The sequence below is a fragment of the Vibrio sp. YT-19(2023) genome (assembly GCF_033337395.1).
Genome location: NZ_JAWOQN010000016.1, coordinates 1 through 54,678 on the forward strand (window position 1 = coordinate 1; position 54,678 = coordinate 54,678).

68 protein-coding genes (1 of these 68 only partly in view) are annotated in these 54,678 nt (G+C 45.2%); 44 read left to right on the forward strand and 24 right to left on the reverse strand.

Translation table 11 applies throughout. From position 1 onward, the window contains the following. The first annotated feature begins 227 nt into the window (after positions 1–227). Positions 228–1,394 (forward strand): nucleotide sugar dehydrogenase, encoded by a 1,167-nt coding sequence (locus R7E78_RS13270; protein ID WP_047101868.1) that lies wholly within the window; start codon positions 228–230, stop codon positions 1,392–1,394. Between the two features lie 95 nt (positions 1,395–1,489). On the opposite strand, the gene tpiA is transcribed toward R7E78_RS13270, so the two are convergent. Next, a complete protein-coding gene (gene tpiA, locus R7E78_RS13275) occupies positions 1,490–2,260 on the reverse strand; it encodes a triose-phosphate isomerase (RefSeq protein ID WP_005384863.1) in 771 nt (256 codons plus the stop codon). 269 nt (positions 2,261–2,529) lie between these two features. On the opposite strand from tpiA, the gene R7E78_RS13280 reads away from it, so the two are divergent. The 3 genes from R7E78_RS13280 (at position 2,530) to R7E78_RS13290 (ending at position 4,649) form a co-directional block, all read left to right on the forward strand. Beyond that, positions 2,530–2,877 (forward strand): 5-carboxymethyl-2-hydroxymuconate Delta-isomerase, encoded by a 348-nt coding sequence (locus R7E78_RS13280; protein WP_017820736.1) that lies wholly within the window; start codon positions 2,530–2,532, stop codon positions 2,875–2,877. A 162-nt stretch (positions 2,878–3,039) separates the two neighbouring features. Beyond that, positions 3,040–3,462 (forward strand): DUF805 domain-containing protein, encoded by a 423-nt coding sequence (locus tag R7E78_RS13285; protein WP_033905993.1) that lies wholly within the window; start codon positions 3,040–3,042, stop codon positions 3,460–3,462. A gap of 920 nt (positions 3,463–4,382) precedes the next feature. Then, on the forward strand, positions 4,383–4,649 hold the full coding sequence (locus R7E78_RS13290) for a GIY-YIG nuclease family protein (protein ID WP_395234299.1): 267 nt from the start codon (positions 4,383–4,385) through the stop codon (positions 4,647–4,649). Here R7E78_RS13290 and R7E78_RS13295 read toward each other — a convergent pair. The 3 genes from R7E78_RS13295 to glpX all read right to left on the reverse strand — a co-directional run bounded on the left by R7E78_RS13295 (position 4,643) and on the right by glpX (position 7,166). After that, positions 4,643–4,993 carry a DUF3135 domain-containing protein gene (locus R7E78_RS13295; RefSeq protein ID WP_213877138.1) on the reverse strand — a complete coding sequence of 117 codons (351 nt, stop codon included), beginning with the start codon at positions 4,991–4,993 and terminating at the stop codon, positions 4,643–4,645. The two genes, R7E78_RS13290 and R7E78_RS13295, sit on opposite strands and share 7 nt — an antisense overlap. A 160-nt stretch (positions 4,994–5,153) precedes the next feature. Continuing rightward, complete coding sequence (locus tag R7E78_RS13300) at positions 5,154–5,774, reverse strand: helix-turn-helix transcriptional regulator (RefSeq protein ID WP_005379532.1); 621 nt, start codon at positions 5,772–5,774, stop codon at positions 5,154–5,156. 384 nt (positions 5,775–6,158) lie between these two features. Further along, a complete protein-coding gene (glpX, locus tag R7E78_RS13305; protein WP_005383180.1) occupies positions 6,159–7,166 on the reverse strand; it encodes a class II fructose-bisphosphatase in 1,008 nt (335 codons plus the stop codon). A gap of 348 nt (positions 7,167–7,514) precedes the next feature. Between glpX and zapB the strand changes: the two genes are divergently transcribed. Further along, positions 7,515–7,757: a cell division protein ZapB gene (zapB, locus tag R7E78_RS13310; protein ID WP_005379536.1), complete on the forward strand. Its 243-nt coding sequence runs from the start codon at positions 7,515–7,517 to the stop codon at positions 7,755–7,757. Positions 7,758–7,892: 135 nt separating this feature from the next. Here the strand turns inward: zapB and rraA are convergent, their stop codons facing one another. The 7 genes from rraA to priA all read right to left on the reverse strand — a co-directional run bounded on the left by rraA (position 7,893) and on the right by priA (position 16,503). Next, positions 7,893–8,399, reverse strand: coding sequence for a ribonuclease E activity regulator RraA (rraA, locus tag R7E78_RS13315; protein ID WP_005379537.1), 507 nt, complete (start codon positions 8,397–8,399; stop codon positions 7,893–7,895). A 76-nt stretch (positions 8,400–8,475) separates the two neighbouring features. Beyond that, complete coding sequence (locus tag R7E78_RS13320; protein WP_005383178.1) at positions 8,476–9,393, reverse strand: 1,4-dihydroxy-2-naphthoate polyprenyltransferase; 918 nt, start codon at positions 9,391–9,393, stop codon at positions 8,476–8,478. A gap of 777 nt (positions 9,394–10,170) precedes the next feature. Further along, positions 10,171–11,502, reverse strand: a complete 1,332-nt coding sequence (hslU, locus tag R7E78_RS13325; protein WP_025768349.1) for an HslU--HslV peptidase ATPase subunit — start codon at positions 11,500–11,502, stop codon at positions 10,171–10,173. A gap of 23 nt (positions 11,503–11,525) precedes the next feature. Next, the gene (gene hslV, locus R7E78_RS13330) at positions 11,526–12,077 is read right to left on the reverse strand and encodes an ATP-dependent protease subunit HslV (protein WP_005383176.1); all 552 of its coding nucleotides are present in this window, start codon (positions 12,075–12,077) and stop codon (positions 11,526–11,528) included. Between the two features lie 115 nt (positions 12,078–12,192). Beyond that, positions 12,193–12,741, reverse strand: coding sequence for a cell division protein FtsN (gene ftsN / locus R7E78_RS13335; protein ID WP_017820300.1), 549 nt, complete (start codon positions 12,739–12,741; stop codon positions 12,193–12,195). Positions 12,742–12,966: 225 nt separating this feature from the next. Next, positions 12,967–13,995, reverse strand: coding sequence for a DNA-binding transcriptional regulator CytR (cytR, locus tag R7E78_RS13340; RefSeq protein WP_254901949.1), 1,029 nt, complete (start codon positions 13,993–13,995; stop codon positions 12,967–12,969). A 303-nt stretch (positions 13,996–14,298) separates the two neighbouring features. Continuing rightward, the gene (priA, locus tag R7E78_RS13345; RefSeq protein ID WP_262591192.1) at positions 14,299–16,503 is read right to left on the reverse strand and encodes a primosomal protein N'; all 2,205 of its coding nucleotides are present in this window, start codon (positions 16,501–16,503) and stop codon (positions 14,299–14,301) included. Between the two features lie 295 nt (positions 16,504–16,798). Between priA and rpmE the strand changes: the two genes are divergently transcribed. From rpmE to rplQ, 29 genes are all read left to right on the forward strand, one after another. Then, a complete protein-coding gene (gene rpmE / locus R7E78_RS13350) occupies positions 16,799–17,020 on the forward strand; it encodes a 50S ribosomal protein L31 (protein WP_005379546.1) in 222 nt (73 codons plus the stop codon). A 455-nt stretch (positions 17,021–17,475) separates the two neighbouring features. Beyond that, positions 17,476–17,787: a 30S ribosomal protein S10 gene (gene rpsJ / locus R7E78_RS13355; protein WP_004410492.1), complete on the forward strand. Its 312-nt coding sequence runs from the start codon at positions 17,476–17,478 to the stop codon at positions 17,785–17,787. Between the two features lie 14 nt (positions 17,788–17,801). Continuing rightward, entirely contained in the window at positions 17,802–18,431 is a 630-nt protein-coding gene (rplC, locus tag R7E78_RS13360) for a 50S ribosomal protein L3 (protein WP_005379555.1), read from the forward strand. Positions 18,432–18,448: 17 nt separating this feature from the next. Beyond that, a complete protein-coding gene (rplD, locus tag R7E78_RS13365) occupies positions 18,449–19,051 on the forward strand; it encodes a 50S ribosomal protein L4 (protein ID WP_005379556.1) in 603 nt (200 codons plus the stop codon). Next, a complete protein-coding gene (gene rplW / locus R7E78_RS13370) occupies positions 19,048–19,350 on the forward strand; it encodes a 50S ribosomal protein L23 (protein WP_004398471.1) in 303 nt (100 codons plus the stop codon). Before rplD ends, rplW begins: the two co-directional genes overlap by 4 nt. Before the next feature lie 15 nt (positions 19,351–19,365). Continuing rightward, entirely contained in the window at positions 19,366–20,190 is an 825-nt protein-coding gene (gene rplB / locus R7E78_RS13375) for a 50S ribosomal protein L2 (protein WP_005383168.1), read from the forward strand. Positions 20,191–20,211: 21 nt separating this feature from the next. Next, on the forward strand, positions 20,212–20,490 hold the full coding sequence (gene rpsS, locus R7E78_RS13380; RefSeq protein ID WP_004394525.1) for a 30S ribosomal protein S19: 279 nt from the start codon (positions 20,212–20,214) through the stop codon (positions 20,488–20,490). Between the two features lie 10 nt (positions 20,491–20,500). After that, complete coding sequence (rplV, locus tag R7E78_RS13385; RefSeq protein WP_005383164.1) at positions 20,501–20,833, forward strand: 50S ribosomal protein L22; 333 nt, start codon at positions 20,501–20,503, stop codon at positions 20,831–20,833. 18 nt (positions 20,834–20,851) lie between these two features. Next, positions 20,852–21,550, forward strand: a complete 699-nt coding sequence (gene rpsC / locus R7E78_RS13390) for a 30S ribosomal protein S3 (RefSeq protein WP_005383161.1) — start codon at positions 20,852–20,854, stop codon at positions 21,548–21,550. Positions 21,551–21,561: 11 nt separating this feature from the next. After that, positions 21,562–21,972, forward strand: a complete 411-nt coding sequence (rplP, locus tag R7E78_RS13395; RefSeq protein ID WP_005379577.1) for a 50S ribosomal protein L16 — start codon at positions 21,562–21,564, stop codon at positions 21,970–21,972. Then, entirely contained in the window at positions 21,972–22,163 is a 192-nt protein-coding gene (gene rpmC, locus R7E78_RS13400; RefSeq protein WP_005379576.1) for a 50S ribosomal protein L29, read from the forward strand. The genes rplP and rpmC overlap by 1 nt, the downstream gene beginning before the upstream one ends. After that, positions 22,163–22,417 (forward strand): 30S ribosomal protein S17, encoded by a 255-nt coding sequence (rpsQ, locus tag R7E78_RS13405; protein ID WP_005379575.1) that lies wholly within the window; start codon positions 22,163–22,165, stop codon positions 22,415–22,417. The genes rpmC and rpsQ overlap by 1 nt, the downstream gene beginning before the upstream one ends. 162 nt (positions 22,418–22,579) lie before the next feature. Further along, positions 22,580–22,951 (forward strand): 50S ribosomal protein L14, encoded by a 372-nt coding sequence (rplN, locus tag R7E78_RS13410; RefSeq protein ID WP_004410450.1) that lies wholly within the window; start codon positions 22,580–22,582, stop codon positions 22,949–22,951. A gap of 13 nt (positions 22,952–22,964) precedes the next feature. After that, on the forward strand, positions 22,965–23,282 hold the full coding sequence (rplX, locus tag R7E78_RS13415) for a 50S ribosomal protein L24 (RefSeq protein ID WP_005379574.1): 318 nt from the start codon (positions 22,965–22,967) through the stop codon (positions 23,280–23,282). Positions 23,283–23,305: 23 nt separating this feature from the next. After that, a complete protein-coding gene (rplE, locus tag R7E78_RS13420; RefSeq protein WP_005379573.1) occupies positions 23,306–23,845 on the forward strand; it encodes a 50S ribosomal protein L5 in 540 nt (179 codons plus the stop codon). Between the two features lie 17 nt (positions 23,846–23,862). Continuing rightward, a complete protein-coding gene (gene rpsN, locus R7E78_RS13425) occupies positions 23,863–24,168 on the forward strand; it encodes a 30S ribosomal protein S14 (protein WP_004410442.1) in 306 nt (101 codons plus the stop codon). A gap of 29 nt (positions 24,169–24,197) precedes the next feature. After that, positions 24,198–24,590 (forward strand): 30S ribosomal protein S8, encoded by a 393-nt coding sequence (gene rpsH / locus R7E78_RS13430; protein ID WP_005379572.1) that lies wholly within the window; start codon positions 24,198–24,200, stop codon positions 24,588–24,590. Positions 24,591–24,603: 13 nt separating this feature from the next. After that, the gene (rplF, locus tag R7E78_RS13435; RefSeq protein WP_005379570.1) at positions 24,604–25,137 is read left to right on the forward strand and encodes a 50S ribosomal protein L6; all 534 of its coding nucleotides are present in this window, start codon (positions 24,604–24,606) and stop codon (positions 25,135–25,137) included. A 9-nt stretch (positions 25,138–25,146) separates the two neighbouring features. Further along, complete coding sequence (gene rplR, locus R7E78_RS13440) at positions 25,147–25,500, forward strand: 50S ribosomal protein L18 (RefSeq protein WP_005379568.1); 354 nt, start codon at positions 25,147–25,149, stop codon at positions 25,498–25,500. Positions 25,501–25,514: 14 nt separating this feature from the next. Beyond that, a complete protein-coding gene (gene rpsE / locus R7E78_RS13445) occupies positions 25,515–26,018 on the forward strand; it encodes a 30S ribosomal protein S5 (protein ID WP_004745894.1) in 504 nt (167 codons plus the stop codon). Between the two features lie 7 nt (positions 26,019–26,025). Continuing rightward, positions 26,026–26,202: a 50S ribosomal protein L30 gene (gene rpmD, locus R7E78_RS13450; protein ID WP_005379565.1), complete on the forward strand. Its 177-nt coding sequence runs from the start codon at positions 26,026–26,028 to the stop codon at positions 26,200–26,202. A 5-nt stretch (positions 26,203–26,207) separates the two neighbouring features. Continuing rightward, positions 26,208–26,642 carry a 50S ribosomal protein L15 gene (gene rplO / locus R7E78_RS13455; protein WP_005383155.1) on the forward strand — a complete coding sequence of 145 codons (435 nt, stop codon included), beginning with the start codon at positions 26,208–26,210 and terminating at the stop codon, positions 26,640–26,642. A 20-nt stretch (positions 26,643–26,662) separates the two neighbouring features. After that, the gene (gene secY, locus R7E78_RS13460) at positions 26,663–27,997 is read left to right on the forward strand and encodes a preprotein translocase subunit SecY (RefSeq protein WP_005379562.1); all 1,335 of its coding nucleotides are present in this window, start codon (positions 26,663–26,665) and stop codon (positions 27,995–27,997) included. Between the two features lie 38 nt (positions 27,998–28,035). Continuing rightward, positions 28,036–28,149, forward strand: coding sequence for a 50S ribosomal protein L36 (gene rpmJ / locus R7E78_RS13465; protein ID WP_000868186.1), 114 nt, complete (start codon positions 28,036–28,038; stop codon positions 28,147–28,149). Between the two features lie 149 nt (positions 28,150–28,298). Beyond that, positions 28,299–28,655 carry a 30S ribosomal protein S13 gene (rpsM, locus tag R7E78_RS13470; protein WP_005383154.1) on the forward strand — a complete coding sequence of 119 codons (357 nt, stop codon included), beginning with the start codon at positions 28,299–28,301 and terminating at the stop codon, positions 28,653–28,655. A gap of 18 nt (positions 28,656–28,673) precedes the next feature. Next, positions 28,674–29,063: a 30S ribosomal protein S11 gene (gene rpsK, locus R7E78_RS13475; protein WP_001118870.1), complete on the forward strand. Its 390-nt coding sequence runs from the start codon at positions 28,674–28,676 to the stop codon at positions 29,061–29,063. A gap of 27 nt (positions 29,064–29,090) precedes the next feature. Beyond that, positions 29,091–29,711: a 30S ribosomal protein S4 gene (gene rpsD, locus R7E78_RS13480; RefSeq protein WP_005383146.1), complete on the forward strand. Its 621-nt coding sequence runs from the start codon at positions 29,091–29,093 to the stop codon at positions 29,709–29,711. A 24-nt stretch (positions 29,712–29,735) separates the two neighbouring features. After that, positions 29,736–30,728 carry a DNA-directed RNA polymerase subunit alpha gene (locus R7E78_RS13485; RefSeq protein WP_005383143.1) on the forward strand — a complete coding sequence of 331 codons (993 nt, stop codon included), beginning with the start codon at positions 29,736–29,738 and terminating at the stop codon, positions 30,726–30,728. A 26-nt stretch (positions 30,729–30,754) separates the two neighbouring features. Next, entirely contained in the window at positions 30,755–31,135 is a 381-nt protein-coding gene (gene rplQ / locus R7E78_RS13490) for a 50S ribosomal protein L17 (RefSeq protein WP_005383141.1), read from the forward strand. Between the two features lie 135 nt (positions 31,136–31,270). On the opposite strand, the gene R7E78_RS13495 is transcribed toward rplQ, so the two are convergent. Both R7E78_RS13495 and R7E78_RS13500 read right to left on the reverse strand, forming a co-directional pair. Continuing rightward, positions 31,271–31,750 carry a DUF2780 domain-containing protein gene (locus R7E78_RS13495; protein ID WP_017820297.1) on the reverse strand — a complete coding sequence of 160 codons (480 nt, stop codon included), beginning with the start codon at positions 31,748–31,750 and terminating at the stop codon, positions 31,271–31,273. A 153-nt stretch (positions 31,751–31,903) separates the two neighbouring features. Further along, entirely contained in the window at positions 31,904–32,524 is a 621-nt protein-coding gene (locus R7E78_RS13500; RefSeq protein ID WP_262644143.1) for an FKBP-type peptidyl-prolyl cis-trans isomerase, read from the reverse strand. 232 nt (positions 32,525–32,756) lie between these two features. On the opposite strand from R7E78_RS13500, the gene R7E78_RS13505 reads away from it, so the two are divergent. Beyond that, positions 32,757–33,353 carry a LysM-like peptidoglycan-binding domain-containing protein gene (locus R7E78_RS13505; protein WP_017820296.1) on the forward strand — a complete coding sequence of 199 codons (597 nt, stop codon included), beginning with the start codon at positions 32,757–32,759 and terminating at the stop codon, positions 33,351–33,353. Positions 33,354–33,444: 91 nt separating this feature from the next. Here the strand turns inward: R7E78_RS13505 and R7E78_RS13510 are convergent, their stop codons facing one another. After that, positions 33,445–33,906 carry a GNAT family N-acetyltransferase gene (locus R7E78_RS13510; RefSeq protein WP_025768352.1) on the reverse strand — a complete coding sequence of 154 codons (462 nt, stop codon included), beginning with the start codon at positions 33,904–33,906 and terminating at the stop codon, positions 33,445–33,447. 142 nt (positions 33,907–34,048) lie between these two features. Between R7E78_RS13510 and dbpA the strand changes: the two genes are divergently transcribed. Then, on the forward strand, positions 34,049–35,428 hold the full coding sequence (gene dbpA / locus R7E78_RS13515) for an ATP-dependent RNA helicase DbpA (RefSeq protein ID WP_005379583.1): 1,380 nt from the start codon (positions 34,049–34,051) through the stop codon (positions 35,426–35,428). 54 nt (positions 35,429–35,482) lie between these two features. Here the strand turns inward: dbpA and R7E78_RS13520 are convergent, their stop codons facing one another. Both R7E78_RS13520 and cpdB read right to left on the reverse strand, forming a co-directional pair. Next, a complete protein-coding gene (locus R7E78_RS13520) occupies positions 35,483–36,061 on the reverse strand; it encodes a Crp/Fnr family transcriptional regulator (RefSeq protein WP_017820293.1) in 579 nt (192 codons plus the stop codon). Between the two features lie 97 nt (positions 36,062–36,158). Next, positions 36,159–38,120 (reverse strand): 2',3'-cyclic-nucleotide 2'-phosphodiesterase, encoded by a 1,962-nt coding sequence (gene cpdB, locus R7E78_RS13525; RefSeq protein WP_262644142.1) that lies wholly within the window; start codon positions 38,118–38,120, stop codon positions 36,159–36,161. A gap of 275 nt (positions 38,121–38,395) precedes the next feature. Between cpdB and cobA the strand changes: the two genes are divergently transcribed. The 5 genes from cobA (at position 38,396) to cysC (ending at position 44,305) form a co-directional block, all read left to right on the forward strand. Further along, complete coding sequence (cobA, locus tag R7E78_RS13530) at positions 38,396–39,271, forward strand: uroporphyrinogen-III C-methyltransferase (RefSeq protein WP_031780800.1); 876 nt, start codon at positions 38,396–38,398, stop codon at positions 39,269–39,271. 59 nt (positions 39,272–39,330) lie between these two features. Further along, positions 39,331–40,239, forward strand: a complete 909-nt coding sequence (gene cysD, locus R7E78_RS13535) for a sulfate adenylyltransferase subunit CysD (protein ID WP_005379592.1) — start codon at positions 39,331–39,333, stop codon at positions 40,237–40,239. A gap of 18 nt (positions 40,240–40,257) precedes the next feature. Continuing rightward, positions 40,258–41,688: a sulfate adenylyltransferase subunit CysN gene (cysN, locus tag R7E78_RS13540; protein WP_017820290.1), complete on the forward strand. Its 1,431-nt coding sequence runs from the start codon at positions 40,258–40,260 to the stop codon at positions 41,686–41,688. A 250-nt stretch (positions 41,689–41,938) separates the two neighbouring features. Then, positions 41,939–43,663, forward strand: coding sequence for an SLC13 family permease (locus R7E78_RS13545; RefSeq protein ID WP_005379596.1), 1,725 nt, complete (start codon positions 41,939–41,941; stop codon positions 43,661–43,663). Positions 43,664–43,687: 24 nt separating this feature from the next. Further along, positions 43,688–44,305, forward strand: a complete 618-nt coding sequence (cysC, locus tag R7E78_RS13550) for an adenylyl-sulfate kinase (RefSeq protein ID WP_005379598.1) — start codon at positions 43,688–43,690, stop codon at positions 44,303–44,305. An 89-nt stretch (positions 44,306–44,394) separates the two neighbouring features. On the opposite strand, the gene R7E78_RS13555 is transcribed toward cysC, so the two are convergent. The 7 genes from R7E78_RS13555 to R7E78_RS13585 form a co-directional block, all read right to left on the reverse strand. After that, positions 44,395–45,300 (reverse strand): TIGR03899 family protein, encoded by a 906-nt coding sequence (locus R7E78_RS13555; RefSeq protein WP_171344404.1) that lies wholly within the window; start codon positions 45,298–45,300, stop codon positions 44,395–44,397. A gap of 322 nt (positions 45,301–45,622) precedes the next feature. Beyond that, positions 45,623–46,117 carry a DUF3299 domain-containing protein gene (locus R7E78_RS13560; RefSeq protein WP_005379600.1) on the reverse strand — a complete coding sequence of 165 codons (495 nt, stop codon included), beginning with the start codon at positions 46,115–46,117 and terminating at the stop codon, positions 45,623–45,625. Positions 46,118–46,121: 4 nt separating this feature from the next. After that, positions 46,122–47,381, reverse strand: a complete 1,260-nt coding sequence (locus R7E78_RS13565) for an ABC transporter permease (RefSeq protein ID WP_213971570.1) — start codon at positions 47,379–47,381, stop codon at positions 46,122–46,124. Then, positions 47,378–48,106, reverse strand: coding sequence for an ABC transporter ATP-binding protein (locus tag R7E78_RS13570; protein ID WP_042522447.1), 729 nt, complete (start codon positions 48,104–48,106; stop codon positions 47,378–47,380). Before R7E78_RS13570 ends, R7E78_RS13565 begins: the two co-directional genes overlap by 4 nt. A 52-nt stretch (positions 48,107–48,158) precedes the next feature. Then, a complete protein-coding gene (zrgA, locus tag R7E78_RS13575; protein WP_085569684.1) occupies positions 48,159–48,812 on the reverse strand; it encodes a zinc uptake protein ZrgA in 654 nt (217 codons plus the stop codon). 134 nt (positions 48,813–48,946) lie between these two features. Then, positions 48,947–49,246 (reverse strand): DUF2607 family protein, encoded by a 300-nt coding sequence (locus R7E78_RS13580; RefSeq protein ID WP_005379608.1) that lies wholly within the window; start codon positions 49,244–49,246, stop codon positions 48,947–48,949. Positions 49,247–49,473: 227 nt separating this feature from the next. Continuing rightward, entirely contained in the window at positions 49,474–50,025 is a 552-nt protein-coding gene (locus R7E78_RS13585) for a YtfJ family protein (protein ID WP_054574246.1), read from the reverse strand. A 215-nt stretch (positions 50,026–50,240) separates the two neighbouring features. On the opposite strand from R7E78_RS13585, the gene R7E78_RS13590 reads away from it, so the two are divergent. Further along, the gene (locus tag R7E78_RS13590; protein WP_005379612.1) at positions 50,241–50,441 is read left to right on the forward strand and encodes a DUF1107 domain-containing protein; all 201 of its coding nucleotides are present in this window, start codon (positions 50,241–50,243) and stop codon (positions 50,439–50,441) included. 70 nt (positions 50,442–50,511) lie between these two features. On the opposite strand, the gene msrA is transcribed toward R7E78_RS13590, so the two are convergent. Continuing rightward, positions 50,512–51,150 carry a peptide-methionine (S)-S-oxide reductase MsrA gene (gene msrA / locus R7E78_RS13595; protein ID WP_005379620.1) on the reverse strand — a complete coding sequence of 213 codons (639 nt, stop codon included), beginning with the start codon at positions 51,148–51,150 and terminating at the stop codon, positions 50,512–50,514. 167 nt (positions 51,151–51,317) lie between these two features. Here msrA and R7E78_RS13600 point away from each other — a divergent pair, with 167 nt between their 5' ends. Beyond that, positions 51,318–53,030 (forward strand): autotransporter assembly complex protein TamA, encoded by a 1,713-nt coding sequence (locus tag R7E78_RS13600; protein ID WP_064353584.1) that lies wholly within the window; start codon positions 51,318–51,320, stop codon positions 53,028–53,030. After that, on the forward strand, positions 53,027–54,678 hold the 5' end (the start) of the coding sequence (locus tag R7E78_RS13605) for a translocation/assembly module TamB (RefSeq protein WP_262644140.1). The gene runs 2,113 nt beyond the window's last position; the window shows 1,652 of its 3,765 coding nt (coding positions 1–1,652); the start codon lies at positions 53,027–53,029; its stop codon lies off the right edge, out of view. The genes R7E78_RS13600 and R7E78_RS13605 overlap by 4 nt, the downstream gene beginning before the upstream one ends.

A 54,678-nucleotide genomic window follows, 5' to 3' on the forward strand; every position in this document is an offset into this window, starting at 1 on the left:
GCCGATATGTAAGACATCAAGAGAAGCAAGAGCGAGTAGAGCAGCAGCAATTGGCGCTGGACTAAACAAAGGCCCCCCTTTTAGGGGGCTCACACAAAGCCACCTTCTTTAGAAGGTGGTAATTTACTTTCTAATGTATGAAGCTTAGGTTGCACAATATTGTTTCACTATCCAAAAATTAAAACTATTGATATTCTGATATAAGAACTAAAGATTAGGGTATTGGAATGAAAATAGCGGTTGCCGGTACGGGGTATGTCGGGCTCTCTAATGCGATGTTGTTAGCCCAAAACCACCAAGTTGTTGCACTTGATATTGTAGAAAAAAAAGTTGAGTTGCTTAACAACAAGTGTTCACCCATTGTAGATAAAGAAATTGAAGATTTTCTGTCTAATCGAGAACTAGACTTTACTGCTACCACGGACAAAGAGCTCGCCTACAAAGGTGCTGATTTTGTTGTTATAGCAACGCCAACGGATTATGACCCACAAACCAATTACTTTAATACGGCTTCCGTCGAAGCGGTGATAAAAGATGTAATGGCGATTAATCCAAATGCTGTAATGGTAATTAAGTCTACAGTGCCTGTGGGTTATACTGCACGCATTAAGCAAGAGTTAGGTTGTGAAAATATTATTTTCTCGCCAGAGTTTCTTCGCGAAGGCAAAGCACTTTACGATAACCTCCACCCATCTCGCATCATTGTTGGTGAGCGCAGTGCACGTGCTGAGACATTCGCCAATCTTCTAGTTGAAGGGGCGGTAAAAGAAGACATCCCAGTTTTGTTTACTGATTCTACAGAAGCTGAAGCGGTTAAGTTGTTCTCAAATACTTACCTTGCAATGCGCGTAGCTTATTTCAATGAGTTAGATTCTTACGCTGAGGCGCATAACCTTGATTCTCGCCAAATTATCGAAGGTGTTGGTTTGGACCCCCGTATTGGTAACCACTACAACAATCCTTCATTTGGATATGGTGGTTATTGTTTACCAAAAGATACCAAGCAACTTCGTGCAAACTATCAAGATGTCCCAAACAGTATTATTGGGGCCATAGTGGAAGCCAATCGAACTCGTAAAGACTTTATTGCTGAGTCTATTCTCAAACGAGAACCTAAAGTGGTTGGGATATACCGTTTGATAATGAAAGCTGGCTCAGATAATTTCCGCGCTTCGTCTATTCAAGGTATTATGAAGCGTATCAAGGCAAAGGGTATTGAAGTGGTGGTGTATGAACCAGTACTTCAGGAAGACGAGTTCTTTAACTCACGTGTAATCAACGACCTGAATGAGTTTAAACAAAGCGCCGATGTGATTGTCTCTAACCGTATGGTTGAAGAACTTACTGATGTGGCTGATAAGGTGTACACGCGAGACCTATTTGGTAGTGATTAGACTTTAGTTACGATGATCGTGTGTAATCTAATACACAAACAAAAAGGGATGCATGATGCATCCCTTTGTTATTTTTACTCTCAGTAAAAACGAGATTAAGCTTTTGCTTTAGCCGCTGCTTTAGCGATTGCTGCGAAGCTTTTCGCGTCTAGAGAAGCACCGCCAACTAGAGCGCCGTCGATGTCTGGTTGTGAGAAGTAAGCTTCAGCGTTTTCTGGTTTAACAGAGCCACCGTATTGGATGATTACTTGTGCTGCAACTGCTTCGTCTTTCGCTGCGATTAGTGCGCGGATAGAAGCGTGGATGCGTTGTGCATCTTCAGCAGTTGCGGCTTTACCAGTACCGATAGCCCAGATTGGTTCGTAAGCGATGATTGCGCCGTTTAGAGCTTCAACACCGTAAGTGTCGATAACTGCGTTGATTTGACGTGCACATACTGCTTCAGTTTCGCCAGCTTCGTTTTGCGCTTCAGATTCACCGATACAGAAAACAGGTGTTAGACCGTTTTCTTTTAGGAAATTGAATTTCTTAGCGATGAACTCGTCAGATTCGTTGTGGTATTCACGACGCTCTGAGTGACCGATGATAATGTGAGTAGCACCGAAATCTTTCAGCATTTCTGGAGACATATCGCCAGTGAACGCACCGCTGTTGTTTAGGTCAGTGTTTTGAGCACCTAGGATGATCTTGTTACCGCCTTCAGCGATTACGCGCTCTGCCAGGTCGATGTAAAGTGCTGGTGGAGCGACTGCTACGTCAACACCTTCAACGCCTTCAAGTTCAGCGTTAAGACCAGTTAGCAGCTCAGTTACCATTGCTTTGCTGCCGTTTAGTTTCCAGTTACCCATCACTACAGGACGACGCATAGGAATATCTCCCTTATCTTTAATGTAAATAGTCAATTAATGTAAAAAATCTACGTAGGAATATAACAGAATAATGTGAACAGATCATGATTGGCGTCATGTCTTGTCCGGCTTTCTTTGTTGATTCGACCAAGCATCGATCCTGTTATTTTTGTCAAAAGCAACCGATTGGTGATCGCGTAGACAGAATGGTAGTTCATTCCTCGGAAATTGCTGCTGAGATTGGTATTACTACGCGCTGGAATTAATTGTTGTAGAAAGGAATCAAAATGCCAAATCTCGTTTTAGAGTATTCAAACTCGGTGGAAGAACGCGTCAATGTTCAGGGGTTGCTGGAGGATTTACATAAAACGGCGTTAGAAAGTGGCCTTTTTGAACTCGCGTCAGTGAAATCTCGAACGCTCCGGTGCCACAATTGGTTAATAGGAGAGGAGGGTGATAGCCTCGACTTTATCCATATCAACTTTGATTTGTTATCTGGTCGCTCCCAAGAACAAAAGCGAGAACTGTCACGAGCCTTGATGGCGACACTTCAAGAGCAAGCTAGTCACGTGCACAGTTTAACGGTCAATATCCGAGACATGGATATAGATAGCTTCCAAAAGGTAGTGAACTAGGTTGCGCTGAATTGCCCGAGAATAGCGAGGGGTTATTGTTACGAATTCTCAGCCTTGCTCTGCTTGTTATAAGGGTGTTGTGGGCACCCAAGCTATCGGTGTCCTTTCCAAACTATATCGACTCGGCTAATCTATAACCTTTCTACTTTGGGGTAAAATTTGATGTCGACTAAAGAGTTACTGTTTTCTTTTCAAGGACGTATAGACCGTAAAACCTACTGGATTTGGAACGTTATTTACTATGTGTCCATTCTAGGCTTTGGTGCCGGTATCAGCCAACTGCTTCCTACTCTCTCCTATGTGCTTCTTCCTATTTTCTTGGTGGTTCTGTTGATCCCTGATTTGGCGATCACCACCAAGCGTTGGCACGACCGCAACAAATCGATCTATTGGCTAGCACTGAATATTCCGCTGATTATCGGACGAATTGCCACGCCAATGACCAGCCCTGCCGCGCAAGAGCCGTCGACCCCACAGATGTTCGTTGCTTCCATTTCTCTGATTTGTGGTTTATGGATTCTAATTGAATGTGGTTTCTTAAAGGGAACATCAGGACCAAACCAATATGGCCCTGAGCCGGAGTAATTGCTTCAAGTATCGTGCGTGCTGAAAGTAGATTCTTAGTCGCGCTAAGGCTCGCTAGAATGACAAACTCTTTTGATTTAGAGACTGTTAAAGCCACTGTCATTCTGAACAGCGAGGAACGAGTGTGATTCAGAATCTATCATCCGATTGTACGGTGGTTTAGGTGAGCGGGAAAGAATAGGAGCTTGCTGTTACTAGATTCTTAGTCTCGTTAAGGCTAGCTAGAATGACAAACTCTTTTGATATAGAGACTGTTAAAGCCATCATCATTCTGAGCAGCGAGGAATGAGCGTGATCCAGAATCTATCGTCCGGTTGAGCAGTGGTTAAGCTGAGTGTGAAAGAGTAGGAGCTTGCTGATACCAGATTCTTAGTCTCGCTAAGGCTCGCTAGAATGACGAACTCTTTTGACATAGAGCTTATTAAAGTCACCGTCATTCTGAACAACGAGGAACGAGCGTGATTCAGAATCTATCGTCCGGTTGAGCAGTGGTTAAGCTGAGCGGGAAAGAATAGGAGCTTGCTGTTACGAGATTTTTAGTCTCGCTAGGGCTCGCTAGAATGACGCTCCCCTTTGGTTTAGAGATTATTAAAGTCACCGTCATTCTGAACAGCGAGGGACGAGCGTGATTCAGAATCTATCATCCGGTTGAGCAGTGGCCAAGGTGATCGGGAGAGAATAGGAGTTTACTGTTGGCAGGTTCTTAGCCTTGCCGAGGCTCGCTAGAATGACGAACTTCTCTGGTTTAAAGGCTGTTAAAGTCACTGTCATTCTGAACAGCGAGGGACGAGGGTGATTCAGAATCTACGCACAGAGTGCTCCGAGTTTGAAATAAACTGACTGAGCTCGCGAATTACAATGGAAAAGTAACAGCGAATAATGAAGGAGAATGAATCATCGATAAGACACCTTGCGTTTATATCCTAACGTCAAATAACAACGTCGTTCTCTACATAGGTGTTACCAGTCAGCTGCCCCAAAGAATATGGCAACATAAAAATGGAGTAGTGGAAGGATTTACTAAGAAATACAACGTTCATAAGCTCGTTTACTTTGAGTTATTCGACGATATGGCTAATGCTATAAACCGAGAAAAGCAGCTCAAGCAGTGGAAGCGTGAGTGGAAGTTAGCCTTGGTAAGAGAAACGAACCCTAACTTTCTCGATCTATCTACTGAGTATCAGTAAAAATCATCCCTATCTTTAAACGCGTTTAAGCTAACCACATCCGCTTTTTGTGTTGGTGCGGCTTCCCCTTGTAGCGCTGCTTTGAACTTCACGACCTGTTTTTGCAACTCGTTCATCAATACCACATTGGTGTGATGAGGGTTTTTACACGTGCTGATGACTCTATCGATGTGGCTTTGTTGAGCCCACAATCTTTCTTTCATATTTTCTGATGCGCTCTCGATCATCTCTTTCGCCATCTCATGACGAAATTGCTCAAAAGCTTCTGGATCTCGCTCTGCCATTCGAACCATTTCATCGAATGGAGGAAGCGTTTGGGATGGGATATGACGTAGATTAGACATCGATGCTCTCCAAATCCTTATGGAAGTTGCCTTTAGTTACTAAAAGCCTATACCACTAGAAAGAGGAGAGAGGATGAATTCTTTAGCCGTCTCACTTATAAGAGAAGCTTTCAAGCTTGAGATTGAATAAGTGCGGCATGTCGATGTTTGGTTGTGGTGGTTACTGTAGTTGTTGGATGCGGTAGACGCAGCGTCTTTGGCCGCTAATGATGTGTTCGGTACGCTCTACTTTGGTGTCACGTCCAAGTAAAGACTGAAAGACACTTAATTCTGATTGGCACAAGCTTGGGCAGCGAGTTGCGGCTTTACAAATCGGACAGTGATTTTCGATCAAGATAAATCCGTTCTCATCTTTCTCGAGCTCGGCCATATAGCCTTCTTGCTCTCTTAATGTGACAAGTGTTTCTAGTTTGCTTTGCAGAGAGTCGCATTGCTCAAGATGCTGACGATAACTTTGTAACGTGAGTTTTTCCCTTTCTGATGTGACTTTTTCCAGTCCATCTTTGCCAAAGATATGTTCGACAGCTTCTATAAACTGAATGGTCAACTCACCGTGACGGTCAGCAAATTGCTCATGACCTTTTTGAGTGAGAGACCAATGACGAGCAGGGCGACCAACTTTTACTTTTACGTCATGGATAGAAAGAATGCCATCATCTTCTAAACTTTGTAGGTGCTGACGAGCCCCCATGGTTGTCATACCTAGCTCAGAAGAGAGTTGTTTTGCAGTGACGGAGCCATCACGCTTAACGATTTGCAATATCCTATCTACGGTCTTCATATATCCACCATTTATACGTCAGTACATATTATGCGCGATAGGGTTAGTAAAGAAAAGTGTTGACTTAATTTGAGTGTGGATTTGTAGAGGCTATGTTCATATGAGCCAATATATGTCGTCATTCTGAACAGCGAGGGACGAGGTGGTTCAGAATCTACTGTCCGGCTGTGCAGTGGCTAAGGTGAGCGGTAAAGAATCGGAGTTTGCTGTTACCAGATTCTTAGTCTCTCTGGAACTCGCTAGAATGACGAGTTCTTTCGATTTAGAGCTTATTAAAGTCACCGTCATTCTGAACAACGAGGAACGAGGTGATTCAGAATCTACTGTCCGGCTGTGCGGAAAGAAAGGCTCAAACTCAGATTGAGCTAGAGCCTCGAGAAATGCTTAAAGAATAATATCGCGTACTTCTGGATCTTTACGATCTAGGTAGTGAGTCGACTTAATGCGACGAATAGTACGGCATCGACCGCGCACGAGCAGCGTTTCTGTGGTCGCTATATTGCCTTGACGAGAGATACCTTCTAGCAAGTCACCTTTAGTAATGCCTGTTGCTGAAAATACCACATTGTCGCTACGAGCCATGTCTTCCATTTTGAGGACAACATTCGCTTTTACGCCCATTTCATCGCAGCGTTTTAGTTCATCTGCACCGTAAATGCGGTTTTCTTCAGTATCGCCTTTTACCTCATGACGAGGAAGCAGGCGACCGTGCATGTCACCGTCTAGCGCTCGAATTACCGCTGCTGATACAACCCCTTCTGGCGCACCGCCAATACAGTACATCATGTCCACTTCACTGTCTGGCATACAAGTTAGAATAGAGGCAGCGACATCACCATCAGGCACCGCAAAAACACGTACGCCCATTGCTTGCATTTCTGCAATAACGTCATCGTGGCGAGGTTTCGCAAGGGTAATAACGACTAGGGTATCAAGTGGCTTGTTCAGGGCTTTTGCTACGTTCTCTAGGTTTTCTTTTAACGGCTTTTCTAAGTCAATTACGCCTTTTGCACCAGGGCCAACAACCAGTTTTTCCATGTACATATCTGGCGCTTTAAGAAAGCTGCCTTTCTCACCTGCGGCAAGTACGGCTAGTGCGTTCGATTGTCCCATTGCCGTCATACGCGTCCCTTCAATCGGGTCGACAGCGATATCCACTTCATCACCACCAATACCCACTTGCTCACCAATGTACAGCATTGGCGCATCATCGATTTCACCTTCACCAATGACAATTTCACCACTGATATCTGTTTTGTTCAGTAGCGTGCGCATAACTTCAACAGCTGCGCCATCGGCTGCGTTTTTATCGCCACGGCCAAGCCATTTGTAACCAGCCAGAGCTGCACCTTCAGTCACACGGGAAAATGCCATTGCTAAATCGCGTTTCATGATGTCTCCAAGTAAGCAAGAGGGAAGAAGAATTTGCGCGGCGATTCTATCACAAGGTCGAGTAAACGTTTGCCTTTTTGCGAGGCTTTTACTTTATCTAACTTGAATTTGATCAATACTTAGGGCGATTTTCAGCGTAGCGGGACGCAAAATCCTTGCTCAAAAATGCTTCGGCGACAAGAAAAGTCAGCGTTTAGTGAGATTGCGCTGATTTTTTGACCGAATGATGCAAAATATCGAATATAGTGAGTGTTTCTCATCGCGACGCTGAGTAGAATGAACCTTATATAGGTTAGGTGTGCATCAATCTCGCACATCGTCCCAACGGAATAACATAGGTAGGCCAAGATGTCTTTTGAAGTACTAGAACAACTAGAATCTAAAATTCAAACTGCAGTTGACACAATCACTCTTCTTCAGATGGAAGTCGAAGAGCTGAAAGAAGATAAAGCTAAACTTGCGGAAGAAGCGAACGAGCTTCGCTCTCAACGTGAAGAGCTAGAGCAAAAAGCACAACAAGCACAGCAAGAGCACGCACAATGGCAAGAGCGCATTCGTGCACTACTTGGCAAAATGGACGAAGTGGAATAATTCAGCTTCTTCATTCCAAATTAAAAACACCCGCGCTAAGCGGGTGTTTGTGTTTTAGGGAAGTAGAAAATGTTAAGACAAGGCTAGGCGCTGATAGCTAAGAGAAGACCCTATAACTTATACACCTAAGACTCGCTATGCTTCTTCATCCAACTCTAAATCAATATTCAATGGTTCAGGCGACAGGATAATTCCGGTGCTATCAGCATAAATATAATCTTCAGGTAAGAAGCTGACGCCGCCAAAGTTGACTGGTACATCTAATTCGCCAATACCCTGGCTGGTCGCTCCAACAGGAATAGAGGCGAGGGCTTGAATGCCTAAGTTCATATCTTCAAGTTCATCTACTTCGCGAACACAGCCGTAAACGACAATGCCTTCCCACTCGTTTTCTTCCGCAATGGTTGCGATTTCTGCATCGATAAGGGCTTTACGTAGGGAACCGCCACCGTCAATTAACAAAACGCGACCAAGTCCATCTTGCTCTAATGTCTCGCGGATCAACGAATTATCTTCAAAACACTTGATGGTGGTGATTTGCCCGGCAAATGAAGCGCGACCGCCAAAGTTACTGAACATTGGTTCAACCACATCTACCTGGTCGAGGTAGATATCACAGAGTGCTGAGGTATTGTATTCCATAGCGTACCTTTCTAAACAGAAATTGGTTGTCTTTGAGTATATCTAGGCATTAAGTCAATGCAATGACAATCCTTTTTTAACTTACTAGAGTTTGAGCTACCACAATTGTTGCAAACAAAACGTTGGTGACTAGAGAGCATTTCACGATGACTGGCATCATTGGTGCTATCTGAGCGGGCTTTTGTGTATGCCAAACTGCTTTACCATGATCGGCCACGAAATAAATACTAAGTAAAAATGGCAAGCTAATCCAAACGGGTTTGTCTTGAATTAACAAGTAAGCCGCAAAGGCAAGGATAGCTCCGCCAAGTAAGATAAAGTGGTACTGCTTGGCTTTACGTTGACCTAAGCGTACCGCCACCGTGCGTTTACCACACTCTCGGTCGTTCTCTATATCACGCATATTGTTGATGTTGAGTACTGCGACAGCGAGTAAACCGCAGCCTAAAGCAGGTAAGAATAGCGTGGTGTCTACGTGACCAGTATGCAAGAAGTAGGTTCCGGATACGCCTAGTAGACCAAAAAACAAGAACACTGATATATCGCCAAGCCCCACGTAACCGTATGGTTTGCTACCCATGGTATAAGCAATGGCTGCGAGAATGGCCAAAATTCCCAGCCCGATAAAAGTGACAATGCTTTCCAGTGAACTTAGTGAATAGAAAACTAACACCAAGCCTGAGATTGCGGTCAGAACGATGTTAAAGATAATCGCTTGTTTCATCTGCTTAGCACTTACCGCGCCAGACTGCATCGCTCTTAATGGACCGAGGCGTTTGTCGTTATCTGTACCTTGAACGGCATCGCCATAGTCGTTTGCCAGGTTGGACAGAATTTGCAGCAATGTCGCGGTTACGAAAGCCATGATGGCAATCGTCAGTGAGAAATGACCCGCCGAGTAGGCGAGCACGCTACCTGTTAAGATAGAGACCAATGCCAGAGGTAATGTTTTTGGACGAGCGGCTTCAAGCCAGATCTGTAGAGATTGTTTCATGGAAATTTCGTGCTAGTAACCAATGTGCCCAGTATAAGCACAAAGAGGCAGATACGCTATTGACCTAAAACAACTCAACTAGAAGTCAAAGGGTTATTCAGAATCTATCATCCGGTTGTGCAGTGGTGAAGGTGAGTGGGAAAGAAAGGCGTTTGCTGTTAGCAGATTCTTAGTCTCGCTTGAGCTCGCTAGAATGACGAGATCTTTTTTGATTTAGGTATTGTCAAAGTCACCGTCATTCTGAACAACGAGTGTGATTCAGAATCGATCATCCGATTGTGCGGTGGTTAAGGTGAGTGGGAAAGAATAGGCGTCTGCTGTTACCAGATTCTTAGTCTCGCTTAAGCTCGCTAGAATGACGAGATCTTTTTGATTTAGATGTTGTCAAAGTCACCGTCATTCTGAACAGCGAGGAACGAGGTGATTCAGAATCTATCGTCCCAATAGTGCCGTGGCTAAGGTGAGTTGGAAAGAATAGGAGCTTGCTGTTAGCTGAGTCTTAGTCTCGCTTGAGCTCGCTAGAATGACGAGCTCTTTTGATTTAGATGTTGTCTAAGTCACCGTCATTCTGAACAGCGAGGAACGAGTGTGATTCAGAATCTATCGTCCGATTGTACAGTGGTGAAGGTGAGTTGGAAAGAAAGGCGTTTGCTGTTAGCAGATTCTTAGTCTCGCTAGAATGACGAGAGCTTTTGATTTAGATGTTGTCAAAGTCACCGCCATTCTAAACAAAAAGCCCAGAAACAAGGTTCTGGGCTTTGGTAAAATAGATTGCGTTTAAAGAATAAAGCGGCTTAGATCTTCATCTTCAATTGTGTCGCCTAGGCGCGCTTTCACGTAAGCGGAATCAATAACGAATTTAGCGCCAGATTGCTCCGCTGCGTCGTAAGAGATTTCATCCATCAAGCGTTCCATTACGGTGTGTAAGCGACGAGCACCGATGTTTTCGGTGCTTTCGTTGACCGTCCATGCCGCTTCCGCGATTTGCGTGATGCCGTCTTCTGTGAATTCGATGTCCACATCTTCCGTTTTCATCAACGCAACGTACTGCTCTGTTAGAGAGGCTTTTGGTTCTGTCAGAATGCGTTTGAAGTCGTTGCTGCTTAGTGCTTCTAGCTCAACACGAATTGGTAGACGGCCTTGCAATTCTGGGATCAAGTCAGATGGTTTTGCCACTTGGAATGCACCAGATGCAACAAACAGAATATGGTCTGTTTTTACCATGCCGTGCTTGGTTGATACCGTGCTGCCTTCAATCAATGGAAGTAGGTCGCGCTGAACACCTTCGCGTGAAACGTCTGGGCCTGAGCTCTCGCCGCGTTTACAGATCTTGTCGATCTCATCGATAAATACGATGCCGTTGTTTTCAACGTTGAAAATCGCTGCTTCTTTTAGCTCTTCTTGGTTTACCAGTTTCGCCGCTTCTTCTTCCGCTAACGCTTTCATTGCGTCTTTGATTTTCAGCTTACGTTTTTTCTTAGTGTCGCCTGCCAGGTTTTGGAACATGCCTTGCAGCTGGTTAGTCATCTCTTCCATACCAGGAGGCGCCATGATCTCTACGCCCATCTGCGGTGCGGCTACGTCGATTTCAATTTCTTTATCGTCTAGTTGGCCTTCACGCAGTTTCTTACGGAAGATCTGGCGAGTGTGAGAAGACTCTTCCGTTTGCTCTGCTTGACCCCAGCTATCACGTGCTGGTGGCAGTAGCGCATCAAGAATGCGTTCTTCCGCTTGTTCTTCTGCGCGGAATTTCACTTTTTCCATCGCTTGTTGATGCGTCATTTTCACAGCGACATCTGTTAGGTCACGGATGATGGTTTCAACTTCTTTACCAACGTAACCCACTTCGGTGAATTTTGTCGCTTCAACTTTGATGAAAGGGGCATTTGCCAGTTTTGCGAGGCGTCGTGCGATTTCAGTCTTACCAACACCAGTAGGGCCAATCATCAAGATGTTTTTTGGCGTCACTTCGGCACGCAAGCTTTCTTCAAGCTGCATGCGGCGCCAGCGGTTACGCAGTGCAATCGCAACCGAACGTTTGGCTTTTTCTTGACCGATAATGTGGCGGTTCAATTCATGAACGATTTCGCGAGGCGTCATTTCAGACATATTCTTTCCTTACTTCGTTACGATTACGCGGTTGGTTTTTCAGGCTCTACTGTTGAGTCTAGCTCTTCTACCGTGTGGTGATGGTTAGTGAAGACACAAATGTCACCCGCGATATTGAGAGCTTTTTCCGCGATCTCACGAGCATCTAGATCTGTGTTTTCTAGTAGGGCGGTTGCGGCAGCTTGTGCGTAAGCACCACCAGAGCCAATCGCAATCAGGTCGTGTTCTGGCTGTACGACATCACCATTACCGGTAATGATTAACGATGCGGTTTCGTCGGCAACGGCAAGTAAGGCTTCGAGCTTGCGCAGAGCACGATCGCTACGCCAGTCTTTGGCTAGCTCAACTGCCGCTTTGGTTAGGTGACCTTGGTGCATTTGCAGTTTGCTTTCGAAGCGCTCAAAAAGGGTGAAGGCATCCGCAGTACCGCCGGCAAAGCCCGCTAGTACTTGGTTGTTGTATAGGCGGCGAACTTTGCGCGCATTACCTTTCATTACGGTATTGCCTAGAGATACTTGGCCATCACCCGCGATGACGACTTTATTATTTCGACGTACAGATACAATGGTAGTCACAGTCGACCTCTTGATTATTTCTCTTTGGATTTAATTCAGTATATGGGGGAGGAGAAATGGGGATTCAAGGGGGCAAAAAGAAAGGCCCTAGGATCTTAGCTCCTAGGGCCTGAGTTTAAAGATTTTCTTTCCAAATCGCACACGGCTCGATTTTCGCGCGTTGCAGTTTATGACGGTCACGTTCTGCATCACGTTTGAACTTATACGGACCTAGCACCACGCGATACCATGAACTGCCTTCTTTCTTACGAATCTTGCTCGACATCCCTTGGAACGCGATTGCAAGCTTGCGCTCTTCGGCTTGTGCCTGAGTTTTGTACGCGCCACACTGCATGATGTAAGGAATTTTAGAAACTTCAATTTCTTTGGCCACAACTTCAACTTCACGTTTCGGTAGTGACTCAACATATTCCCATTTTTCTTCTGGTGGTGGCGGCAAGTCTTTTTTCGGCTTTGGTTTGCTTACAGTGGTTGTTGGCTGCTTCACGACTGGTTGTTTAGGTTCTGGGTCGCTACTCAAAAGGTAAAGACCATAGCCAAAACCGCCCACGAGCAAGATAGCGAGCAGGCCACTGCGCCAAGGTTTTTTTCTTCTCGGCGGCTGTTTTTTTGTCGACTTTTTTGGGGCGCCTCGCCCCCGTCTTACATAATCTCTGTTTGCCACGGTTATTTCTGGTCATCAAGGATTCTTGCAAATATGTTAATCCAGAACGAGTTGAGAAAACACCCTATTGATAGAATCTTGATAGCTAAAGCGCGACAACGCCCGAGTGTAGGAGTGTGTTTCCGTTCTCACTTACATTTATTCAGGGATACACAAAAAGCAGGAGGGGTAAATAAAAAAGCGGCGCCTTAGCACCGCTTTGGGGATGAATACCTAATCTTTAGGTTAAGGGCGCTGTGGTGGCGCTGCACTTCCACGAATGACGAGATTAGTTTCAAGCAGACGCGAGCCTGAATGCACGTCGTGGCCTTTTAACATCTCGAGCATCATTAGCATCGCTTGTCGACCAATCTCATAGCGAGGTTGAGAGATGGTGGTCAACGGTGGATCGCAGTACTGAGCGAAGTTAATGTCATCAAAGCCCACAACAGAGAGATCTTGCGGTACTCGTAAGCCAAGCTTTTTCGCTTCTTGAATTGCGCCGATGGCCATTGTGTCACAGTGACAGAAAATAGCCGTTGGTGGTTCTGGCAATTCGAGCAGTTTACGAACGGCTTTTGCTCCGCCATCAAAAGAGAACTCAGTAATGACACTATATTGTGGATCTTTATTGATGCCGGCACGGCGCAGGGCTTGCTGGTAGCCTTGCTGGCGGAACTGACACAATATTGCTGTATCTGGTCCAGAGATTTGAGCAATGCGTTTATGACCTAATTGAGTCAGGTAATTCACCGCTTCAAATGCTGAGGTCAGGTTATCAATATGTACTGTCGGAAGCTCGAGCTCTGGCGCAAATTCACACGCCATTACCATCGGAGGTAAGTTCTTTTGCTCTGGCTTACTGACATCGAATGGTAGATCTGTACCAAGCAGTAGCATTCCATCTGCCTGCTTAGTAAATACGAGGTTAACGAAAGAGCTTTCGCGTTTCTTCTGTTGTCCGCTATCACCCAGCAGGACTAGATAGCCATGTTCCATGGCTGCATCTTCAATACCGCGAATAATTTCAGAAAAATAAGGATCACAGATGTCGGGAACGATAGTAACAATGGTTTTTGATTCGTTTCTACGTAAGTTACGCGCTAATGAGTTTGGAGAATAACCCGCTTCAAGTACGGCATCTTCTACTCTCTTTCTTGTAGAAGAAGAGACTTTCTCTGGATTCATTAAGGCTCGAGATACCGTAGCCGTAGACACTCCCGCAAGCTGGGCAACATCCTTCATTGTCGCCATAGTTTTTAACCTCTCATTTATTTTTTGCCAAGATGACGTTATTCCGGTTTGAAATCAGAGTAATCAAACCGAGTTAGAGCTGTATTTGCTCTTCGCTCAGTTCGTGTTAACGAGTGTGAAAATGGATTCTTCACCGCGATATCAATTTGTGGGAATAGTCATTGTTTTAATCTAAGCCTGTGCAAACAAGTCACTTTAGACTTTTCTAATTTGGATAGTCTATTCATTTCTAAAGTGAAAGTTACGGTCTGTTTAACAAAAATTGTAATCTTGGTGTGATTCTGGTCACATTAAATGGTAATTCATTACATAGTTAAACGTTTGCTAGCTGAGATCTTGTGGTTCTATGTCTAAATTCCAGCGTACTTTCTTAGCATTTGGCAACAACTCAATAGCAGGTTTGGCACTGGTTAATAACTTTTGCATCAATGAACGATGCTGAGTTTGCAGTAATAGTTGCCAACGGTATTTACCAGCCCGCTTGGCCAAAGGTGAAGGAGTAGGGCCTAACACCATGCAGGAATCATCGAACAGAGGGTGTGACTCTAACGTAAAGCGAACCTGACGCAGGAAGTCTTCAACTACCTCACTTTGGTTTGCCTCTGCTTTAAACAGAGTCAAGAAACTATAAGGCGGAAGCTGAGCCAGTTTGCGTTCTTCCAGAGCAGTCATAGCAAAGTGGCGATAGTCTTTTTGAAGTAGGGCCTGCAGCAAGCTGTGCTCAGGATGGTGGGTTTGTAGGATAACCTCGCCAGGTTTACTTGCGCGGCCGGCACGACCTGCGACTTGAATAAACAACTGCGCTAGTCGCTCGGAAGCGCGGAAGTCACTACTATAGAGAGAGCCATCAACATCCAAAAGAGCAACGAGCGTTACATTTGGAAAATGGTGCCCCTTAGCCAGCATTTGGGTGCCAATCAGAATTTGATGTTCACCTTTACGAATCGATTCAAGGGCATCTTCCAAACTACCTTTGCGACGTGTGCTGTCTCTGTCGATGCGAATGGCGTTGTATTCTGGAAATAACTGAGCCAATTGTTGTTCGAGTTGTTCCGTTCCTACGCCGACGGTAACCAATTGAGTTGAACCACACCCCTGACACTGATGAATTACCGGTTGTTGTGAGCCGCAGTGATGGCAGCGTATTTCGTTGCTGTAATGGTGGAACGTGTAGTACGCATCACAGCGTTTACATTCTGCAATCCAACCGCATTCATGGCACATCAAAGCGGGCGAAAAGCCTCGACGGTTAAGAAACAACATTACTTGATTGCCCGCTTTTAAATGCTTGCGCATTTCGGCAATCAGTTGGGCAGATAAGCCACTTTCTAAATACTGACCTTTTACATCTAACACTTTATTGGTGGTTGGTACGGCAGAGCCAGCTCGTTGGGTTAGTGTTAAATGGTGATACTTGCCTGACAAGGCATTGTGCAATGTCTCCAGTGCAGGTGTGGCTGAGCCCAGAACAATCGGAACTTGTTCTTTATGAGCGCGCATTACAGCAACATCGCGTGCATGATAACGCAAGCTATCTTGCTGTTTGTAAGAGGTGTCATGTTCCTCGTCCACAATGATAATCCCGAGATCAGCAAAAGGCGCGAGTAGGGCAGAGCGTGTGCCGATAATGATTCCGGCCGCTTTGTCGCGTGCAGAAAGCCACGCATTCAGACGCTCCGTCTCGTTTAACCCGGAGTGGATGACGTCAACTGGCACATTAAAACGGCGTTTAAAGCGGTTGATGGTTTGTGGTGTTAAGCCAATCTCTGGTACTAAAACCAAGGCTTGTTTACCTTTCTCTAAGACCGGCTTGATCAGGTTGAGGTACACTTCTGTCTTACCTGAGCCCGTGACGCCTTCTAATAAATAGGAGGCAAAACCTGTTTGGCTATTTACACTCGCAATAGCCAGCGCTTGTTCGTGGTTGAGCTTTGGCTTCTCGACGTCGCATTCAACGTGCTGTCCCCACTGGGTGATTACAGGCTTCTTCTCGATACGTTCAATCCAGCCTTTCTCTTCTAAAGACTTTAGTACTGTTGAGGCTACCTCTTGGTCGACAAATTCCTGGTGAGGCAAAGCGCCGTTAACCAACATTTGCAAGACCTTCTGTTGTTTGACCGCTCGACGATCAAGCCCTTGCATCAGCTTGTCTTTACCGGATTCGGTAATTTGCCACTCTTGTAGCGTCGCAAAATCTGCAGGCTTTCCTTTACGTAGAGCTGCTGGCATCGCATTGTGTAGCGTATCTCCAAGTGGGTATTGGTAGAACTGGCTGCACCAAGTCAGCAACGAATAAAGCTTTTCAGACCATATCGGCTGAGAATCAATAACTGCTTTGATTGGCTTGAGTTGATCTTTGGGAAAGTCCGAGTGATTAACCATCGCGGTGACGATGCCAACTAACGTTTGGCGTCCAAAAGGTACGGAAACGCGTCCACCAATGATCGGAAACAGGTGCCCCGGAATGGCGTAATCAAATTGTTTGTCGAGCGGAACGGGTAATGCCACTCTAGCAATGGTTGGACGCATAAATTCTTAGCTATTAAAAAGAGGGAAAGGAAATGAGAGTCTATTAAAATCGGTATGGAAATTCGAGTAAAGCTATGTGATTCAGCGTGAATCGTGCCTCTATGATTAGTCTGGCTAAAAAAGTGGCGAAAAAGTTGCCAAATGTGTTGATCCGAGCAATGTGATTCTTTACTATATCGCGCCTTGAGATATGGCTTCGGCAATTAGTTGATGCGGTATCCCATTTTATTATTAATTGCGTGTGGTGTGCGGCTTAGATTCGTATAGCGACACGGCCTACTATTGAGGTTATCCCATGAAAGCTGGTATCCACCCAGAATACAAAGCAGTAAAAGCGACTTGTTCTTGCGGCAACTCTTTTGAGTTCAACTCTACTCTAGGTAAAGAGTCTATCCACCTAGACGTATGTGACAAGTGTCACCCATTCTACACTGGTAAGCAACGTATCGTTGATACAGGCGGCCGTGTTGATCGCTTCAACAAGCGTTTCGGTGCACTATCAAGCGGTAAGAAATAATAGCAGCCGCTATTACGATTACAGTTTAGAAAAGGACGCTTCGGCGTCCTTTTTGTTTAATGGCTACCAAGCGAAGAGGAATGTATAGGGTTTGGAATATTCCCGATTATTTTTCACTCAGCGCTTGCAACCTAAAGTGTGATCTGTATAATGCAGCGCACTGGTTAAGCCAGTTGTGAACCAATGAGCAGTGAGGAGCGAGCAAATCTAAGGATTTGTGAGGTAATGTATACTCAGCTTATGTTCGCGGTTAATACAATTAGCTATCTTTTCTTCGGAAAAACTATCCTCAAAGGTGACTTTGGCATATAGGGATAGTTAATCGAAAATTAACTGACAATGCGTCCTAATCTTGGATGCTACGGTTTCACATAAATCAATCGGCATTCTCTCGTCTTGACGAGTTTGAGTGGCGATATTGTTTGTGTAATTTATTAAATTTGGAGCTCTGTCTCATGCAGAACCAACGTATCCGTATCCGCCTAAAAGCTTTCGATTACAAACTAATCGATGCTTCTACAGCGGAAATCGTTGAAACAGCTAAGCGCACTGGCGCACAGGTTCGTGGTCCAATCCCACTGCCAACTCGTAAAGAGCGTTTCACAGTTCTTATCTCTCCACACGTTAACAAGAAAGCACGTGACCAGTACGAAATCCGTACTCACAAGCGTCTAATCGACATCGTTGAGCCAACAGACAAGACTGTTGATGCTCTAATGCGTCTAGACCTTGCTGCGGGCGTTGACGTTCAAATTAGCCTAGGTTAAGGGAGATTAGAAGTATGATTGGTCTAATCGGTCGTAAAGTGGGCATGACCCGCGTATTTACTGAAGAAGGCGTTTCTATCCCAGTAACAGTTGTTGAGGTTGAAGCTAACCGTGTTTCTCAAGTGAAAACTCTTGAAACTGACGGCTACGCAGCAATCCAGGTTACAGCTGGTTCTAAGAAAGCTAACCGTGTAAACAAAGCTGAAGCAGGTCACTTTGCTAAAGCTGGCGTTGAAGCTGGTCGCGGTCTTTGGGAATTCCGTTTAGAAAACGGCGAAGAGTTCGAAGTTGGTTCAGAACTAACTGTTGAACTATTCAACGAAACTAAGAAAGTAGACGTTACTGGTACATCTAAGGGTAAAGGTTTCCAAGGCGCTGTTAAGCGTTGGAACTTCCGTACTCAAGATATGACTCACGGTAACTCATTGTCTCACCGTGCTCCTGGTTCTATCGGTCAATGTCAGACTCCAGGTCGCGTATTTAAAGGCAAGAAAATGGCAGGTCACATGGGTGCTGAGCGTGTAACGACTCAAAACCTAGAGATCGTACGTGTTGACGCTGAGCGCAACCTGCTTCTTATTAAAGGTGCAGTCCCAGGCGCAACTGGCGGCAACGTGATCGTTAAACCAGCTGTTAAAGCATAACGTCTCAGGAGTAAGTAATGGAACTAATGGTTAAAGGTGCCGATGCACTAACTGTTTCCGAAACTACTTTCGGACGTGAGTTTAACGAAGCTCTTGTACACCAAGTAGTTGTTGCGTACGCAGCAGGTGCTCGTCAAGGTACTCGTGCTCAAAAAACACGTTCAGAAGTTTCTGGCGGTGGCGCTAAGCCATGGCGTCAAAAAGGTACTGGCCGTGCGCGTGCTGGTACAATCCGTAGCCCAATCTGGCGTACAGGTGGTGTTACTTTTGCTGCGAAACCACAAGATCACAGCCAAAAAGTAAACAAAAAAATGTACCGTGGTGCTATGAAGAGCATTCTTTCTGAGCTTGTTCGTCAAGAGCGTCTAATCGTTGTTGATAACTTCTCAGTTGAAGCACCAAAGACTAAAGAGCTAGTTGCTAAGCTTAAAGAGCTTGAGCTAACTGACGCTCTAATCGTGACTAGCGAAGTAGATGAGAATCTATTCCTAGCTGCTCGTAACCTATACAAAGTTGACGCACGTGATGTTGCTGGTATCGATCCAGTATCTCTAATCGCGTTTGACAAAGTTGTAATGACTGCAGAAGCAGTTAAGCAAGTAGAGGAAATGCTAGCATGATCACTGAAGAGCGTATCCTAAAAGTTCTACGTGCACCGCACATCTCTGAAAAAGCAACTATGGCAGCTGAGAAAGCGAACACTATCGTTTTCAAAGTAGCTAAAGATGCGACTAAAAAAGAGATCAAAGCAGCTGTAGAAAAGCTATTTGAAGTTGAAGTTAAGTCTGTAAATACTCTTATCACTAAGGGTAAGACCAAACGTCAAGGTCTACGCCAAGGTCGCCGCAGCGACGTTAAGAAAGCGTACGTTACTTTGAAAGAAGGTCAAGATCTTGACTTCGTTGGCGGCGCGGAATAACAGGAGTAGTTAAAAATGGCTATTGTTAAATGTAAGCCGACTTCCCCTGGTCGTCGTCACGTTGTTAAAGTTGTTAACGCTGACCTACACAAGGGCAAGCCATACGCACCTCTTCTAGAGAAAAACTCTAAGAACGGTGGTCGTAACAACAAGGGTCGTATCACAGTACGTCACATCGGCGGTGGTCACAAGCACCACTACCGTGTAGTTGACTTCAAACGTACTAAAGATGGTATTCCAGCGACAGTTGAGCGTCTTGAATACGATCCAAACCGTAGCGCAAACATTGCTCTAGTTCTTTACAAAGACGGTGAGCGTCGCTACATCCTAGCACCTAAAGGTGTTGTAGCTGGTGATGTTATTCAGTCTGGTGTTGATGCACCAATCAAAGCTGGTAACACTCTACCAATGCGTAATATCCCAGTAGGTTCAACAGTACATAACGTTGAACTTAAGCCTGGTAAAGGTGGTCAGCTAGCTCGTTCGGCTGGTGCTTACGCTCAAATCGTTGCTCGCGACGGTGCGTACGTAACTATCCGTCTACGTTCTGGCGAGATGCGCAAAGTTCTTTCTGAAGGCCGTGCAACAATCGGTGAAGTTGGTAACTCTGAGCACATGCTACGTGAACTTGGTAAAGCAGGTGCATCACGTCATCGCGGTATCCGTCCAACGGTTCGTGGTGTTGTAATGAACCCGATTGACCACCCACATGGTGGTGGTGAAGGCCGTACTTCTGGTGGTCGTCACCCAGTATCTCCTTGGGGTATGCCTACTAAAGGCTTCAAGACTCGTAAGAACAAACGCACTGACAAGTACATCGTACGTCGTCGTAACAAGTAATCTATATAAAGAGGAATCGCCATGCCACGTTCTCTCAAGAAAGGTCCTTTTATTGACCTACACTTGCTGAAGAAGGTAGAGAAAGCGGTGGAAAGCGGAGACAAAAAGCCTATTAAGACTTGGTCCCGTCGTTCAATGATCATCCCTACGATGATCGGTTTGACCATCGCTGTCCATAATGGTCGTCAGCACGTACCAGTATTTGTAACTGATGAAATGATCGGTCACAAACTGGGTGAATTCGCACCAACACGTACTTACCGCGGTCACGCTGCGGATAAGAAAGCTAAGAAGCGCTAAGGAGTAGATAATGGAAGCAATTGCTAAACATAACTTTGCTCGCATTTCGCCTCAGAAAGCTCGCTTAGTTGCGGATCTAATCCGTGGTAAATCTGTTGACCAAGCTCTAGAAATCTTAACGTTCAGCAACAAAAAAGCTGCTGCACTAGTTAAGAAAGTTCTAGAGTCTGCTATCGCTAACGCGGAGCACAACGAAGGTGCAGATATTGACGATCTGAATGTCGCAAAAATCTTTGTAGATGAAGGCCCAACCATGAAGCGTATTATGCCTCGTGCTAAAGGTCGTGCGGATCGTATCTTGAAGCGTTCAAGCCACATCACTGTTGTTGTAGCAGATCGCTAGAGACTAGGAGAGTAAGCAATGGGTCAAAAAGTACATCCAAATGGTATTCGTCTAGGCATCGTTAAGCCTTGGAATGCTACATGGTTTGCTAACACCAAAGATTTCGCTGACAACCTAGACGGCGACTTCAAGGTACGTCAGTTCCTTACAAGTGAACTGAAAAAAGCGTCTCTATCACGTATCGTTATCGAGCGTCCTGCTAAGAGCATCCGTGTGACTATTCACACTGCTCGTCCAGGCGTTGTTATCGGTAAGAAAGGTGAAGACGTTGAGAAGCTACGCGCAGCTGTAGCTAAAATTGCAGGTGTACCAGCGCAAATTAACATCGCTGAAGTACGTAAGCCTGAACTAGATGCGCAACTTGTTGGTGACAGCATCGCGTCTCAGCTAGAGCGTCGTGTTATGTTCCGTCGTGCTATGAAGCGCGCAGTACAAAACGCAATGCGCCTAGGCGCTAAAGGTATCAAAGTGGAAGTAAGCGGTCGTCTAGGCGGCGCTGAAATCGCACGTTCAGAGTGGTACCGTGAAGGCCGTGTGCCTCTACACACTCTACGTGCTGACATTGATTACGCAACTTCTTCGGCTCACACTCAATATGGTGTGATCGGCATTAAAACTTGGATCTTCAAAGGTGAAATCCTAGGTGGTATGCCAGCAGCTAACGCTGTAGAGCCTAAAGGCGACAAGCCTAAGAAGCAGCGTAAAGGCCGTAAGTAAGGAGTCGACAGATGCTACAACCTAAACGTACTAAGTTCCGTAAGGTTCAGACTGGTCGTAACCGTGGTCTAGCTAAAGGTACTGATGTAAGCTTCGGCGAATTCGGTCTTAAAGCTGTTGGCCGTGGTCGTCTAACTGCTCGTCAAATCGAAGCGGCACGTCGTGCAATGACACGTCACGTTAAGCGTCAAGGTAAAATCTGGATCCGTGTGTTCCCAGACAAACCAATCACAGAAAAACCACTTGAAGTTCGTCAAGGTAAGGGTAAAGGTAACGTTGAGTACTGGGTAGCCCAAATCCAACCTGGTAAGGTTATGTACGAAATGGGTGGTGTACCTGAAGAATTGGCACGTGAAGCGTTCCGTCTTGCGGCACGTAAACTGCCTTTCAAAACTACATTTGTAACTAAGCAGGTGATGTGATGAAAGCACAAGATCTACGCGAGAAAAGCGTTGAAGAGCTTAACGCTGAGCTAATGAATTTGCTACGCGAACAGTTCAACTTGCGCATGCAAGCTGCGACTGGTCAACTACAGCAAACTCATACTCTGAAAGCTGTACGCCGTGATATCGCACGTGTGAAAACTGTTTTGACTGAGAAGGCAGGCGCATAATGAGCGAAGTAAAACGTACTCAACAAGGTCGTGTTGTTAGCGACAAGATGGACAAGTCTATCACTGTTGCTATCGAACGTTTCGTAAAACACCCAATCTACGGTAAATACGTAAAACGTACGACTAAAGTACACGCACATGACGAGAACAACGAGTGTGGCCTAGGCGACACAGTTGAAATCGCAGAGTGTCGTCCACTGTCTAAGACTAAGTCTTGGACTTTGGTAAAAGTTCTAGAAAAGGCGAAGATTTAATCTCGTTAATTCTATGAAACTAAAGCGGCTCCAAAATATTTTTGGAGCCGTTTATTTTTTGACTACCCAATCACAAAAAAGGGTGGTACAATTCGCGTCCCTTTTAAAGAGGCAGCCCGACCCGTGATGGGTCTAGTTATTAATATTTAGCGGAGCACTAACATGATCCAAATGCAAAGTATGCTGGACGCAGCTGATAACTCAGGCGCACGCAGCGTAATGTGTATTAAGGTTCTGGGTGGCTCTCACCGCCGTTATGCACATATCGGTGACGTCATCAAAGTTACTGTGAAGGAAGCAATCCCTCGCGGTAAAGTTAAAAAAGGTGATGTTCTGAAGGCGGTGGTAGTGCGCACCCGTAAAGGCGTACGTCGTCCTGACGGTTCTGTCATTCGCTTCGACCGAAATGCTTGCGTATTGCTAAACGACAATACTGAGCAACCAATCGGTACACGTATCTTTGGTCCTGTGACACGCGAACTTCGTGGCGATAAGTTCATGAAGATCGTTTCACTGGCTCCAGAAGTTCTGTAAGGAGCACGTAGAAATGGCAGCTAAAATCCGTCGTAATGACGAAGTAATCGTTCTTGCTGGTAAAGACAAAGGCAAGAAAGGTAAAGTAACTAAGGTTCTAGCAACTGGTAAAGTTATCGTTGAAGGTATCAACCTAGTTAAGAAACATCAGAAACCTGTTCCAGCTATGGGTATCCAAGGCGGTATCGTAGAGCAAGAAGCAGCTATCGACGTTTCTAACGTGGCTATCTTTAACGCAGCTACTGGTAAAGCTGACCGTATCGGTTTCCGTTTTGAAGACGGCAAAAAAGTTCGTTTCTTCAAGTCTAACGGCGAAACCGTTTCTAACTAATAGAAGTAATTTGGAGTTCTACTATGGCGAAACTGCATGATTACTACAAGTCGTCTGTAGTCGCTGAACTGACCAAACAGTTCGGTTACACAAGCGTCATGCAAGTCCCTAGAATCGAGAAAATCACCCTAAACATGGGTGTTGGTGAAGCAATCAACGATAAGAAACTGCTAGAAAATGCAGCGTCTGATATGGCAACGATCTCTGGTCAAAAGCCACTTATCACAAAAGCGCGCAAATCTGTTGCAGGTTTCAAAATCCGTGAAGGCTACCCTATCGGTTGTAAAGTAACCTTGCGTGGCGAACGTATGTGGGATTTTCTTGAGCGTTTAATTAACATCGCTCTTCCACGTGTACGTGACTTCCGTGGTGTTAGCGCTAAGTCTTTTGACGGTCGCGGTAACTACAGCATGGGCGTTCGCGAGCAAATCATCTTCCCGGAAATCGACTTTGATAAAGTTGATCGAGTACGCGGTCTAGACATCACTATTACGACGTCTGCTGGTACTGATGAGGAAGGCCGTGCTCTGCTGGCTGCCTTTAACTTCCCATTCCGTAAGTAAGGTGAAGGGTTACTGTTATGGCTAAAAATTCAATGAAAGCACGTGAAGCAAAACGTGCGAAGCTAGTAGCTAAGTTCGCTGAAAAGCGTGCAGCGCTAAAAGCTATCATCAGCGATGTAAACGCATCTGAAGAAGATCGTTGGAACGCGGTTCTTACACTGCAATCTCTTCCACGTGATTCAAGTGCATCACGTCAGCGCAACCGTTGCAACCAAACTGGTCGTCCACACGGTTACCTACGTAAGTTCGGTCTAAGCCGTATTAAGGTTCGTGAAGCTTGCATGAAAGGCGAGATTCCGGGTCTTCGTAAGGCTAGCTGGTAATTGCCACTTAATCATTTGGAGTAAATCATATGAGCATGCAAGATCCGATTTCGGATATGCTGACCCGCGTTCGTAACGGTCAGGCAGCAAACAAAGTTGCTGTAAAAATGCCTTCTTCAAAGCTTAAAGTTGCAATTGCTGCACTACTAAAAGCTGAAGGTTACATCGTTGACTTCGCTGTTGAAGGCGAAGCAAAACCTGAGCTAGAAGTTACACTTAAGTACTTCCAAGCTAAACCAGTAATCGAGCAACTTAAACGTGTTTCTCGTCCAGGTCTACGTGTTTACAAGAAGAAAGATGAACTTCCTTCTGTAATGGGTGGTCTTGGTATTGCTATCGTTTCTACTTCCAAGGGTCTTATGTCAGACCGCGCTGCACGTAAAGCAGGTCTTGGTGGTGAAATCATCGCTTACGTAGCTTAATAAGGAGTAGACTATGTCTCGTGTTGCAAAAGCACCTGTCGCTATTCCAGCTGGCGTAGAGGTGAAACTAAACGGCCAAGAAATCACTGTAAAAGGTGCGAAAGGCGAACTAACTCGCGTTCTTAACAACGCAGTTGTAATCGCTCAGGAAGAAAATAACCTGACTTTCGGTCCTAAAGAAGGTGTTGCTAACGCATGGGCTCAAGCAGGTACTGCTCGCGCTCTAGTTAACAACATGGTTGTTGGTGTTACTGAAGGCTTTACTAAGAAGCTAACTCTTAAAGGTGTAGGTTACCGTGCTGCTATCAAAGGCAACGCTGTAGGTCTAACACTAGGCTTCTCACACCCAGTTGAGCACGAGTTGCCAGCGGGTATTAAAGCTGAATGTCCAAGCCAAACTGAAATCGTGATCACTGGTGCTGACAAGCAACTAGTTGGTCAAGTTGCGGCTGACATTCGTTCTTACCGTGAGCCTGAGCCATACAAAGGCAAAGGTGTTCGTTACGCAGATGAAAATGTGCGTACTAAAGAAGCTAAGAAGAAGTAAGGTAACACTATGGATAAGAAAGCATCTCGCATCCGTCGTGCTACACGTGCACGTCGTAAGATTGCAGAACTGGGTGCGACTCGCCTAGTTGTACACCGTACTCCTCGTCACGTGTACGCACAGGTTATCGCGGCTAACGGCTCTGAGGTTATCGCAGCAGCTTCTACTGTAGAAAAAGCGATCCGTGAGCAAGTGAAATACACTGGTAACGTTGATGCAGCTAAAGCAGTGGGTAAAGCTATTGCTGAGCGCGCTCTAGAGAAGGGCGTAACTGCAGTTGCATTTGATCGTTCTGGTTTCCAATACCACGGTCGAGTAGCGGCGCTAGCAGAATCTGCTCGCGAAGCTGGTCTGAAATTCTAAGGTAGGGTTGGAAGATGGCTAAAGAACAACAAGTTCAAGCGAATGATTTGCAAGAAAAGCTAATCGCAGTTAACCGTGTTTCTAAAACGGTTAAAGGTGGTCGAATCATGAGCTTCACTGCACTAACAGTAGTTGGTGACGGTAACGGTCGTGTAGGTTTCGGTTACGGCAAAGCTCGTGAAGTACCTGCAGCGATTCAAAAAGCAATGGAAAAAGCGCGTCGTAACATGACTACGATCGCTCTAAACGAAGGCACTCTTCACCACCCAGTGAAAGGTCGCCATTCGGGCTCTAAAGTTTACATGCAGCCTGCTGCAGAAGGTACTGGTGTTATCGCAGGTGGTGCGATGCGTGCAGTACTAGAAGTTGCTGGTGTACACAACGTACTATCTAAAGCGTACGGTTCTACGAACCCTATCAACATCGTTCGTGCAACGATCGATGCACTAGGTAGCATGAAGTCACCAGAAATGGTTGCTGCTAAACGTGGTCTAACTGTTGAATCTATTTCGGAGTAAGAACACCATGGCAACTATTAAAGTAACTCAAACTAAAAGCTCAATTGGTCGTCTGCCAAAGCACAAAGCTACTTTGCGCGGTCTAGGTCTTCGTAAAATCAACCACACAGTAGAACTTGAAGATACTCCGTGTATTCGCGGTATGATCAACAAGGTTTACTACATGGTTAAAGTTGAGGAGTAATCAGAATGCGTTTGAATACTCTAGCACCGGCTGCTGGCGCGAAAACTTCTGCGAAGCGAGTAGGTCGTGGTATCGGTTCAGGCCTAGGTAAAACTGGTGGCCGTGGTCACAAAGGTCAAAAATCACGTTCTGGCGGCAGTGTTCGTCCAGGTTTCGAAGGCGGTCAGATGCCTCTGAAACAACGTCTACCAAAATTCGGTTTCACTTCTCGTAAGAGCCTAGTGTCTGCTGAAGTTCGTCTAGCTGAGCTAGCGAAAGTTTCTGGTGACGTAGTTGATCTAAACAGTCTTAAAGCTGCTAACATCATCACTAAGAACATCGAATTTGTAAAAGTTGTTCTTTCTGGTGAAATCAACAAAGCAGTGACTGTTAAAGGTCTACGTGTGACTAAAGGCGCTAAAGCTGCAATCGAAGCTGCAGGCGGTAAAATCGAGGAATAATCTCGAGGAACGAGGTACAGATGGCTAAGAAACCAGGACAAGATTTTCGTAGTGCTCAGAGCGGCTTAAGTGAACTAAAGTCGCGCTTGTTATTCGTAATTGGTGCACTTTTAGTATTCCGAGCCGGCTCTTTTGTGCCGATTCCTGGTATTGACGCTGCTGTACTTGCCGATTTGTTCGAACAGCAAAAAGGTACCATCGTTGAAATGTTTAACATGTTCTCCGGTGGTGCTCTTGAGCGTGCATCTATATTAGCATTGGGCATCATGCCGTATATTTCGGCATCTATTGTTGTCCAATTGCTAACTGTAGTTCATCCAGCGTTAGCTGAACTCAAAAAAGAGGGTGAAGCAGGCCGTCGTAAGATAAGCCAATACACACGCTACGGCACGCTTGTACTTGCAACCTTCCAAGCTATAGGTATTGCAACTGGCCTACCAAACATGGTCGACAATCTGGTTGTTATCAACCAAACCATGTTTACGCTAATTGCTACCGTAAGTTTAGTAACCGGTACCATGTTCTTGATGTGGTTAGGTGAACAAATTACAGAGCGCGGAATTGGTAACGGTATTTCGATACTGATTTTTGCAGGTATTGTTGCTGGATTGCCTTCTGCAATCGGTCAAACAATCGAGCAAGCGCGTCAAGGTGAATTGCATGTACTTCTTCTGTTGCTAATCGCGGTATTAGCTTTTGCAGTAATTTACTTCGTTGTTTTCATGGAACGTGGTCAACGCCGAATCGTCGTTAACTATGCGAAACGTCAACAAGGTCGTAAAGTATTTGCTGCGCAAAGCTCGCACTTGCCTCTTAAAATTAACATGGCAGGTGTAATTCCAGCGATTTTTGCATCAAGTATTATCTTGTTCCCAGGAACATTGGCTCAGTGGTTTGGTCAAAACGGTGAGAGCAGCGCGTTCGGTTGGTTAACTGACGTGTCTTTGGCTCTTAGCCCAGGTCAACCGTTGTATGTAATGCTTTATGCAGCAGCAATTATCTTCTTCTGTTTCTTCTACACGGCGTTGGTTTTCAACCCGCGTGAAACAGCAGATAACTTGAAGAAGTCTGGTGCATTCGTACCCGGTATCCGCCCAGGTGAGCAGACAGCGAAATACATTGATAAAGTAATGACACGTTTAACCCTTGCTGGAGCACTGTACATTACCTTTATCTGTCTGATTCCCGAGTTCATGATGGTCGCGTGGAACGTACGTTTCTACTTCGGCGGTACATCGCTACTAATCGTAGTTGTTGTAATTATGGACTTTATGGCACAGGTACAGACTCATCTGATGTCTCAACAGTATGATTCTGTGTTGAAGAAAGCGAATCTGAAAGGCTACGGCCGTTAATCCGGCGGTAGACTCAGTTTCATTTACGGAGTTTAGCAATGAAAGTTCGTGCTTCCGTTAAAAAAATCTGCCGTAACTGTAAAGTAATCAAGCGTAACGGTGTCGTTCGCGTGATTTGCAGTGAGCCAAAGCACAAACAGCGCCAAGGCTAATTAGCAGAAATTTTTACTTGAAAATGAAGGTTGGGTCGAGTATATTCCTCGGCCTACCTTTTGCGTGCAAAAGAAGTAGTATTCCGCAGCGTATCCATAACGGGCTTTGCTGCGGCTAATTCTTTTATAGAAACACTTAGGAGTGAATAATGGCCCGTATAGCAGGCATTAACATTCCTGATCAGAAACATGCAGTAATCGCTCTAACAGCGATCTACGGCATCGGTAAAACTCGCTCTCAAGCTATCCTAGCTGAAGTGGGTATTGCTGAAAATGTTAAGATCAGTGAACTAACTGAAGAGCAGATCGATCAACTGCGTGATGGTGTAGCTAAGTACACTGTAGAAGGTGATCTACGTCGTGAAGTATCTATGAACATCAAGCGTCTTATGGACCTTGGCTGTTACCGTGGTCTTCGTCATCGTCGCAGTCTACCACTACGTGGACAGCGTACTAAAACCAACGCTCGCACCCGTAAGGGTCCGCGTAAGCCGATCAAGAAATAATCGGGAAGGTAGAGTACAATGGCTAAACAACCAACTCGCGCTCGTAAGCGCGTACGCAAGCAAGTTGCAGATGGCGTTGCGCACATCCATGCTTCTTTCAATAACACAATCGTAACCATTACTGACCGTCAAGGTAACGCTCTTGCATGGGCTACTGCAGGTGGTTCTGGTTTCCGTGGTTCTCGTAAGTCTACTCCGTTCGCTGCACAGGTTGCTGCTGAGCGTTGTGCTGAAATGGCTAAAGAATACGGCCTAAAGAACTTGGAAGTTATGGTTAAGGGTCCTGGTCCAGGTCGCGAATCTACTGTTCGTGCACTAAACGCCGCTGGTTTCCGCATCACAAACATCGTTGATGCTACACCAATCCCTCATAACGGTTGTCGTCCACCTAAGAAACGTCGCGTATAACGTTTCTAGGACAATTGGAGAAGAATCATGGCAAGATATTTGGGTCCTAAGCTGAAGCTTAGCCGTCGTGAAGGCACTGACTTATTCCTTAAGTCTGGTGTTCGCGCGATCGATACCAAGTGTAAAATTGATAACGCACCAGGTGTACACGGCGCTCGTCGCGGTCGTCTATCTGAGTATGGCGTTCAGCTTCGTGAGAAGCAAAAAGTACGTCGTATGTACGGCGTTCTAGAAAAACAATTCCGTAACTACTACAAAGAAGCTGCTCGCCTAAAAGGCAACACTGGTGAAAACCTACTTCAGCTTCTTGAAGGTCGTCTTGATAACGTAGTTTACCGCATGGGCTTTGGCGCAACTCGCGCAGAAGCACGTCAGCTAGTTAGCCACAAAGCTATCCTAGTAAACGGTAAAGTTGTAAACGTTCCTTCTTTCAAAGTAGCGGCTAATGACGTTGTTTCTATTCGCGAGAAAGCTAAACAGCAAGCTCGTATCAAAGCAGCTCTAGAAGTTGCTGAACAACGTGAAAAACCAACTTGGATTGAAGTAGATGGTGGCAAGATGGAAGGTACATTCAAGCGTATGCCTGAGCGTTCTGATCTATCAGCTGACATCAACGAACAATTGATCGTCGAGCTTTACTCTAAGTAAGGTTTAAACTAAAGAGAGGACACAATGCAGGGTTCTGTAACAGAATTTCTTAAGCCACGTCTAGTTGACATCGAACAAATCAGCTCGACTCACGCAAAAGTAACTCTTGAGCCATTAGAGCGTGGCTTTGGTCATACTCTGGGTAATGCACTTCGCCGCATCCTTCTATCTTCTATGCCAGGTTGTGCTGTAACAGAAGTAGAAATTGAAGGCGTACTTCATGAGTACAGCACGAAAGAAGGCGTTCAAGAAGATATTCTTGAAATTCTTCTAAACCTTAAAGGTTTGGCTGTGCGCGTTGCCGAAGGCAAAGATGAAGTGTTCATTACTTTGAACAAATCAGGCTCGGGCCCTGTGGTTGCAGGTGACATCACCCATGATGGTGATGTAGAGATCGCTAACCCTGAACACGTAATTTGTCACCTAACGGATGACAACGCTGAGATCGCAATGCGTATCAAAGTTGAACGTGGTCGTGGTTATGTTCCAGCTTCTGCGCGTATCCATAACGAAGAAGACGAGCGTCCTATCGGTCGCCTACTAGTAGATGCTACTTACAGCCCAGTAGACAAAATTGCCTACGCTGTAGAGGCAGCTCGTGTAGAACAGCGTACTGATCTAGACAAGCTTGTTATCGATATGGAAACAAACGGTACTCTAGAACCTGAGGAAGCAATCCGTCGTGCAGCTACAATCCTAGCTGAACAATTGGATGCATTCGTAGATCTTCGTGATGTACGAGTTCCTGAGGAGAAGGAAGAGAAGCCAGAATTCGATCCGATCCTACTGCGTCCTGTAGACGATCTTGAACTAACAGTTCGCTCTGCTAACTGTTTGAAAGCAGAAGCGATTCACTACATCGGTGATCTAGTACAACGTACTGAGGTTGAGCTACTTAAAACGCCTAACCTTGGTAAAAAATCTCTTACTGAGATTAAAGACGTACTTGCGTCACGTGGTCTGTCTCTGGGCATGCGCCTAGAAAACTGGCCACCTGCATCAATCGCTGAAGATTAATCGATACTAGTTAGAAGGATTAGGTCATGCGCCATCGTAAGAGTGGTCGTCAACTCAACCGCAACAGCTCACATCGCAAAGCGATGTTCAGCAACATGGCTAGCTCTCTAGTACGTCATGAAGTTATCAAGACTACTTTGCCAAAAGCAAAAGAGCTACGTCGCGTAGTTGAGCCTTTGATTACACTAGCTAAGACTGACAGTGTTGCTAACCGTCGTCTAGCATTTGCACGTACTCGTGACAACGAAGTAGTTGCAAAACTATTTAACGAACTAGGTCCACGTTTTGCTGCTCGTCAGGGCGGTTACACTCGTATCCTAAAAGCTGGCTTCCGTGCTGGTGATAAAGCTCCAATGGCTTACATTGAGCTTGTAGATCGCCCAGCTGCTGAAGAAGCTGCTGAGTAATCAGTTCGTAAGAACGAGAAAGCCGAGCATTAGCTCGGCTTTTTTGTATCTGTAATTCAGTAAACCTTTATATCCAGCCTGCATTTATTTCAACCCATGCAGACTGGCAATTTAAAAAGTGATTATCACTTGCGCTTATTTACTAGTATTCCACAACCCGCCCAACGAACTTAGAAGCCCTTCGCTAGCGCCTTGCTTGTTCAAGTAATCCAAGATTACTGGAGCAAACTGACTGATCATAGATGGGTCTAAACCTAACGTATCGAATGCACTTTTTACTGCACTGATATTCTCAATATTTCCTAGTAAGCTTTGTGCTCCTTGCAAGTTTGAAAGTCCAGGAATCAAAGACTGTAATTCACTACTATTTTCTTGCGAAAGCTGGCTTTGAGCCAAAGCGAGTAGCGCACCACTGCCTCCGGCTGCTTGCTCAGTGGATACTGGTAATTGGCTAGTTAGCATGTCTGTTAATGGAGATGACTCGGTGTTCAAGCTGCTGCCGACCATGTCCATCAGACCACTTTCTTTACTTTTTTGAGTGACTGAATCTAAGAATGCGTGCGCACTACCAATGTTGATTGATAGGAGTGCTAGAGTTAGGAGTGTTTTACGCATAGTACCTCCAAAGGTTGAGCGTTTTTTAAAAGTGATTTTATTTTTAAAGGCTATCAGAGTGAAAGGTTCAGAGGTGAGAAAGTCTATTCAGTTTAGACAAAAAAACGGCGCTAGTGCGCCGTTTTATTTAATCATAATTGAAAATGGTTTCAATTAGATAATATCTAATAGTTCTACTTCGAAAACTAAAGCTGCAAATGGAGGGATAGCCGCACCAGCGCCACGCTCACCGTACGCAAGATCTTGTGGTACGTATAGCTTCCACTTAGAGCCAACAGGCATTAGTTGTAGTGCCTCTACCCAACCTTTGATCACACCTGTAACAGGGAATTCAGCAGGTTGACCGCGAGATACAGAGCTATCGAATACAGTACCGTCAGTTAGCTCACCGTGGTAGTGAACGCGAACTGAGCTTTCTGCTGTAGGAACTGCACCAGTACCTTCAGAAATGATTTCGTACTGAAGACCAGAGTCTAGAACGTTAACTTCAGGTCGTAGAGCGTTGTCTTTTAGGAACGCTTCGCCTTCTGCTGCCGCAATTTTTGCTGCTTCTTGGCGAGCTGTTTCTGCACGAGTGTGAAGTTCTTGTAGTGCTTTGTTGATTTCATCAATTTCGATTGATGGCATGTCACCAGTTAGTGCTGTTGCAATACCCGCTGCGATAGCATCAACGCTAAGATCTTCAAGACCAGAGCCTGCAAGTTGCTGACCCATTTGCAGACCAATGCCGTAGCTTGCTTTTTGTTCTGCAGTTTCAAATTTAATTTCAGACATGAATGTCGCTCTTATTAGGAGTGATAAAGGTAACAGGATATCAGTTTCGAGCTTAGGTTTAAATGATTGCGACTGAATGCTTAATTGAGGCGGCCAGGTTGTGACTTATCTCTTACTCCAAGTGAAATTTCTGCTAATTTAATCCCAATTCCATTTTAGTTTGGTGAAAAACATATACTCTCCGCGTCGGTATTTTTATACTGGCCGTAGAAGTATTAAGGGACTCATTACAATGAATCGTCGCAGAAAGAAAAAGCAGCAAGTCGACTATGTCGAGTTGGTTAAACAAAAATTCGCTGCTATCGACTGGAAGCAGCCGTTCAACAAAGAGCAATGGTTGGAGCGTATACAGCCTGTTAAGCAGTTTTGGTTGCGCCTGCCTAAATTTCATCAGCGTGCTTTGATGGTCTTAGTGCCATTGATTCTGGTACTCCTTGTTATTCCTTTGCCGAATAAAACAGACCAGCCAGTTGAGCAGACTGAGGTCGATCATCAACGCGTAGCGATTGAGCTGAACGCGCAGAGTTTAAGCCAGCAGCGAACCTCTCAGAACTCTGGACCGAAATCTGAAGACTGGAAAGAGTACACGGTTAAAAATGGTGATACATTAGCGCAGGTTTTCAGAAGTAATCAGCTCTCTATGGCGGATCTTAGCGCTCTGGTCAAAATAGAAGGCAGTGATAAGCCGCTAAGCCAAATAAAGCAGGGACAATTGATTCGCTTTAAGCTTAGTGACGAAGGCGAGTTAGATATGCTACAGCTGGAAAAAAGCGGGCGGTCCGTTATGTTTTTCCGTTTATCGGATGGGACCTTTGGACGTAACAAGTAAACGCTTCAAATGAAAAGACGCGAAGATATCGCGTCTTTTTAGTCAGTTTTTCATAGCGATTAGTTTTCATAGTAACCAATCGAGTTGAAGCTTATAGCGCTACGGATTCTTTCCGCATATCCACATGAGGGATACCATCTTCAAGATAGCACTCTGAGATAACCTTGAATCCATGACTAGCATAAAACTGGATGAGGTGTTCTTGAGCACCTATATCTATTGTCTGTCCTGGCCATAATGTTTCGCATTGTGCCAAGGCCTTGTCCAATAACTTATGACCTAAGCCACCGCCTCGCGCGGTCTGCTTTGTCACCACTCGACCAATACTCACATTGTCATACGTAGTGCCTGCGGGCAGTAATCTTGCGCAAGCAACCAGTTCATCACCGTGATAGCCTATTAGATGATAAATGCCTTCCAGCGTGTCCTTACCATCAAGTTCAGGGTAAGGGCAGGTTTGTTCAACAACGAATACATCCACACGCAATTTCATCATTTCATACAGCTGCGTGGTTGTTAGCTGAGCAAAGGGCAAAGTAATCCAAGTGAGCATGTTGTTTTCCGTAATGAGAATAGAGTGACTGACTTTACTTTGTTTTGAGCTCATACTCATTAACAAAGGTTAATTAGCACTGGTTTTCCCACCAAATCTGGTGATAATGTGCCCTCTTTCCATCTCACCTGAGGATATCCCCGTGAGCAAACAAACATTCGATCAAGTTGGGCTTAACCCAGCGTTACTCGCCACACTTGATTCCCTGAACTATACCCACATGACGCCAATTCAAGCTTTGAGCTTGCCTGCAATCCTAAAACATCGTGATGTCATCGGGCAGGGTAAAACGGGCTCAGGTAAAACCGCTGCATTTGGTTTAGGGGTTTTATCGAACCTCAACGTCAAACGCTTTCGTGTCCAGTCATTAGTATTGTGTCCAACACGTGAGCTTGCAGATCAAGTAGCGAAGGAAATTCGTACTTTAGGTCGCGGCATTCATAATATTAAAGTGCTTACTCTCTGCGGTGGGATGCCAATGGGGCCACAAATTGGTTCGTTAGAGCATGGTGCGCATATCCTAGTTGGTACTCCTGGTCGTATTTTGGATCACCTTGAAAAAGGCCGAATTGATCTTAGCGAACTGAATACCTTGGTGCTAGATGAAGCTGATCGCATGTTGGACATGGGTTTCCAAGACGCATTAGATGCAATCATCGATGCAGCGCCAAAGCAGCGTCAAACTCTACTTTTCAGTGCTACTTTTCCAGAAAAAATTGAGCAAATTGCGCAGCGTATAATGCAGACACCGGAAGTGATTAAGGTGGAATCGACGCATGATACTTCAAGCATTGCGCAGTACTTCTATAAAGTTGAAGGCTCGGAAGCGCGTGATGAAGCATTGGCGAATTTGCTGCTGACTCACCAACCAGAGTCCGCGGTTGTTTTTTGTAATACCAAAAAAGAAGTGCAAAGTGTCGCAGATGAGTTGCATCACAAAGGATTCAGCGTTATCGATATCCACGGGGACTTAGAGCAGCGTGAACGCGACCAAGCATTGGTGCAGTTTGCTAACAAGAGTGTGTCTATCCTTGTTGCAACAGACGTTGCAGCGCGTGGTTTGGACGTTGATAATCTTGATGCTGTCTTTAACTTTGAGCTATCGCGCGATCCTGAGGTTCATGTGCACCGTATTGGTCGTACAGGTCGTGCGGGTAGTAAAGGTTTAGCGTTTAGCTTTTTTGGTGAGAAAGACGGTTTACGTGTAGCTCGTATTGAAGAATACCTAGAGATGGACGTGGTACCAGCAACATTGCCTGCCAAATCAAATCAGCAGCCATACCAAGCGAAGATGGTGACGATTAACATTGATGGCGGTAAGAAACAGAAAGTACGACCGGGTGATATTTTAGGTTGTCTGACAGGAAAAAATGGTATTCCAGGCTCTCAAGTCGGAAAGATCCATCTGTTCCCTGTGCGCGCTTATGTTGCCGTCGAAAAGTCTGTGGCTAAAAAGGCTCTACAAACCATTAGTAACGGCAAGATGAAAGGGCGCCAGTTCCGGGCGCGAATTCTTAAATAGCTCAAATAGCAGAGAAAAAGCTCTTCGTTTGAAGAGCTTTTTTCTTTTTTGAGTTTATTTGAGAGTGTGATCTTTGGTTAAGCGTGCTTTGATTCGACTCAAACTGATTGGTGTAATGCCCAGGTAGGCCGCAATTTGACTATCGGTAATACGTTGCTTTAAATCTGGGTAATGAGCGCAAAATAATTGATATCGTTCTTCTGGAGAGTAGAGCAACATAAAGCGTTCTTTGTTCTCTTTATTAACCAGTTGGTTTTCGAGTAGCTTTAAGTAAATGGCGTGCTTTTCTGCTCGCCAGTGATGCAACGTTTCAATTGGCAAGCAAAATAGCTGACAAGCGCTCAGCGTTTCCAATAAGTAAGGCGAAGGTTGGTCCTTTATTATGCTCTCAAACCCGATAACCCAGTCCTTCTCCCAATAAAATTCTTTACTGAATTCTTTGCCGTGCTCAGTAAGATAGCTTGCGTGGCATAACCCCTCAATGATGAAGTAAAGGTGTGAGCTAAACTCCCCTTGGTGATTAAGAATGTGGCGTGTAGGCAGTTCGAGTAACTCACCATTTTCAATAAGTTGGTTTGCTTCTGTCTCTAAAAAGCCATGTTTGACTAAGTCTGAAAAAAGATCGCTGTGCATGTGATAACTCAGAAACGGTTTTCTTTATTTTAACGGGTTTTATTGGTAACAAAAAAGCGGCTCATGAGAGCCGCTTAGTGTTGTTGTCAAATCAACCTTATTTATTCAGATCGATTTGATAAATTGCGAAACCAATGTCGTCTGTTGACACGCGTTTCATTGGGTATTGTCCTTTCTCTTTGATGAACTGCGCCGCTTTATCGCTAGGGGAGGTTTCGAAACGAATATCTAGCTTGTTATCGGACTTAATCGGTGCGAAAGACCAGTTGTTGTCAGCGCTTGGTGTCACTTCTCCTTTTTCTTCACTCACGCGAGAAATATAAGTGGCGACGACAGAGCGGTTTTCATCTGGTGCGTCAAATGCAATGAAATCTGGGCCTGTACCAGGGAAAGTATTGCTATATGCACGGTAGTTATTGGTTGCGATGATGAAATCTTGCTTCGGATTGACAGGCTTACCATTGAACGTCAGATTCACAATGCGCTGAGAATCTGGATTAATCACTTTACAATCCGCATCGTACTTCGGCGGTTGGGTAACGTCGATTTGGTAGTTAACCCCATCAATAACATCGAAGTTGTACGTACGGAAATTATCCCAATCAATCAAAGATTGCGGTTTAGGATTGTTGATGTCGATGTGGTTGAATTGACCCGCACTGCACTCTAGCCATTCGCGAACTTCTTTACCTTTCACTTTCATCGCAACCAAGGTGTTTGGATATAAGTAAAGATCGGCCGCATTACGGAAGGTGAGCTGACCGGATTCTACTTCTGTAAAGTTATTCGGATCGTTCTTACGACCGCCGACTTTAAATGGTGCTGCCGCACTCAGTACTGGAATGTCAGAAAGGTCTGGGTCGCCTTGAATAAAGCGTTCTACGTAGTCTTTCTGAGCAAGGTTAACGATTTGAATGGTGGGGTCGTCCTGCACTAATGCCAAGAAGCTGTACATGACATCATTTGCTTTGCCGATTGGTTGGTTTACAAATTCACGAGTGCCTTTGTGATCTTCTTCTAACGCTTTCACAATATCTGCATCGGCTTTAGCTAATGACTTCTTATTTACTTTATCGAAGATAGGGCGTGCTTCTGCTTGGCCTTCGACGACTTGCCATCTGCCGTCTTTCTCTTTCAGCATCAAATCCATCACACCTACGTGACTTCCCCAGCGGCCCGGCATCACGGACGTTACACCATTGATGGTCCCTTTATTTATATCAACACCAGGTAGGTTTACGAAGTCTTTCCCTGGGAAGACGGCGTGAGAGTGACCAAAAGCAATCGCATCAATACCTTCAACTTCTGTGAGGTAGTAAACAGAGTTTTCAGCGCCTAGTTTGTATGGATCAGTAGAAATGCCCGAGTGTGGAATCGCCACAATCACGTCTGCGCCTTCTTTCTTCATTTGAGGAATCAGTTTCTCTGCTGTTTCCTTAATGTCTTTAGCAAAGACTTTGCCTTCTAAGCTCTTCTTATCCCACACCATAATTTGTGGTGGTACAAAGCCGATGTAACCCACTTTTATTTGATGCGCTTCGCCGTTTGTGTCTTTAAATGTGTGAGTTTTGATGAGGTAAGGCTTGAAGTAATGCTCACCGGTTTGTTTATCAAATACGTTTGCATTGATGTAAGGGAAGTTTGCACCCTTCAACGTCGTTTGTAGGAAATCTAAGCCATAGTTGAACTCATGATTGCCAATGTTGCCCACATCGTAGTCTAGCTGGTTCATCGCTTTGTAGACTGGGTGCACGTCGCCAGGATTAATCCCCTTTGCCGCCATGTAATCGCCCATTGGGCTGCCCTGAATTAAATCACCGTTATCTACTAGTACCGTGTTTTCTGTCTCGGACTTAGCTTGTTTCACTATTGTCGCTGCGCGACTTAAACCGATTTGCTGTGATGGTTGGTCTTTGTAGTAATCGTAATCCATCACGTTGGTGTGAATGTCGGTGGTTTCGATAATACGAAGCTTGATGGTATCGGCCATTGTTGGGCCAGCAAGCGTTAGCATGCCACTTAATACTGCGAGGGAAATAGGATGAACTGCCACTTTCATTTGGTGCTCCAATTCAATGATAAGGGGAAATCGTACTGCGTAATGTATCAAACACGGATGCAACTCGATGATAAAGATACAGAAAACTGTGAACATTAATCAGTTTACTGAACCTTATTCATATTAACCGCCGACTTTTTCACGCTTTTGAATGAGACCAAACAAAAACTTCTTAGCAGATTTTTGAATAAAAAATGAAATTTTAGAATTTCAGGTAATATAAACGCCCCGCCATAATGCTTGCATAACGATATCAATGGACGATGAGCAAGCACATGGCAACGAACGATTCAGTCACTTCTTTTCCTAAACCAAAGCCCCGGTTAGTTTCTGACAACCCAGTCGCTGGTGTTACTCGTTTTGCAAAGCAATCGCTACAGCCTGGTGAAGTCGCCTTAGTAGGTGCAGGACCAGGCGATCCTGAACTTCTGACGGTGAAAGCACTGAACTGCTTGCAGCAAGCTGACGTGGTTTTGTACGACTACTTGGTGTCTGAAGAAATCATGGCATTGATTCCAAGCGATACGATTTTGGTGTGCGTTGGGAAGCGAGCTGGGCATCACAGTGTGCCGCAGGAGAAGACGAATCAGCTTTTGGTGGATTTTGCCAAGCAGGGCTACAAAGTAGTGCGCATTAAAGGTGGGGATCCGTTTGTATTTGGTCGTGGTGGTGAAGAGTTAGAAGTGCTTGCTGATGCCGGCGTTCGTTTTCAAGTTGTCCCTGGCATTACCGCAGCAGCTGGCGCAACCGCTTATGCTGGTATTCCACTGACTCATCGTGATTATGCGCAATCGGCCATCTTTGTGACTGGCCACTTGAAAGAAGAAAGTGATGAGATGGATTGGTCCACGTTGGCGCGTGGGAATCAGACTTTAGTGATCTACATGGGGCTGATGAAATCACACTATATTCAGAATCAACTCATTAAGCATGGCCGTTCAGCGTCGACTCCGATTGCCATTATTGAGCGTGGCACGCAGATTCAACAAAAAGTATTTACGGGAGAACTCTCCCAACTCTCTGATTTATCGAAGGAAGCACAATCGCCATCTTTGATTGTTGTCGGAGAGGTAGTGCGGCTGTCTCAAAAGTTAGACTGGTTTTTGTCTAGTACTGAATTCAACAAAAGTGCTATTGCCAACTCCATATAATTTCAGACCAAAGATTAGAGACGTAATGCGCCTTCAAGCTTAAAAAGGAAATACAAAACATGGACCAACAACGTTTAACTCACCTTAAACAACTCGAAGCGGAGAGTATCCACATCATCCGTGAAGTTGCGGCTGAGTTTGATAACCCAGTCATGATGTATTCGATTGGTAAAGACTCATCAGTGATGCTGCACCTTGCGCGTAAAGCTTTTTACCCAGGTAAGATTCCATTTCCATTGCTGCATGTTGACACCGATTGGAAGTTCCGCGAGATGATTGAATTTCGTGATCGCACCGCGGCCAAATACGGTTTTGAGCTTTTGGTACATAAGAATCCAGAAGGTCTAGCCATGGGCTGTAGTCCGTTTGTTCATGGTTCTTCTAAGCACACTGACATCATGAAGACTCAAGGCTTAAAACAAGCGCTGAACAAGTACGGTTTTGATGCGGCCTTTGGTGGTGCGCGCCGCGACGAAGAGAAATCACGGGCGAAAGAGCGCGTGTATTCATTCCGCGATAAGAACCATACATGGGATCCTAAAAACCAACGTCCTGAGCTATGGAAGACGTACAACGGCCAGGTCAATAAGGGTGAGAGCATTCGTGTATTCCCGCTGTCTAACTGGACTGAGCTTGATATCTGGCAATACATCTATTTAGAAAACATCGAGATCGTGCCGCTTTACCTCGCGGACAAACGCCCAGTTGTTGAACGCGATGGCATGCTGATCATGGTTGATGATGATCGTATGGAGCTTCAACCGGGTGAAGTGATTGAAGAGAAGAGTGTGCGCTTCCGTACCCTTGGTTGTTATCCATTGACTGGGGCCATCGAGTCTGAAGCAAACACTTTAACTGGCATTATCGAAGAGATGCTGGTGGCAACGTCGAGTGAGCGCCAAGGCCGAGCGATCGACCACGATCAGTCAGGATCGATGGAGCTTAAGAAACGTCAAGGTTACTTCTAAAGGATCTAAGGAAAGATAATGAACAGTGCAGTTGAAGCTCAATTAGCCGAGCTTGGTATCGAAGGCTATTTAACACAACACCAGTACAAGTCGTTACTTAGATTCTTGACTTGTGGCTCGGTGGATGACGGTAAAAGTACATTAATCGGTCGCTTACTCCATGACTCAAAACAAATTTATGAAGATCAGCTAGCGGCAGTGCACTCAGACAGCCAACGTGTGGGTACCACGGGTGAAAAGCCTGACCTTGCGTTGTTGGTCGATGGCTTACAAGCTGAGCGTGAGCAGGGGATCACGATTGATGTGGCTTACCGCTATTTCTCGACGCAGAAACGTAAATTCATCATTGCAGATACTCCTGGACACGAGCAGTACACACGTAACATGGCTACAGGTGCATCGACATGTGACTTAGCTGTGATTCTGGTTGATGCACGTAAGGGCATTCTCGATCAAACTCGTCGTCACTCTTTCATTTCCAACCTGTTGGGCTTGAAGCACTTTGTTGTGGCGATCAACAAGATGGACTTAGTGGATTACTCGCAAGAGCGCTTTGAAGAGATCCGCGACGAGTATTTGAAGTTCTCTGAGAATCTGACAGGGGATATTGATATTCAAATCATCCCGATCTCAGCGCTTGAAGGGGACAATGTGGTGGATAAAGGCCAAAACCTGACTTGGTTTAAAGGCCCATCATTGCTTGAGCTTCTTGAAACGGTCGATGTGGATCAAGAAAAAGGCGCGGGTGAATTCCGCTTCCCTGTGCAATACGTTAATCGTCCTAACCTCGATTTCCGTGGTTTTGCGGGGACCATTTCTTCTGGTTCGATCAAAGTCGGTGATGCCATTAAAGCATTGCCATCGGGTAAAACGTCAACTGTGGCACGTATTGTGACATTTGATGGTGATATCGAAGAAGCTCGTGCCGGATTAGCTGTCACTCTGACGCTAAGCGATGAGATCGATATTAGCCGTGGCGATTTGATTGTTCTAGATAATGCTCAAGTGGAAACCACAAACCATTTGCTTGCCGATGTGGTATGGATGACAGAGCAACCCCTGCAACCGGGTCGTGACTATGACATCAAAATCGCAGGTAAGAAAACCGTAGGTCATGTTGAAGCGATTCGTCATCAATATGACATTAATAATCTCTCGACTCATAGCTCGGCAGAGCTGCCATTGAATGGTATTGGTTTGTGTGAATGGTCTCTTAATGAGTCAGTCGCGCTGGACAATTATCAAGACTGTGCAGATACCGGTGGCTTTATCATTATCGATCGTCTGACAAACGTGACGGTTGGTGCTGGCATGGTTAAAGAGAGCCTCGCCGTGGTTGAGCGCGATTTGACGGGCATCTCTGCGTTTGAAGTTGAGCTTAATGCGCTTGTCCGTAAACACTTCCCACACTGGGAAGCAAAAGACGTCAGCCAGTTTCTGAAAAAGTAACTGGCTCACCCAAGTACGATAATTTCAGGCACTGTTTGCTGTTGTACTTGGGGTGTCGCTACCTAACTGAATTGCGAAATGTCGTTAGGTATTCTCCTAATACCAGAATGCTTCGGTGGAGCCCAAGAAACCGAGCATTCTGATGTTCTTTTCGCTTGCGCTGATTTTTGTCTGTTTGCTCGTTTGTCGGTGATTCATGGATAAATGAGTCGTTGTTGTGCCCTTTAGGGCTATTTGGTAAGGAAAGGCTATGTGGGAACAAGGGTTTGTGTTAGCGATTTTGCTTGGCATTATCACTTGCTTGCTTGTCACGAAAATTAAGCCTAGTTATGTCTTTGCGGGTGCCGCTTTTATTGCATTCATGGCTGGGATGATGGATTCAGCCACTATCGCATCCAATTTTACCAACTCTTCATTGTTAACCCTGGTTCTATTGATTCTTGCATCCTGTGCTCTAGAAAAAACACTGCTGATCAGTTGGGTGAGCCGAAGTATCTCTGAGGGCCAGTTAGGCAGCGTGATTGCTAAGCTCGGTGTGTCGACCGCCTTGCTTTCTTCATTTACGAATAATACCGCTGTGGTTGTCTCATTGATTGGGGCGATTAAGCGTAATCAGCAGCATGCACCTTCGAAATTACTTATTCCCTTGTCTTACGCCGCCATTTTTGGTGGCACGTTAACTTTGATTGGTACGTCGACTAACTTAATCATCAACAGCTTTGTCGAAGACGCAGGCTTACCGAGCCTGAGCTTTTTTACACCTACGATGATAGGTTTGGCTGTGCTGGTGGGAGGGATGCTGATTCTTATCCCGCTCAGCTACTTGCTACCGAATTATGATGATCAAAACCAAGAAGATTTACCTTACTTTCTTGAGTCTCGCGTTGAGCCTGGATCACCGCTAGTTGGGCGTACGATCAGCGAGAATAATTTACGTGCGCTGCGCAAACTGTTTCTTGCAGAAGTGGTGCGCGATGGTGTTACTGTTTCTTCTGTGGGACCGGATTTTGTGCTCAACGCAAAAGACCGCCTGTTATTTTGTGGCGATGTTGAGAGCGTCGCGACCCTGCAAGAAATTCCGGGCCTCAAGTTGTTTGGTCAGCAGCACTTAAATGGGCAAAACTTTATCGAAGTTGTGGTGAGCTCGTCGGCGACGTTTTGCTACAAAACCCTCAAAGAGAGCCGATTCCGCGACCGATTCGATGCCGTTGTTGTGGCGATTCGCCGAGGCCACGAACGCCTAGAAGGTGGCTTGGGTAGCATTACCTTAGCGCCAGGGGACACGTTAGTTCTGGTTCCAGGCAAGCGTTTTGAGTCTGAACGCCGAGCTCATCGTAAAGAGTTTGTTTTAGTGCATGACTTGGACTCTAGCGCTCGGCTTGATACTAATAAGTCTTCCATTGTATTACTGGGCTTTGCAGCCGTAATTGGATGCGCTCTATTAGAGTTAGTACCGATTATTAAAGGTCTAGCTGCGTACCTTATCGCGCTTATTGCGTTTGGTATTGTGCAGATTTCAGAACTGCGCCGCCGTTTTCCGATTGATATCGTCGTGATTGTCGGTTCCGCTTTGTCTATTGCTCAACTGATGATCTCTTCTGGATTGTCAGAAAGAATGGGAGTGATGTTTATTGAAGCGTTTAATGGCTGGGGAGTATTTGGTGCCTTGGTGGCGACTTATATCATGACATTGGTACTCACTGAATTGGTGACAAACAATGCCGCGGCTGCGCTTTCTTTTCCTATCGGCTATAGCATGGCGGTGGGTTATGGCGTGGATCCGATGCCATTCATCATGGCGGTTTTGTTCGGCGCGAGTGCGAGCTTTATCTCTCCCTACGGTTACCAAACTAACCTGCTGGTGTACAGCGTAGGAAATTACAAATTGACCGACTACGTGAGAATTGGAGTGCCAATTTCGATTGTGTACTCTGTATTAGTACTTACTTTGATCCCGGTCTTTTTCCCGTTTTAATTCCGATATTTACAAGGATACGTTATGACTGCCGAAACGACGGTAAAAGATGAAAACATTGTTTGGCACCAGCATTCGGTTGATAAACAGTTTCGTGCTGAATTAAAGAAGCAAAAACCTGCCGTATTGTGGTTCACTGGTTTATCTGGAGCGGGTAAATCAACCGTAGCAGGGGCGTTGGAAAATCGCCTTGCAGCATTGGGTTACCACACCTATTTATTGGATGGTGACAATGTACGACATGGTTTGTGTAGCGATTTAGGTTTTTCTGAACAGGACCGTCGCGAGAACATTCGTCGCATTGGTGAACTGGCGAAGTTGATGGCAGATGCGGGTTTAATTGTTCTGTCGGCGTTTATTTCACCGCATCGTGCAGAGCGGAAGTTAGTGCGCGATTTATTGCCAGAAGGCGAGTTTATCGAAGTGTATGTCAATGCATCTCTAGAGGTTTGCGAAGGTCGAGATCCTAAGGGTTTATACCGTAAAGCCCGTGCGGGAGAGATTCCTAATTTCACTGGTATTGATTCGGAATATCAAGCGCCAGAGAACCCTGAAATCGATTTGCCCGCGGGAGAAAAGAGTGTCGATGAGCTGGTGGATTTGTGCTTAATCGATCTTAAACAACGCGGTGTGATCCGATAAAAAAGCATTTAGATCATAGGTGACCTAAAGCTCTTTGAGCAGCTGGAGAAGTATTTGGCTCATAGGTAGTCAAATGCTTCTCAAGCTGGCTAGACGGTATGATGAACCGTACTTTTAGCTTCACTATGGACACTAAATCTATGATTTAACAGTGCAAGCATTTGCTCGTAGTATTCGGCATGTGGTTTGTTTCCGAGCAAGGTGCAGAGCTCATTGCCTGTGGGTGTGAAGCGGTAATATAAAAGGCGGACACCTTTACTGTTTACGTGCAGCGACAAGTTTTTACCTTGGTAGGTGAGGACCAACGGTGTCTCGATACTAATTTCGCCAGATTCAAGTTCGGCACTGTGCAGCAGCCCTAATTCAATTAAGAGCAACAAGCTTGAATACGGCAGTTGAAAACTTCCCATATTTAGGCTGTTGGCGACGTCTCGCTTGCCGAAGCTAAATATGCCTCCTTGCGCTTTGTAACCAATCAGCAGTTTTCTGCTGTGATCCCCTCCAAAACTGCACGCTAAAGAGGCGGCTCTTTGCAGAGTTTGTGCTTCCTTTGGTGACATATCCTTGAGGGTTTTCAACGCTTTCATGGACGTTGAACCCGGATTGGTCACTTCACGCTTCATCACTTGAGCCCATAGCTTTTGCATCGCGCTGTTATGGATGTCTTGAGCCATCTCAAAAAATCGATGCAACCAATCTTGGTCTGGCTCTCCCGCTGTCTCATCTCGGCATGAACTGTGCGCTAATTTTAAAATCTGTTCTAAGTTTTTTTGTCGCTGTTCTTGGCGTCTTTGCTCTCGCAATTGGGCTCTTTCAAACGCAGACTTGGCCGGCGGTTCGGTTTGCAGTAAGGCGTCAAGACCGTGTATTTGGGCTATGGTTTTTACCTTACTAGCACTGTCTTTTATGTAGCCTTGTTTCTTTTCTTGTTGCGTATTTTTTTTTGTGTCTGACTGATGTTCGATGACAACAGGTTGCTTTGTCGGGTCTGCCATTCGTTTTCCTACCAAGAACTGCGCGGTTCGCACGTTTAAATTTACACCTTATCTGACCAAGCGACCAGACAGGAGTTCTCAGTTTTTGAACGAATAGGGCTATTCAAAATGATAATGAGTTGTTAAAATTGTTATCGTTATTTTGGAGGGGCTATGAAGTTCTCAGAAGCAGGTAAACTCAAAAAGCACCTGTCGATAGCGTTTCTTTTGGTTATTTATGTGGGCGTATTAGCGTATTTATCTCGTTATATCGTTTAGCACAAAGCTAAAAAAGGCGCCAGTGTGACGCCTTAGGTGTAGCGAGGCTTATCGACGACTTAAATTACATATCGTCGTAGGCTTCTATTTCTGATCCCTCAATAACGTAAGCCGTTTCTGCCAGTTCGTGGTTTATCGTCTCGGTTTTCAACGTTCCAACCACATATATGACATCCCACAACTCTTGAACAGGCGCGCCTTTCGGAAACTTCACGTAAATGATCTGGTTTGGAGGCGGTGGTGGCACGTGAATACAAGCTCCAAAATATGGCACCAATAAAAACTCGGTGACGGTATCGGCATCACCTTCAAGTGGGATAACAAACCCTGGAATTTTAACTTGGCTTCCGTTCAGTTCTGGTCGAACATTACCAATCTTGGACTGCTGCGCTGCGCCACCACTGTGATCAGATGCAGGCATGCCTATACTGTCGAACAATTTACGCTCTTTTTCTGGAACAAGGTCAATCCAGTCAAGCTTCAATGGTTCTTCGCTGGCCATAACAGGCGCTGTGAATGCGACGACCAGCAAGCAACTTGCGAGTATTTTTTTCCACATTTTATTAAATCCTTATTGTCATTCCGTCACTCAGTGACTGTCGGTAGGCGCGGAGTGCGGGAATGAAACCAATCACAATACCAGCGCATTGTACGAAACCTAATAGTATCCACTCATAAGTAGATAAGATGCTTAAGGTGAGATGTATTCCATAGTGCTGTTGGATGATCGGCTGCGCGATAGCAAGAATAGCATACAGCCCTGTAACGCCAGTAATAATACCAGCAGCAGTAAGCAAGCTGGCTTCACTAATTAAGAGTGAGAAAACATGACGAGGCCTTGCTCCCATGGCACGCAAAATCGCCATTTCACGGCGGCGTTCCTGTAGGCTAGTTAATAGACTGCTTAACATACCTAACAACCCTGCAATCACGACAAAACCAGATACTGCCATTAGGGCTTGCTCTGCAACCGACATCATTCCCCATAACTCATGCAACGCAACGCCGGGCATAATGGCGCTAAGCGGCTCTTTGGGGTAGGTGTTAATTTGTCTTTGCAGGGCGAAAGTTTGAATACGAGATTTCAAACCAACGAGCATAGCGGTAATTTGTTTGGGCTGAAAGTCTCTGTTTTTGAGATCTTGTGCCTTGGGTGTCGGGCCCAAACGCGCACCACTTTCCCACCCAACGTGAATGGCTTCGATGGCTTCCAATGATACATGGACAGTTTTGTCGACTGGTGTTCCTGTAGGTGCAAGGATACCGACAACTTTAAATGGCAGATTGTCATGACGGCTAAAGCCAACGTCGCTAATGCCGTGGGCAATGATGATTTCGCTACCGATATCATAACCAAGTTGTTTAGCGACATCAGAACCTAGTACGGTTTCAAATAAACCATTGAATTCTCTACCCTTGCTGAATGTTAGTGGTTGCTTACTTCCAAACTTGTAATGCTCAAAGTAACTGTGATTGGTTCCCATAACTCGGAAGCCTTTATGCGAGTCGCCAAGCGAGATTGGAATAGCCCAATCGACTGAACGATGATTGGCAAACTCTTGGTAGCTTTTCCAATCGATGTTGTTGGTCGCATTACCAATACGAAACACAGAATAGAGCAATAGGTTCACTTGCCCAGAGCGTCCACCAATAATGAGGTCTGTGCCTGAAATTGTATTGGCGAAGCTATCCTTGGCTTGAGTTCGGATACGCTCGACGCCCAAGAGGAGTACCACTGAAATCGCAACGGTCATGATGGTTAGAATTGCCGTCGCTTTGCGGTTCATCAAGCTCTTCCAGGCGAGCTTTACAACAGCACTCATGATATGGCTCCTAGGCTAGATACTTGATTAATGTCGGGTAGATTGAGCGTGCGATCGAATAAGGGTTCGAGTGTTGGGTCGTGGCTAACGAATACCAGTGTGGCATTGGCTTGATTCGCTTGCTCCATAAGGAGCTCAATAAATGCTTTACGATTGTCATAGTCTAAAGCTGAGGTTGGTTCGTCAGCGATCACTAACTCTGGATGTCCTATCAGAGCTCGAGCCGCAGCCACACGTTGTTGTTGACCAATACTCAATTCAGAGACAGGGCGTGTATGAAGCTCGTTTGGCAAGTGCAGTCGTTCTAGTAGGGCCTGAGCCTGTTCATTTAACGTTTGAGATGAGGCACCTAAATGGGCACGGTCACGTCGTATTTTACTGAACTGACATGGCAATAATACGTTTTCAAGTACGTTAAGGTACGGCAATAAATTGAACTGTTGAAAGATGTAGCCAATATGATTGGCGCGAAAGCGGTCTCTCTGACTGGCACTTAAACTAGCAAGGTCAGTATCGAGTACAGATAGAGAGCCTGAAGTTAATGTGTTAATCCCCGTCAACAAAGCGAGCAAGGTCGATTTACCGCAGCCACTTGGACCTTTGATAAACACATGTTCGCCTTGTGTAATGTGTAATTTGGGGATGTGGATGGTCGCGTTGGTTGAACCGGGCCAGAAAAATTGGGCATCCTCTAGCTCGACAACATTTGGTGTGGTTTCAGTCATATTAAATCACCAAAGCTGTGGCGTGTAAGTGGGTACTTACACGCCACTCGTGTTATTTGATTACGATTTGGGTGTTATCTTTGCTTAATTTAATTGCTGATTGCATGGTATCAGTGAATATATTGACGCTGATGGACTCTGTAGTTGGGAATTGGTTAAACCAATCGGTTTGGATTTGGCTAAGCTGATTAACTTGTTCGCAATTGAAGCGATATTGCACCGAAAATTCACCGTGACCGCCATGATCGTGCGCCTCATCATGATCGTCATGGTGGTCATGTTTATCATGATGTTCATTATGATCATGGTGTTCGTGTCCTTCATGATCGTGATGTGCATGGTCATCATGGTCGTGCTCACTATGATCATGTTCCTCATGAGTTTCGCTTAGGTTGTGGCTCACGTAAGCTTCTTCAATATTACAATCAGCTTGTGAGTTAATAGCGAACAATGCGTTGCTGTCTTCGAGTGTAGCGACGGCTTGTTTAAGCGCTTGCTCTTGTTGTGCGTTTTCTGGAGCATGTTCGAAACCCACAACATCAGCTCCAGGAGCTGTGATCTCTACTAACAGATCTTTGCCATCTTGGGCGATATTAAACTCGACGTGACCATGCACATGAGCACCATGCTGGCGGTATTCGTTTGCATTCGCTGCTGTCGATAAAGTGAGGCCAATAGCAAGGGCTAAAACGTGTTTTGATGACATTGTATTTTTCCTAATTTTACTGGCATTAACCAAAGGCGGTATTGCTCAGATTCGAGTTTCACTAAGTTATTGTTCCCTGACACACTAGGTGCGGGAATGAACTCAATAATTTTGAGTGTGGAATAGTTTGGAAATTAAGCAAAATAAGGAGGGGCACGAGCAGCGCCAAGAACTTCTTCGCCGTACACGAGATGCAAAAAAACATGATGATGCTGGGCGCGCGTAAAAGTCGGTGTAGAGAGGGTAGGTTGTACCTTTGCTATACCGTGCTGAACACCAGAAAATAATTGGCAATGATGATGGGTATGATGGTCGGGCGTCAGATCGACTTGATGAAGTACAACCGCAAAGTTCCAAGCGATCAGCAACGCAACACTGAAAAATAAAGCAGTGCGATACCAATATCTTAGTGTTTTTTGCTGGTGGTGGTACATCTGAGCTCCTCTTACCGACTGTTATAATATAACACCCATAATGAATAAAAGTTCACTCTTTTGTTGGCTAGCAGAAAAATTTAACTCCACACATGCGTGCCGAAAAATATTGGTAATACTCTCTGATGGAAGTGTCGCACTTATAAAGAGCAGAGTTATCACTGCCCATGCTTCTAATCAAATTCATATAGCTCCTTACAGCAAGAGCAAGGAGCCATTCAATGAAGCTAGATGTTCTGTTTAATAAGCTCAATGACTTTTGTTATCTCATCTTGCTCAAGTGCGCCCTCTTTGACGAACAGAATTTTGCCCGTTTTGTCTTGAACAATAATGGCCGAGCTTTCTTCTTTCAGGTCCCAAGTATTAGCAACTACGCCACTTTCATCAAGAACCATGGATGACCAAGGAAACTCTTTTTTGCTGTCTTGAGCTGAAGACTTCACGAAAGAGCCTGTCCCCCAAATTGCATCATCTTGGTTGATGATAGTCGTCGTCTGGTAGCTTTCTTGTGGAAAATTTGCCGCTGTTATTGCCGACATTAAAGGGGCATTCATCTCTTTTGAACTGCTACGGCCTGCGATGGCTTGAATAACACGAACTTTGCCTTGCATATGTTGAGTTGCCCAGGGTTGGTATGCAACGCCTTCGCCTTGTAAAACAATCTCGCCGTAAGCGGCAACATTGACAGGAGGAACGCTTTTTCCTACTGACAAGTTGTGTGCAAAGGTCAAGCTTGGCGTTAAGGCCAGTAGTAGAGGTAGGAGAGTCTTAGTTTTCATATTGTTATATTCCGTACGAGGTTTGGAAGCTTCCAGTATATATCCAGATCTTAGAAATTTGTAGGACCGTTTATAACATTTATTTAACGTATGGAGTGGTGTAATCTTGCGTTATATTTAGAATTTGCTAAAATGAGTTCCGTCGCAAATTGCGCATTAAGATTGCAGAGGAAAAATAAGCAATCCGTGTTTTCTCAAAGGAATTGAGGTGAGTTATGCTACGTGAGTTTGCTGTATATCGACCATTACAAGTGGCCCGTTTTGTTAAAACGTTGTTCAAAGGTCAGTTTTTTATTGTCGGGGTTGGTTGTTTTCAGTTCGACAATGGCAAAGTGTTACTACCTGACGTCAACGATCATAAAAGGCTCACCATCTTTAAAGAAGTCAACCAAGTGATAGCATCATTATCGGCTTAGTTAGCTTGGTACCCACTTAGATTTAGAAAAGAGCGACCATATCGGTCGCTCTTTTTGTTGCTGGTTAGGTTTATCCTTGGAGGCTTGGTGGGAAGCAAACTCCCGTTCCTCCGATGCCACAGTAACCATCAGGGTTTTTCGCCAAATATTGCTGGTGGTAGGTTTCCGCAAAGTAATACGGACCTGCTGGTTGTATTTCGGTGGTGATGTTCGCGCGCTGCTCTTCTTGCAGTGCTTGCTGATACAAGAGTTTCGATTTCTCTGCGCTCTCGAGTTGCTCCGTCGAATAAGTGTAAATTGCAGAACGATATTGAGTACCTAAGTCGTTACCTTGACGCATTCCCTGAGTTGGGTCGTGTTTTTCCCAAAAAACAGCCAGTAGCTTTTCTAATGAGATGACGCGTTCATCGAAAACGACTCGTACGACTTCTGTATGACCCGTTTTACCCGTACAGACTTCTTCATACGTGGGATTGGGTGTGTAACCCCCAGCGTAACCGACTGAAGTAGATACAACGCCGTCGAGTTGCCAAAATACGCGCTCAGCGCCCCAAAAACAGCCCATTCCGAGCAAAATCTGCTGTTGGTGTGACGCAAGAGGCGCCTTTAGGTTAGATTTATTTACAAAATGATGATCGTCAATCTGCATTGGTTGATCTCTACCTGGCAAGGCATCTTCTATACTGATCAATGTTTGTTTGTTGAGCATGGTATTTGTCCTTCAATACGTGTCTTAAATTTGCGAACTTTTTCATTTCGTCTGTATCTGATGCTGTGATGACATAGACCGCGTTAAACCTATTAATATTACAGACTTAGAATCTAATTGGCGTTATCATTATTTACGTTTACTTAACCTCATTCAGCCATAAAAGCATGATAAAAAAAGCTCTCCCCACCATTGTTGGCCTGTTTGCCTTTTCTCATGGTGCCTATGCCGATGTTTCTTTGACTTTGAAAGGCATTGATGGCGCTTTAGAAGAGAATGTCAGTGCGTATCTATCATCTATTCCAGAGAAGGATTACTCCACTTCTCTGCGTTTTCAAGCGAGATTAGATCAAAGTATCACTGAAGCGCTTAACGCGCTTGGGTATTATCATGCAAAAATTTCATACTCTATTCCTGAAGCGAATGATGAGTTAATTGTGCTCATCAAGCCGGGCTTGCCAGTGAAAGTGAAAGTCATGGATGTGGTCATCACTGGAGAGGCCAAGGACGATGAAGAGTTTGCAAAACTTATTGAGCGCTCTCCGCTCAAAGTTGGTCAAGTTTTGAATCAAGGCCAATACGACAGCCTTAAGTCAGGCATTCGTAACTTGGCGCTTCAGCGTGGTTACTTCAATGGTGAGTTTACGCTAAGTCGATTAGAGGTTATCCCTGATCTGAACGAAGCTAATGTCCGTTTGCACTACAGCAGTGGAATACGTTTCAATTTTGGCGACGTTTCTTTTATTGGCAACCACATCTGGGAAGACCGTGTCGCATCACTACAACCTTTTAAAGAAGGGGACCCATACAACGTTTCGAAGCTGGGCGAGTTTAACCAGAAGCTATCAAATACGGAGTGGTTTTCCTCAGTTTTTGTTGAGCCTGAATTGGATAGGCTTGATGATGGCCGAGACTTGCCAATTAAAGTGTCTTTATCTCCTGCTTCGAAGAATCAGATCGAGACGGGTATTGGTTACTCAACGGATGTCGGCGTTCGAGGAACGTTGAAGTGGAAGAAACCTTGGGTGAGCTCCCGAGGACACAGTTTCAACACTGCTTTATCCCTATCTAAGCCAGAGCAAACCGTGACTGCTTCTTACAAAATTCCTTTAGAAGATGTCGCTAACGATTATTATCAAGTTCAATATGGGCTTAAAAACCTAGACAACCGTGACACGCAGAGTATCGAGTCTAACCTTGCAGTGGAACGTCATTGGTTAGCAGACGGTGGTTGGCATAATACCGTTTATGTTCGTCATTTGTACGAGAGCTTTACGCAAGGTTTACAAGATGATGAATTCAACTTCGTACTTCCAGGTGCGACATTTTCTCGGACTAGGGTTCGAGGGGGCAATATGCCAATGTGGGGAGACAAGCAAAGCATCACTGTTGAGTATGGTGATACCGCTATGCTTTCTGAAACTAGAGTGCTCCGCTTAATTGGCTCGACTTCTTGGATTCGTGGTATTGGAGAGAATCATCGTGGTTTGTTCCGCTTAGAAGGTGGTGCGAATATTACCGATGAACTTGAAAAGCTATCACCGTCGCTGCGTTTCTTCGCAGGTGGTGACAATAATATTCGTGGTTACGGCTATGAATCTATTTCACCTGTGGATGAGAGTGGTGCTTTGACGGGTGGTAAATACATTGTTAGCAGTACATTAGAATACCAATATCGTGTTTATGGAAACTGGTGGGCTGCAACGTTTTACGATATTGGTGATGCGTTTAATGAAACACCAGATTGGAAATCAGGTGCTGGTGTTGGTATCCGCTGGGCGTCTCCGGTGGGCCCTGTTAGTTTTGATTTTGCATGGGGGTTGGATGCAAAACCAGAACGAGAGTTTCGTATCCACTTCTCATTGGGGCCTGAGCTATGATCAAAATGATGTTTAAGTGGACCAAATGGCTGTCGCTCAGTTTGATTGGTCTATTGCTGTTGCTCATCATTATTGTCGCGACAGTTTTATTTACCCACCCAGGCCTCAAATTTGCCTTGTGGGGAGCCGAAAAAGCACTACCACAATTGCAGATTGAAAAAGTGCAGGGTTCATTGTTTCCTCGCTTCGAACTGCATAACGTCAGTTTTGTCGATGAGTCTTTGAATATCGATGCCAAAGTCGAGCGTTTAGCTTTGGCAGTGAACTTCCGCTGTTTCTTTGACCCTAAGGTTTGTGTCGATGAGTTAAGACTGCAGGGGCTTGACTTTAAGATGCCTGAGCTACCGCCAGCAAGCGAGGAGCAAGAGGAAACACCACCACTGCGTTCTATCAGTACGCCAGTGCCAATTTTTGTTAATAAAGTCAGCTTTAATGATATCAATGTCAATGTGCTGGGCAATCAAATTGATTGGCAAACATTCTCGACCGCTTTGTCGATGCAGGGCGATCGTTTGGTGATCGCACCTACCGCGTTGAAAGACATTAATGTGGCTTTAGCACCAAGTGAAGCTGAACCTGAAGCGGTTGTTGAAGAGCCGAAAGAAGCCGATGCTACGCCGCAAGATATTGTGTTACCCGAAGTATGGATTCCACTGACGGTGGAAGCGCGCCGTCTGGATATTCACAACTTTAAACTGGCAGGTGAAACGCCAGTGATCGTCAATCATCTTGGTTTGGTTGCAAGAGCAGGCGGTGAGCGTGTTGATGTCAAAACATTAGAGCTCGACATGCCAGAAGTGGAAGGCAAGTTGAGCACACAAGTGACGCTTTCTTCTGATTACCCTATCAAAGCGCAATTGGACGCGTTAGTGAAGCAAGCAGATGCGAAGGGGCAAAAACTGTCGCTTTCGGTCTCGGGTTCGGTTGGTGATTTGTCACTAAATGCTACGCTTTCTGAGCTTGTACAAGCGGAGATCAAAGGTGATATTCAACCGCTTAAAACGCAGTTACCGTTTGATGTCGTGATTAAAAATGTACAGGCGCAATGGCCGCTATTTGGACAAAGCGATTACCAGGTTTCTGTACCAAGCTTGGTGGCAAAAGGCTCACTTGATGGCTATGAAGTCGCATTAGAAACCAAAGCGTCAGGCAAAGATATTCCCGCCGTTGATGTCGCACTAAACGGCAAAGGTACGTTAGAGCAAATTGACCTCGAAAGCCTTGTAGTGAAAACCCTGGGAGGCGAACTCTCTGGGAAAGTCATGGCCAATTGGGCTGCGCCAATCAACTGGCAAGCTGACTTAAACCTGAAAAACATTCAACCAGGTTTACAATGGAAAGAAGCTGAAGGGGATATCAGCGGTAACCTTTCGACTTCGGGGTCGTTAACAGAACAAGGCGGTTGGCAAGTCAGTTTGCCTAAGTTAGACATTGACGGCATTTTGCGAGGGTATCCGCTGAATGTTGAAGGGCAACTTGAAGCGTCTGATAAAAACGGCAAAGGCGAAGACATCCAACTTACCACTCAGGGTTTAGCGCTTTCTCATGGTCCAAACCAACTCAGTGCAAAGGGTAAGATCGATAAGCAAATTCTGATGGATGTTGAGGTTAACTTCCCTGATTTTGCGAAAATTGTTCCGGATCTTGC

Coding starts and splice junctions, on each gene's coding strand:
- R7E78_RS13280 (WP_017820736.1), top strand. CDS start 2,530: ATGCCAAATCTCGTTTTAGAGTATTCAAACTCGGTGGAAGAACGCGTC.
- R7E78_RS13300 (WP_005379532.1), bottom strand. CDS start 5,774: ATGAAGACCGTAGATAGGATATTGCAAATCGTTAAGCGTGATGGCTCC.
- rpmE (WP_005379546.1), top strand. CDS start 16,799: ATGAAAGCTGGTATCCACCCAGAATACAAAGCAGTAAAAGCGACTTGT.
- rpsE (WP_004745894.1), top strand. CDS start 25,515: ATGGCTAAAGAACAACAAGTTCAAGCGAATGATTTGCAAGAAAAGCTA.
- rpsJ (WP_004410492.1), top strand. CDS start 17,476: ATGCAGAACCAACGTATCCGTATCCGCCTAAAAGCTTTCGATTACAAA.
- R7E78_RS13270 (WP_047101868.1), top strand. CDS start 228: ATGAAAATAGCGGTTGCCGGTACGGGGTATGTCGGGCTCTCTAATGCG.
- rplR (WP_005379568.1), top strand. CDS start 25,147: ATGGATAAGAAAGCATCTCGCATCCGTCGTGCTACACGTGCACGTCGT.
- rraA (WP_005379537.1), bottom strand. CDS start 8,399: ATGGAATACAATACCTCAGCACTCTGTGATATCTACCTCGACCAGGTA.
- rpmD (WP_005379565.1), top strand. CDS start 26,026: ATGGCAACTATTAAAGTAACTCAAACTAAAAGCTCAATTGGTCGTCTG.
- rplD (WP_005379556.1), top strand. CDS start 18,449: ATGGAACTAATGGTTAAAGGTGCCGATGCACTAACTGTTTCCGAAACT.
- rplV (WP_005383164.1), top strand. CDS start 20,501: ATGGAAGCAATTGCTAAACATAACTTTGCTCGCATTTCGCCTCAGAAA.
- rplW (WP_004398471.1), top strand. CDS start 19,048: ATGATCACTGAAGAGCGTATCCTAAAAGTTCTACGTGCACCGCACATC.
- rpsS (WP_004394525.1), top strand. CDS start 20,212: ATGCCACGTTCTCTCAAGAAAGGTCCTTTTATTGACCTACACTTGCTG.
- R7E78_RS13495 (WP_017820297.1), bottom strand. CDS start 31,750: ATGCGTAAAACACTCCTAACTCTAGCACTCCTATCAATCAACATTGGT.
- rplP (WP_005379577.1), top strand. CDS start 21,562: ATGCTACAACCTAAACGTACTAAGTTCCGTAAGGTTCAGACTGGTCGT.
- rpsN (WP_004410442.1), top strand. CDS start 23,863: ATGGCTAAAAATTCAATGAAAGCACGTGAAGCAAAACGTGCGAAGCTA.
- rpsQ (WP_005379575.1), top strand. CDS start 22,163: ATGAGCGAAGTAAAACGTACTCAACAAGGTCGTGTTGTTAGCGACAAG.
- rplN (WP_004410450.1), top strand. CDS start 22,580: ATGATCCAAATGCAAAGTATGCTGGACGCAGCTGATAACTCAGGCGCA.
- rpsD (WP_005383146.1), top strand. CDS start 29,091: ATGGCAAGATATTTGGGTCCTAAGCTGAAGCTTAGCCGTCGTGAAGGC.
- R7E78_RS13520 (WP_017820293.1), bottom strand. CDS start 36,061: ATGCACAGCGATCTTTTTTCAGACTTAGTCAAACATGGCTTTTTAGAG.
- R7E78_RS13560 (WP_005379600.1), bottom strand. CDS start 46,117: ATGTGGAAAAAAATACTCGCAAGTTGCTTGCTGGTCGTCGCATTCACA.
- rpsK (WP_001118870.1), top strand. CDS start 28,674: ATGGCTAAACAACCAACTCGCGCTCGTAAGCGCGTACGCAAGCAAGTT.
- rplC (WP_005379555.1), top strand. CDS start 17,802: ATGATTGGTCTAATCGGTCGTAAAGTGGGCATGACCCGCGTATTTACT.
- cysC (WP_005379598.1), top strand. CDS start 43,688: ATGACTGCCGAAACGACGGTAAAAGATGAAAACATTGTTTGGCACCAG.
- R7E78_RS13295 (WP_213877138.1), bottom strand. CDS start 4,993: ATGTCTAATCTACGTCATATCCCATCCCAAACGCTTCCTCCATTCGAT.
- rpmJ (WP_000868186.1), top strand. CDS start 28,036: ATGAAAGTTCGTGCTTCCGTTAAAAAAATCTGCCGTAACTGTAAAGTA.
- R7E78_RS13320 (WP_005383178.1), bottom strand. CDS start 9,393: ATGAAACAATCTCTACAGATCTGGCTTGAAGCCGCTCGTCCAAAAACA.
- hslU (WP_025768349.1), bottom strand. CDS start 11,502: ATGTCTGAAATGACGCCTCGCGAAATCGTTCATGAATTGAACCGCCAC.
- R7E78_RS13505 (WP_017820296.1), top strand. CDS start 32,757: ATGAATCGTCGCAGAAAGAAAAAGCAGCAAGTCGACTATGTCGAGTTG.
- R7E78_RS13555 (WP_171344404.1), bottom strand. CDS start 45,300: ATGGCAGACCCGACAAAGCAACCTGTTGTCATCGAACATCAGTCAGAC.
- R7E78_RS13285 (WP_033905993.1), top strand. CDS start 3,040: ATGTCGACTAAAGAGTTACTGTTTTCTTTTCAAGGACGTATAGACCGT.
- rpsM (WP_005383154.1), top strand. CDS start 28,299: ATGGCCCGTATAGCAGGCATTAACATTCCTGATCAGAAACATGCAGTA.
- cysN (WP_017820290.1), top strand. CDS start 40,258: ATGAACAGTGCAGTTGAAGCTCAATTAGCCGAGCTTGGTATCGAAGGC.
- cysD (WP_005379592.1), top strand. CDS start 39,331: ATGGACCAACAACGTTTAACTCACCTTAAACAACTCGAAGCGGAGAGT.
- R7E78_RS13600 (WP_064353584.1), top strand. CDS start 51,318: ATGATAAAAAAAGCTCTCCCCACCATTGTTGGCCTGTTTGCCTTTTCT.
- rplQ (WP_005383141.1), top strand. CDS start 30,755: ATGCGCCATCGTAAGAGTGGTCGTCAACTCAACCGCAACAGCTCACAT.
- R7E78_RS13580 (WP_005379608.1), bottom strand. CDS start 49,246: ATGTACCACCACCAGCAAAAAACACTAAGATATTGGTATCGCACTGCT.
- R7E78_RS13545 (WP_005379596.1), top strand. CDS start 41,939: ATGTGGGAACAAGGGTTTGTGTTAGCGATTTTGCTTGGCATTATCACT.
- rplX (WP_005379574.1), top strand. CDS start 22,965: ATGGCAGCTAAAATCCGTCGTAATGACGAAGTAATCGTTCTTGCTGGT.
- R7E78_RS13485 (WP_005383143.1), top strand. CDS start 29,736: ATGCAGGGTTCTGTAACAGAATTTCTTAAGCCACGTCTAGTTGACATC.
- R7E78_RS13500 (WP_262644143.1), bottom strand. CDS start 32,524: ATGTCTGAAATTAAATTTGAAACTGCAGAACAAAAAGCAAGCTACGGC.
- priA (WP_262591192.1), bottom strand. CDS start 16,503: ATGCGTCCAACCATTGCTAGAGTGGCATTACCCGTTCCGCTCGACAAA.
- R7E78_RS13510 (WP_025768352.1), bottom strand. CDS start 33,906: ATGCTCACTTGGATTACTTTGCCCTTTGCTCAGCTAACAACCACGCAG.
- zrgA (WP_085569684.1), bottom strand. CDS start 48,812: ATGTCATCAAAACACGTTTTAGCCCTTGCTATTGGCCTCACTTTATCG.
- rplB (WP_005383168.1), top strand. CDS start 19,366: ATGGCTATTGTTAAATGTAAGCCGACTTCCCCTGGTCGTCGTCACGTT.
- rpsH (WP_005379572.1), top strand. CDS start 24,198: ATGAGCATGCAAGATCCGATTTCGGATATGCTGACCCGCGTTCGTAAC.
- R7E78_RS13590 (WP_005379612.1), top strand. CDS start 50,241: ATGCTACGTGAGTTTGCTGTATATCGACCATTACAAGTGGCCCGTTTT.
- rplF (WP_005379570.1), top strand. CDS start 24,604: ATGTCTCGTGTTGCAAAAGCACCTGTCGCTATTCCAGCTGGCGTAGAG.
- cobA (WP_031780800.1), top strand. CDS start 38,396: ATGGCAACGAACGATTCAGTCACTTCTTTTCCTAAACCAAAGCCCCGG.
- secY (WP_005379562.1), top strand. CDS start 26,663: ATGGCTAAGAAACCAGGACAAGATTTTCGTAGTGCTCAGAGCGGCTTA.
- msrA (WP_005379620.1), bottom strand. CDS start 51,150: ATGCTCAACAAACAAACATTGATCAGTATAGAAGATGCCTTGCCAGGT.
- R7E78_RS13565 (WP_213971570.1), bottom strand. CDS start 47,381: ATGAGTGCTGTTGTAAAGCTCGCCTGGAAGAGCTTGATGAACCGCAAA.
- rpsC (WP_005383161.1), top strand. CDS start 20,852: ATGGGTCAAAAAGTACATCCAAATGGTATTCGTCTAGGCATCGTTAAG.
- rplE (WP_005379573.1), top strand. CDS start 23,306: ATGGCGAAACTGCATGATTACTACAAGTCGTCTGTAGTCGCTGAACTG.
- R7E78_RS13585 (WP_054574246.1), bottom strand. CDS start 50,025: ATGAAAACTAAGACTCTCCTACCTCTACTACTGGCCTTAACGCCAAGC.
- zapB (WP_005379536.1), top strand. CDS start 7,515: ATGTCTTTTGAAGTACTAGAACAACTAGAATCTAAAATTCAAACTGCA.
- R7E78_RS13570 (WP_042522447.1), bottom strand. CDS start 48,106: ATGACTGAAACCACACCAAATGTTGTCGAGCTAGAGGATGCCCAATTT.
- rpmC (WP_005379576.1), top strand. CDS start 21,972: ATGAAAGCACAAGATCTACGCGAGAAAAGCGTTGAAGAGCTTAACGCT.
- rplO (WP_005383155.1), top strand. CDS start 26,208: ATGCGTTTGAATACTCTAGCACCGGCTGCTGGCGCGAAAACTTCTGCG.
- tpiA (WP_005384863.1), bottom strand. CDS start 2,260: ATGCGTCGTCCTGTAGTGATGGGTAACTGGAAACTAAACGGCAGCAAA.
- cpdB (WP_262644142.1), bottom strand. CDS start 38,120: ATGAAAGTGGCAGTTCATCCTATTTCCCTCGCAGTATTAAGTGGCATG.
- glpX (WP_005383180.1), bottom strand. CDS start 7,166: ATGAAACGCGATTTAGCAATGGCATTTTCCCGTGTGACTGAAGGTGCA.